Genomic DNA, 45,235 nt, shown 5'->3' with positions numbered 1-45,235 from the left:
TAAGTCAATGGAACCATCGCTCGCTCCGGCAGCCGATACATCCTGGTGGGAAGAAAGTACGCGTAAAAAGTCGTTCTTGCGGCCTACTTGCACGGTGGTCCAGCCAGTGCAGCCGGTGGCATCGGTCACCAGCACGGAGTAAGTGCCCGGGGAAGCTAAGCCTAAATCCTGGGTAGCAGCGCCGGCGTTCCAGCGGTAGGTGTAAGGCGCCGTACCGCCGCTTACGCTTAAGTCAATCATGCCAGCCCCGTTGAAAGCACCCCACATGCCGTACCAGGGTTCTGCTTGCGTTACTTTCGTGATTAACGTTAAGCTGCAATTAGGATTAGGATTAACATTGAGTATGGTAAACGGCGAACTACTCGCTGCGGTACCACCGGCAGTTACTACGGTTATCAGGCCGGTGGTGGCAGTTGCGGGAACAACAGCTTCAATTTCGTCTTCGCTGATAATATTAAAGTTGGCGGCTACACCATTAAATGAAACGTTGGTAGTAGTGGCCAGTCCTTCGCCCTGGATGGTAACAGTTGTGCCTGGTGCACCTGTAGCGGGTGCAAAAGATAAAATTTGGGGAGCTAATGCCTGGTAAACTGCCCGGGCAATAACATAAGTATCGGCGCCGGCAAAGTTAGACAGCACCGCTATGGTTACTTTCTGGGTTGGTTCGTGCACTAATATAGATCGGTAGCCGGGGGCATCGCCGTTGTGTCCCAGAAAAGGATCGGCATTATCAATTAATGGGATAAGTTTAACGCCGTAGCCTAAATAATTGCCGTTAACATCAGGAGTAGGATAAAAAGAGTTCAGCATCATATCTAAAGTAGCCTGACTGGTGGCGCGGCCGCCAAAAAGGGCAGAACCCCACTCGGCCAGGTCTGCTGCATTCGAAACCAAACCGCCACCCGCAAAAGCCAGCGAGATAATGGCTTGCATCGGGAAACGGGAAATATTGGTGTAGGCATTGGGGAAGGTAGGTAAACCCAGTTGCATAAATATTGGGTTAAACTGGCTTATATTATCGTGCGGCGCAGCCAGCACACCCCGATTTCCGATTTGCTCTCTTACACCCAGGTACATCGATTCCAGGCCAAGAGGCGTAAAGAAACGCTCACGGTAATGTTGCTCTAATGGTTTGCCGGTTACAATTTCGATAAGCGCACCCAAAATTAAATAATTGGTATTGGAATATTGCCGTTTAGTGCCGGGCGGAAATATTTGGTTTAACAGTGCAACTGCTTCTTCGGGTGTCCAAACCCTACCCGGTTGCGCGGCTACCTGTAATAAAACCTGCAGCTCGGTAACAAAATCGGAGTAGCCACTTTCGTGGGCCAACAATTGCCGAATGGTTACGGTAGGATCAAGGTTGGGATTAATTTGGCTTAACGGTACCGGAATATATTTAATAAATGGTTCATCTAACCCAAAATAACCTTCCTGCGCCAGTTCCAGCACCAGCGGTGCCGTAAAAGTTTTGGTTACGCTATACATTTGCGACAAAGTACTGGGAGTAAATGGCGTACCGCCGGGCAGTAAATTATTTTGCAGATCTGTGTTGCGGGCGGCATAACCGGTAGCGCCCTGCCACTCAGGGCCGCCAACTACTTTAATGGCCACCGACATGCCACCCACAAAAGGTTTGGCTGGGTCGTTTTGGATAGCATCAATAGCAGCTTGCAACCGGGCTTCTGTTTTAGGCCCGAAACCTTGCCCCCAGGAGAGGAGCGGAAAAGTAATAAAGAAAATAAAGAGCAGGCTAACAGGCCTGATACGTAAGTAAAAGTAGTTTTTCATACAACGCAGACTTATAGTTAAGAATAAATTATTAAAATCGACTTTAAGAAAATGCTGCAAACAGAAATTGTAAAACCAGCTAGAGCCTGATTGTACAATTTCTCCGGAATACCGGTAATTATTTAAATACTAAGGTGTTATTATTAGGTAAATTCCCTATTCTGGCGCAGAAAAGCGTAATTCAGTTCTGATTTAAGCTAATTAAATTAAAACTGAATTACGCTTTTCTGCGCTTACTTTATCTTAAGGGTGAATATTTACTTAAAGTGATAATTTATAAGAGGTTAGCTTTCAAATATAGGAATAGCTTTGTTTATAATCAAACTAAATAAACAAGTATTTTTATATATTTTATTAATTTATTTATACGGGTGCTACTTTTAAGAAGTTTCTTGTAATAGAATAGTTTTTTAAGAAACCCAATAATTTTTTTAATACAGCTTTAAGCTAGCTATAACTTAGAATATAGGTAAGCGATGCAATTGTAGCTTGTAGCCCTTTAGATTCTGGTTGAGCCTGATGATGAATATTTGAATAATGGGTGATATGGCTAATATTTACCGGTTTAACCAATAGCAGGCAATAAATTATTAAATGAATAGTAGCGTTAAACAAAGGAGAGTAGCAGGCTGCGAAGAAAAAGAAGTATGTAGATTGTATGTAATGAAAAAAGCCACTAACAAGTTTTACCCTGTAAGTGGCTTTTTTGAAGCTCCCCCTCTTGGGCTTGAACCAAGGACCCCATGATTAACAGTCATGTGCTCTAACCAACTGAGCTAAGGAGGAGTTTGCGATTCTGCTTTAGCGCTGAATTCGGATGCAATATTACGGCACTTTCGGGTACGATGCAAGCCTTTTTCAGAAAAATTTATTCTTTTTTTACGTTAGTTAATGCATTAAAATATTAGTTGGTGATATACAGGAAATTACCTTGCAGGGTGGTGCCATATTGCCGCAATGGGTAAGTGGCCGGTCCGCCGGTTACCTGCCCGGTTAGGTCAAACTGGGAGCCGCAGCAGGGATCTTTCAGAAATAAATTAGAGGCATCTACCTCCACAATGCCACATGCGTCTTCGGGTTTATAAGAACAGTTGCGTTCAATGGCCCGGTAGCGGTTGGCATTTTCGCGAATAACAATAATACCCCGTACGCCCGCATTCAGGTACACGTAGCCGTTATCCTGGCGCAGCCGGTTGTATTGAATATTAGTAAGGTTTAGCTGATCGTTTACGATTACGTTGGGAATAAGCGGTGCAGCATTATTATCGTCGCAACCCGCAAGCAGTAAAAAAGAACCAGCAATTAAATAATTACGAATAGTCATAGAATCCTTTGCCAGTTTTGCGTCCGAGGTGGCCGGCATCCACTTTTTGTTCCTGTATCCGGTTGGGCCGAAACCGGGCTTCGTAGTTAAACGCTTTAAACAGCGAAGCCGTAACGGCCAGGTTTACATCGTTGCCAATCAAATCCATCAGCCGGAAAGGCCCCATTTTAAAACCCGTAGCTTCCAGCAATTTATCAATGGTCTGGTGGTCGGCTACTTGTTCTTCCAGTAATTTCAACGATTCCAGGTAATAATGACGAGCTACCCGGTTAACGATAAATCCTGGCGAATCTTGCAACGGCACCGGGATTTTATTTAACTGCCATACTAAATCTGTTACTGTTTGCATGGTTTCGGCCGCGGTAGCCGCTCCTGCTACTACTTCTACCAAAGGCATTAGCGGAGCCGGGTTAAAAAAATGCATACCAATAAACCGTTCCGGGTTTTCTAACCCAGCCGCTAAGCGGGTAATCGAGAAAGAAGAAGTATTAGTAGCTAAAATGCAGGAGGGTGGATTAATGGCGGTTAATTCCTTAAAAATACCTTGCTTCACTTCCAGTTTTTCTACTACCGCTTCAATTACCAGATCCACTAGTAAGTCCAGGGTATCTTGCGTAAAGGTAAGGTTGGCTAGCGTATTCTTAACCTGGGCTTCGGTTAATTTGCCTTTTTGCCGGCTTGTTTCCAGGTTTTGGGTAATATCGGTTTGAGCTTGGCTTAAAGCAGCGGCATTTATATCGAACAGAAGCGTACGGAAACCGGCCTGGGCGCACACCTGCGCAATGCCGTGCCCCATGGTGCCGGCACCCACTACGCCAATTGTTTTTATCTCTGGCATGATTTCGTTAGTCGTTGTTCGTTAATCGTTATTCGTTTTTTGAAGCACTTGGTTCTATAAATTGCCGCAATAGAATATTACCTTTTCAATAATAAATCTTTTAGGGTTTAACCAAAGCTAAGAACATCCTTCTCCTAAAAACGAACAACGACTAACGACTAAAACGACTAAAGCGATTCGAACTGGCGCAGGAACCGGACATCGTTTTCGGTGAAAAGGCGCAAATCTTTTATTTGATATTTCAGCATGGTAATACGCTCGATGCCCATACCAAAAGCAAAGCCGGAATATTTTTCGGGGTCGATGCCGCAGTTACGGAGCACCTCCGGATCTACCATGCCCGAACCGCCAATTTCTACCCAGCCGCTGTGCTTGCAAATATTACAGCCGGCCCCTTTGCAAATCAAACACGAAATATCAATCTCGGCGCTGGGCTCGGTAAACGGGAAAAACGAAGGCCGGAACCGGATTTTGGTTTCGGGACCGAACATTTCCTGCACAAAGTAATAAAGCGTTTGTTTCAGGTCGGCAAAGCTTACGTTCTCGTCAATAAATAAGCCTTCTACCTGATGAAACACGCAGTGCGCCCGCGCCGAAATAGCTTCGTTCCGGAAAACGCGGCCTGGCGATAGCGTGCGGATAGGCGGCTTTTGGTTTTCCATAACCCGCACCTGCACACTGGATGTATGCGTCCGCAACAGCATATTGCCTTCCACGAAAAATGTGTCCTGCATGTCGCGGGCCGGGTGGTTCTCCGGAAAGTTCAGAGCCGTAAAATTATGCCAGTCGTCTTCAATCTCGGGGCCCTCAGATAAGTTAAAACCAATGCGCTCGAAAATGCGAATTATTTCTTCGCGCACCACCGTTAAGGGGTGGCGGGTACCCAACGTATCGGGCACGGGCGGCAAAGTAAAATCAATATTTAGTTTTTGCTGACCGTTGCTGCTGGCTTCCAGTTGCTCCTGCATCTGGTTAAATTTAGTTTGCGCCAGTTCTTTCAGTTTATTAACCTCCTGCCCATAAGCTTTCCGTTGTTCCGGCGCAATATTTTTAATATCGTCGAACAAGTCAGCAATCTGGCCTTTGCGGCCGGTATACGAAATCCGAAATTGCTCTAAAGCTTCTTTGTTTTGAATAACAAAAGCTTCAACTTCCTGGGTTACTTTATTTACTTTTTCGAACATAATTGCAAATATAGGCACTTATCTGTTTTCTGCCACTAACCCAACCTGTCAGAATAAAATAATGCCCTTACCTTTAATACCCAGCCTATTGGATTGCCGCGATATAATATTTAAATTAACTTGAAATTCAGGTTTACCACCATACTTTTCGGTTTAGCAGGCATCCGCATTTATTTCTTATTCAAAGCGCGCTTAAATATTTGGCTATGAAACTTACCCGCCGTCGTTTTTTTGCTTTTCTAGCTGGTTTGCCTTTAATGGGCTTATTGTCGTCGGGTGTTTCTTTCCGAAAGCCCAAAAAAATATTGGAACCCACGCCGGCCTGCGACGACCACGACGAACCCACGCCGCCGCAAACCGAAGGTCCTTATTTTACGCCTAACTCGCCCGAAAGAAATAATTTGCGGGAAAAGGGGCTGAAAGGCACGGTGCTGGTTTTAACCGGGCAAGTGTTGAATACCAACTGCAAGCCGGTAAGTCACGCTTTGCTGGACTGGTGGCACTGCGATGATGCCGGTAACTACGACAACGCGGGCTTTACTTTACGCGGCCACCACTTTACCGATAAGCAAGGTAATTTCCGGCTCGAAACCATTGTACCGGGTTTGTATCCGGGCCGTACCCGGCATTTGCACGTAAAGGTGCAGGCGCCCGGCAAACAAATATTAACCACGCAATTATATTTTCCGGATGAGCCGAGCAACAAGCGCGATGGCATATTTAAACCAGTGCTGGTAATGGATGTAAAACAAGCCGCAAACCAACTGCAAGCAGGTTATACTTTCGTGTTGAAAGCATAGCTGATTATTTTGGTTAAATGCTGTAGCCCAGTGCTTATTTTAAATTTAGGTTTGTTAACTTAAAAACAAAAATTATTCTATTTACTAAACAAAATCTCTATGAAAAAAACGTTATCACTCCTTAATCTTATTTGTTTGCTGCTCTGCCTGTTTATAAGCAGTACTGCGGCTGTGGCGGCGGGCCCAGGTCCGTTATCTAAAAGCCAGATGACAGCCGAATGGCAGCGGGCCAAAGAATACACCAAAGAATATTTAGATGCCATGTCGGAAGAAGGCATTAGTTTTAAACCTACCCCGGAGATGCGCAGTTTTGCCGAACAAATGCTGCATTTAGCCAATGCCAATTTTATGTTTGCTGCTACCGTTTCGGGTAAGGCCAATCCGTACCAAGGCAAGAACCTGGAAAAACTGCCCGATTATAAAACCAAAGCGGCCCTTTCTAAAGTAGTGCTGGAAAGCTACGATTTTGTAATTAGCACCCTCAACGGCACTTCCGAGGCCCAACTAAGCGAAAATATTAAATTATTTAACCACGACCTTTCCCGGGATTTGGCTTATCAGAAAGCTTTTGAGCACCAAACGCATCACCGCGGCCAGACTACCGTTTATATTCGTTTGAAAGGCATTAAGCCACCCAACGAAAAATTATTTTAAGCATTTACCCGAAACATAAGCCCCATAAGTTAGTTCTTATGGGGCTTTTGCTTTTTTAGCGAAGATAGATTAGGCCGCAAAAAGTGCCAGCTTACTTAATTCGTATTTACCTGCATAAACCGCAACCAATATTTACAAGCTGCTTCCGGTACTTATTACCAGTGTAATCAGAAGAAATGTAGCTGGTAAGGTTGTAATATTTGCAACTCTTTAGCTTTAACTGTTAAAATTTATAAATAAAAACACTTTTAAATTAAAAAAAGTACTTTACCTTTGCCGACCGAATGAACGTTCATTTGGGAAGCTGAAGGGTTAGGATTGGAAAATATTACAGATAAGAAGCGGGCTATATTTGAAAGTACCTTGGTATTGGTAAAAGAAAAAGGGTTTCATGGTACGCCCATGAGCCAGATTGCCAAAAACGCCGGGGTGGCAGCCGGTACTATTTATCATCATTTCGATAGCAAGGAAACCCTGATTCTGGAATTATACAGCTACATCCGCGACAAAATGTTAGATGCCATGCTGCAGCTAGATAATGAAGCCATGAACTACAAAGACCGGTTTTTTAATTTCTGGATTAGCCATTGCCTCTTTTACATTAAAAACCCGAACGCGCTCTTTTTTATGGAGCAGTTCGTGAATTCGCCCTACAGCAACCGCGATCCGTTGCAGGATAACGAACGGTTCCAGAACACTTTCCGCGATTTAATTAAAACCGGCGTAGAAACTGGTGTATTAAAATCGGTTAATAGCCTGATTTTAAGCGCCCTTATTCACGGAACTATTGTGAACACCGCTAAAATACACCTTTGCCGGCGCATTAATATGGGGCAGGCAGAATTGCAGCAGATTGTAGAATTAATTTGGGATGGCATGCGCAATATACCCAACGCCAGCAAGGTTTAACCACCCGGAAGAAATTTGCAAGAAGGTAGCCTGCCAAAAAGATAAATAATATTTAAGTTTTATATGAAACGAGTAAGATTACTTTGGTGCCTGGTAGCGGGGTTATTACTAAGTCCGCTGGTTATTGCCGCCCAGGTGAGAACACATAGTGTGGCCGGCGGCCTGACGCTGGAACAATGCCTGGCTTTTGCGTTAGAGAACCGGCCGGTAGTACAACAGGCCCAACTCGACGAAAGAATAGGGGAGCGCGAAATCAGGGCCGGTTTAGCGGGCTGGCTGCCGCAGCTGAGTGCCCAATATAACCTGCAGCATTATTTAAAAATGCCGATTACGTTGTTCCCGAACGATGCCGGCGTACCTACGCCCCGTACCATTGGGGTAGCAAATACATCTAACGTATTGCTGCAGGCCAACCAAACTTTATACAGCAACGATGTGCTGCAAGCTACCCGTGCTGCGCGTTTTGTACGGTTACAAGACGATCAGAACACGGTTAACACTAAAATAAATACGGTTGTAACGGTAAGCAAGGCTTTTTACGATGTGCTGCTTACCCAGGAACAACTACGCATTTTAAACGAAGCCATTACGCGCCAGGAAAAGCAATTGCACGATGCCAAAGCCCAGTACGAGCAAGGCCTGGTAGATAAAACCGATTACCAGCGCGCCAGCATTACCTTGGGCAATATTCTCAGCGACCGCAAACGTGCCCTGGAATCGGTAAAATTTAAACATACTTATTTAAAAGAATTAATGGGGTTTGCGCCGGAAAATAGCTTGAAACTAGCTTTTAACCCAACCCAGATGGAAGGCAATGTTTCGATAGATACTACCCAGAATATTACTTTTGCCAACCGCATCGAGTACCAGCAACTGCAAACCCAAAAACAATTACAAAACTTAAACATTAATTATTTCCGCTGGGGCTTTTTGCCTTCGGTTTCGGCTTTTGCCAATTATAATTTGGTTTACCAAAATAATCAGTTCAACGAGTTGTTTAACCAATCTTATCCTAACTCGCTGGTAGGTTTAAGTGTGGCTTTACCTATTTTTCAGGGTACCCGCCGGATTCAGAACCTGCGCCGGGCGCAATTGCTCGACCAGCGTTTAGACCTGGATATTTTGGATCTCCGCAACCGCATTACCTCCGAGTACGACCAGGCTTTGGCCAATTACAAAAGCGACCTGAACGAATGGCAAACCACCAAAAATAACGTAGCCCTGGCCGAAGATGTGTACCGCCTTATTAAACTCCAGTACAACGAAGGCATTAAAACTTACCTGGATTTAATAACCGCCGAAACCGATTTGCGGGTAACGCAGCTAAATTATTTTAATGCGCTTTACCGAGTGCTGGCCAGCAAGCTGGATGTACAGCGCGCCCAAGGAACCGTTAGAATAGATTAATCCAAAACAGAAGGTATATTTATTATTATATGAAAAGCAATTTATTAATGCTGACTGCGCTGGTTTCAGGCTCTTTGCTGGTAACCTCCTGCGGTAAATCAAACAATACGCCGGCTCAGAACCCCATGAATGCGCCGGTTCCGGTTAATGCCTACACGGTTTCGCAGGAGCAGGTAGTAGGTATCGATACTTACCCCGGCACCGTAGTACCGCTGAACGAAGTAGAATTGCGCCCGCAGGTAAGTGGCTATATTACGAATAGTTATGTGCAGGATGGCCAGCTGGTTACCAAAGGACAAAAATTATACGAAATAGACCGTACGCAATACCAGGCCACTTACAACCAGGCGCAAGCTAATTTACGCAGCACGCAGGCTAACCTCGAAAGAGCCCGTCAGGACGCAGAACGTTTCGAAAACCTGGCCAAGCAAGATGCCGTGGCCCGGCAACGGGTAGATTACGCCCGGGCCGAATTAAATACTGCCCAAGCCCAGGTAGCTGCCGCGCAGGCCGGCGTTTCCGGTGCCTCTACTAATTTACGATATTCAATTATTACAGCGCCCATGAGCGGCCGCATTGGTATTGCCCAGGTTAAGGTGGGTAGCCAGGTATCGCCGGGTCAAACGCTTATCAATACCATTTCGGCCGATAACCCGATTGCGGTAGATATAGTGATAAACGAAAGAGAAGTGCCGCGTTTTGCGCGGTTACAACAGAAAACGGCCGCCGACTCTACTTTCACCATTCAATTTTCGGATGGTACCAAGTACCCACATGCTGGTAAAATACAGGCAATCGACCGGGCCATCAACCCACAAACCGGTACTATTACCGTGCGGGTAAGTTTTCCCAACCCTAACCGGCAATTAATTCCTGGCATGGTTACCGTGTTACAGGTGCGCAACGAAGATATTGGCCGCCAACTGGTTATTCCGCATAAAGCAGTTACCGAGCAAATGGGTGAGTTTTATGCTTATGTAATTAGCGGCGATTCGGTACTTCAGAATAAGGTAAGCCTGGGTACCCGCGTAGCCGATAAAATTGTAGTGCGCGAAGGCCTGAAAGACGGTGATAAAATTGTGGTAGAAGGTACCCAAAAACTGCGGCCGGGCGCCAAAGTTACTTTAGATGCGCCGCAACCGCCAGCCGGCCCATCTGCTGGTAGATAGCTATTTAGTAATTAGTCCTTAGTTATTAGTTTTTTAGGAAGGTTCAGCTTTAATATTTGTTGAACCAGCCGGACCTGTTCGGAACAGCATTGCTTTAAAATATTAAATAAAAAGTTTGAAAGGTTCTGGTAGAATAAAATAAATCAGCTTGTAACCTGCAACTTTTAACATTTAACCCTATATGATATCAGAAGTATTTATAAGAAGGCCGGTTACCGCCATTGTTATCTCGCTGGTAATATTGTTGGTGGGTACACTGGCTATTTTAAGTTTGCCGGTTAGCCAATACCCCAATATTACCCCACCCGTAGTATCTATTAACGGTAACTATACCGGTGCCGATGCCCAGACGGTAGAGCAAACGGTAGCAACGCCGGTAGAAACCCAGGTAAACGGTACGCCCGGCATGACTTATATGTCGTCGAACAGCACCAGTACGGGGCAAATGTCGATGAACGTGAACTTTGAAGTAGGCACCGATATTGATATTGCTACCCTGGATGTGCAGAACCGGGTAAGTATTGCCGAACCGCGTTTGCCGGAAGAAGTACGGCGCTTGGGTTTAACCGTGCGGAAGCGGAACCCAACCATTATGATGGTAGTAACTTTTTACTCGCCTAATGGTACCCACGATATTAAATTTTTAGATAACTACACCAATATTTACATCCGCGATGCGATTTTACGGGTACCCGGCGTAGGCGATATTAATACTGTAGGTGAAGAATTTAGTATGCGCGTTTGGTTACGGCCCGATAAGCTGGCCCAAATGGGCGTAGCACCCACCGAGGTAGCTGCCGCTTTGCGGGAACAGAACGTACAGGTAGCCGCCGGTTCGGTAGGTGGCGCGCCCCAGTTCTCTACCCAAGCCTTTGAATATCCGCTTACGGTAAACGGCAAATTAACCGGACAAGAACAGTTCGAAAATATTGTGGTGCGTACCCGCCCCGAGGATGGTTCGCTGGTTTACTTGCGCGATGTAGCCCGAATTGAATTAGGCAGCTTTAATTATACCCGGCAGGCCTTTGTAAACGGCAAACCCGCTACCTTTTTGCTGGTGTACCAGTCGCCGGGCAGTAATGCCATTGCTACCGCCGACGGCGTTTATGCCGCATTGGATAACCTGAAAAAGTCTTTCCCGAACGATATGGATTATAAAGTGTCTTTCGAATCGGTATCGGTGGTGCAGGTTTCGATAGATGAGGTGGTTAAAACTTTGGCGGAAGCCTTGATTCTGGTAATTCTGGTGGTGTTCTTGTTCCTGCAAAACTGGCGGGCCACGCTTATTCCTATTCTGGCCATTCCGGTTTCTATTGTGGGTACCTTTATTTTCTTTATCCCGCTCGATTTTACCATTAACACGCTTACTTTATTTGGGTTTGTACTGGCTATTGGTATTGTGGTAGATGATGCCATTGTGGTGGTAGAAGCCGTGCAGCATTATATTGATCACGAAGGACTTTCGGCGAAGGAAGCTACCCGCCGGGCCATGAAAGATATTACCGGGCCGGTTATTGCCATTGCTTTAATCTTGGCAGCGGTATTTATTCCAGTTGGTTTTATTCCGGGTATTGTGGGGCGGCTGTATCAGCAGTTTGCCATTACCATTGCCATATCGGTATTAATTTCGGCCTTTGTGGCCCTTACGCTAACGCCGGCTTTGTGCTCTTTAATGCTGAAGCCGATGAAACTGGACGAAAACTCGCGCGGCCTGAACAAGTTCTTTTATAAGTTTAACCAATGGTTTGCCCGCGTGAGTCATTCTTACTCCAACGGGGTACGCCGGAGCATTAAAGCGGCGCCGCTGGTACTTATTTTACTGGTATGTTTGTATGTGGGTACCGTTGGTTTATTCCAGATGAAGCCTACCGGCTTTATCCCGACCGAAGACGAAGGCCGTTTGTTTGTAACGTTTGAATTACCGCAAGCGGCTTCCAGTACGCGTACGGTTGCTGTATTAAAGCAAATTTCGGAAGAATTACGTACTACGCCGGGCATTAATAATTATTCGGCTATTGCGGGGCTTAATATTCTGAACTTCTCTATCAAGTCTAACAGCGGTACCATCTTTGTGCAGCTAAAGCCCTGGAAAGAACGGAAGGAGGAGGCCCAGCAACTGGCAGGTATTATCCCAACGTTGCAACAGCGGTTTGCTAAAATTAAAGATGCGAATATTGTGGTGGTGCCGCCACCGGCTATTCCGGGTTTAGGTGCTACCGGTGGTTTTAGCTTTATGCTGCAACAACGCGAAAGCACCGACGATATAAAAGCCTTTGAAGGTGTGGTAAATACCTTTTTGGCCGAAGTGCGGAAACGCCCCGAAATATCGGGCGCCTTCTCTTTCTTTACAGCCCGTACGCCTGGTTACCAACTGGAAGTAGATCGGGAGAAAGTGAAAAAATTAGGTGTTTCTTTAACCGATGTTTTCTCGACGATGAGTACGTATATGGGAAGCCAGTACATAAACGACTTTACCATGTACGGCCGTAACTTTAGAGTTGTAGCCCAGGCCGATACGGCTTTCCGCGATAATATTCAGGATTTGCAGCAATATTATGTACTTAACCGGCAAGGCCAGCAGGTACCTTTAAGTGCCTTGGTGTCGCATAAAATAACCGAAAATGCACCGGTAGTTTCACACTATAATTTATTCCGGTCCACGGAAATAAATGGGAACGCAGCGCCGGGTTACAGTTCCGGACAGGCTATTCAGGCCCTGGAAGAAGTAGCCGCGCAAGTGTTACCGGCAGGTTACGGTTACGAATTCTCCGGCTTAAGTCGCGAAGAATTATCGTCGGGCAACAGCACCATTTATATATTTGCTTTATCTATTACGCTGGTATTTTTATTACTGGCGGCCCTTTACGAGAGCTGGTCGGTACCATTTTCGGTGTTGCTGGCGGTGCCGCTGGGTGCTTTTGGGGCGATTGTGGCCTTAATATTTTTGCCTAAGCTTTCGAACAACGTGTACGCGCAGATTGGTTTAATTACCCTGATTGGTCTGGCGGCAAAGAACGCGATTCTGATTGTGGAATTTGCGAAAGAGCGCGTAGACCACGGTGTGGAAGTATTAACCGCTACCATTGAAGCCGTAAAACTCCGTCTGCGCCCAATTATTATGACTTCGCTGGCCTTTATCCTGGGTGTGTTGCCGCTGGCTTTTGCTTCGGGGGCTGGGGCCGTGGCCCGCCAAACTATTGGCTGGACGGTAGTAGGCGGGATGCTGTCGGCTACTTTCCTGGCCTTATTTGTGGTGCCGGTATTATTCCTGGTAATTACCCGCTTTGCCTACGGTAAAAAGAAACTGGCAGAGCTGCAGGAGTTATACCCCAAAGTAGATTACGACCACGACGGCGAAGGTTTTGCCCATTAATTTTCCTGTTTTCTTTTTTAGCCAAAAAAGCCCCGCTTGTTATGAGCGGGGCTTTTGTTTTGCTTTTTATACTGCGATATGAAAAGGATTGTAGTACCAGTGATTTATGCACTTAAATTGTAATAGTCCTGTTGAGCTTGTCGAAATAGCTATTAATTATTTTATGATGCTGTTATAGATCCTTCGACAAGCTCAGGATGACCAATAATGTACTTTTAAGCGCAATACCTGTTTTTAACGATAGCCAGCCAATTAGTTAAACAACCATTTTATTTGTTGCGGGCTTCAACGGGTAAATCTTCCAGTTGGGCGTAGCTCAGTTTCCAGTTGCCTTCTTTATCTTTTTTCCAGAGCAGCAAAAAATTACCTTCGCCGTAGCCATGCGGCTGGTCGGGTTCTTCAGGCAAAACATCCACCGAAAAAGTGCCGCCTTCATAAGCAATCTCGCTATCGGTAGCCGAACTAACCACATTAGTTTTTAAATCTGCGATAGTGCCAACGGTAGCCCGGACCCACTTATCAGCTACTTCTGATTTGCCGTTAAAATGGACCTCGCCTTGCAAAAAATGAACATCTTCGGCCAGTAAAGAGGTTATTTTATCAGCATCTTTATTGTTCCAGGCGCTAATAAATTGCTGATTGAGTGCCTGTACGTTTACTGTTTCACCGGATTTAGCACAAGCAGTAAACAGAAAAGCAATGAGTAAACTATATAGGATTGGTTTCATAGAACAAGATATTTAATTATAGTAAAATTTAAATATAGATGCTTTTACTTATTTATAGGGATTAGGGTTATTAAAAAACCCAGGCGATATCGCCTGGGTTTTAATATTATAATGGTGTAAAACTTTTTACCAGCTTTTCCGGCGATATTCCGAAGTATGATACGGTTTAGAAGAATCGCCGTAGTGTTCGTTAGGTAAGTAACCGGCAGCCAAAATGCGGCCTAAATCTACGCCATTAGCGGCGTACATGCCGGTAGAAGCAGCAGCAAATCCGTTAGCAACCGGTGTGGCAGCAGGCTGATTAGCCGCAATAGCTTGTTTAGCGGGTGCGCTGGATTTCTTGGCGGCTACCGTTTCGCGTTTAGCGGCGGCCCGGTTAGCGGCGGTAGCCCGTTCGGCAGCGGCCCGGTTAGCAGCAGCCACACGGGCGGCTTCTTTATTTTTATTGTCTTTGTGCTTACCAATGGCATAACCAGCGGCGCCGCCTACTACACCACCTACTACGCCACCGGCTACCCGGTTACGCTTATGAATAATAGCACCGGCAGCAGCCCCGGTACCCGCACCAATTACCGTTCCTTTGGCCTGGGGGCTCCAGCCTCTTTTTTCCTGGGCTTGCACCTGAACCGAAGTAATCATTATTGCTACTAATAAAATCAGGCTGAATATTAAACTAACCTTTTTCATAACAAAGTCTTTAAAGTTGATAAACTTACTCTTAATCTGCGTTGATATTTCCAAACACTATGCCAAAAAGAAATATTAATAAATATTTATATAATATTTCTTGATTTAACTTAAGTGAATATTTTATTTAACCTGTAAGTGTGTTCAAAATATAAGCAACCAGAAATTCCAGCTTTTTACGTTAACTTAAAATATAGCGTTTAGTAAATTCTTCTAGCCAGGTAAATTTCTTCTTCTAATTATTATTCCATAAATAATTTTATCTGTTTATCTTTTAAAAGCTTCCATCTTTCAAGGCGGAGGTTTTAACTGGTTTTGAATACCTAAGTTGCCTTACGGCCGACGGGGCTCGTTTGGTCACCAAATAATCAAACCACCCCTGCCCCTCCTTAGCCAAGGCGGGGAGCCCGGCTAATGCAAAACTTAGGCCTATCCTATGCATTAGCCGCAACTTCTTCTCTAATTTAGGGAAGGTGCCCGGAGGGCGGAAGGGTTAATCTTCCCCAGAAGAATATCCTACAGGCGAAAGCTAAAAAAGCAGCCCAAGAGCTGCCTTTCTAATTATGTTTGATAAATAATATTTTATCTCTGTTTAGAGTGGGCGGTAAAGGATTGGCAAGGTACCAGTCTGCGGGTTATTAGTTGGTTCAGGTCTTGCTCCAGGGAAGTAAACTGGTTGCGGTTACCGCAATGGCATAATTCGGTAAAAGGCTCTTTATCAATAATGCTGGCTTTTAGTTCGGCTAGGGTTGGGGCTTTGGCTAAGGCGGCGTATTCTTCAAAGGTGTATTGGGTAAATGCCGCGTTTTCGTTCAAGCCCTGGTTATCTAATAAATAGCCTTGCGCTAGTACGGTGGGTTTTACCCTATTTCCCTTTTTAGCAATATCTTGCGGGTGCGGGTAAGCCACGATAGCGGTTTTTTCGGCATTAAATATTACCGCTACTTTATCGGAGTAGTCGCGCTTGGTTTTATACACAATCGTAGGCGGACCGGCTGTAAAATCAAGCTGAGTACTTTCCTGGTTTTGCGTCATGGGTGGTTTGGTGTTACGGCAGCTACCGGCCATAAAGGCCAGCAGGCACAAGCAAGTTAAATATTTATACATAATTATTTTTTTAGAATTTTTTGTACCTGGTAGCCTTCTTCTGTTTGTATCCGAAGCATATAGATGCCGGTGGGCAAGTGCGAAATATCTAACCGGGAAGTGTTTTTCGGTACTTCCAGGAGTACTTGTCCGGTAAGCGACACCAGGGAATATTGCTGGAAATCCTTTTTCTGCTGCAGGTGCAGAATGCCGGTAGTAGGGTTCGGATACGCTTGTACTGCTAAATCTTCCAGGTCGTCTTCAATGCCGGTGGTTATCATTTCTTTAACCGTTATATCTAACAAGTAAGTACCGGTTTCGCCCTGGAAATACGGCGCTACATTGGCGTACAGGGTTTTGCCGCCTTCTACTTCTAGGGGTTCTTCCATTTCATCATCAAAAGCCTCGGTCCATTCCTGGCCATCTTCCGACAAAGAAAAAAGTACATCGTTGGTATAAGTATTGTTATCGGTAGCCGCATAAGAGTCGTGTACCCGCACCGAGATTTCGTATTTCTTACCGGCCGGTAAATTCAGTTTAAAATAATCGTAATCGGTGCCTACGTGAATATTGGTGCCGTTAGTAGTTACCCGGGCGGTGGTACCGTTAAAGTTCAGCGGCAGGGTATAAGCTTTGGCAACGGTGTTGTTATCTTCGTACTGATCGCCGCTGATGGGCGCTACCTGTACCACCACTTTTACGGGGTTCGCGAATTTGGCCGAGCCGGTTAGTTGCCAGCCATCGGCATCGGTGTGGTGCTGCATGGCCAATAAATAGGTGCCCGGCTCAATATTTAAGTTTTCGTTAGTAAAAGTAATGGCGCTGGTGTTGCAAGATTTACACAATTGGTTTACCTGTTTCTGCTCGATGGTAAAGGCATGTTCGCCATCCAGGTTATATAAACTTACGTCTAGTAAGCCGCTGTAAGCAGCCGTGCCGTTGTTTTTAATGGCCGAAGTAATTACAATTTTTTTGCCCTGGTATATTTCGTTTGGTTTTGGGGTAGAGAAAGCGGCAAATAAATCGATGGTGTTGTTATTAACTACTTTTAAAGTAACGCCAGCGGTAAAGGTGCCGCCTTTAACTTGTTCCCATTGGCCGCCGGTTGTGCGGGCATAAATGTAAATATTGTAGTTGCCGGGCAGCAAAGAAGCCATGCCGTCGGTTTTAAAATCAATGCCTTCGGTGTAGTGGTAGTTAGCTTGTAATTCGTTGCCGGTAAAAGTTTGCACAAATTCAATAAAGGTACCAGCCTCATCAAAAATCGCTGCTGCGTAATCGCCCTGGAACGTGCCGGTGCCCCGGTTAATAATATCGGTATGCACCGTAAAGGCGCCCCCAAAATTAACGGTACTGGCATTAATGGTTACATTTTCGTAAAGTTCCAGTTTGCTGGTTTGCTCCTGAGGGGTGTTAGTAGGGGCTTTAATATTAATAACGGCTTGCTGGTTGCTGTTAAAACCGCCGGTGCCGCCGCCGGTACCAACCCCACTCGGGTTTAGCGCCGAGATGGCAAAAAAGCCATCGTACGCACCATCCCAGCCCCAGTTCATGTGAAACATATTATTCTGGTCGTAGCCGTCGCAGACAAACGCGTGGCCGCCGCCGCTGCCGAAACCAGCGTACAAAATGGGCCGGCCTTCACTTAATTCTTTTTTCAGGAGTTCGATCCAGGCGCTAAGGGTGTAATCATTCCGTTCTACACCTTTCACTTCGGTGTAGCCAAAGTAAGTTTTTAAAGCATATTCAGAACAATGTTGCACCGGGCTCGCCGACGAAATAACGTAAGCACCGCTACCGCCGTTGGCTGCTACATCGTAGTTCATATCAACACTTACCCCAATATTTTGCATTAAGGTAGCCACAGCAGCATTAGGGCCGGTTAGCCGATTGGGCATGTTGTTCCAGTCGTAAGTGGTATTGCTAAAGTTAGCCGATAAAGTGCCGTATTTTTCGTGGTTGTACGAGTGAAAACCGCTGCCTTTGGCCGGATATTTCCAGTAGCGCATAATCTGGGCCATGGCAGTAGCTACGCAGCCGGTTACGGCTTTTTGTCTGGCCGCATTATCGTAAGGGCACAATTCGTTGTAATACGGCGATTGGTTCCAGGTAGTCGTAAGCAAAGGATCTACTTCTTCGGCGGTGGTTAAGTCGGAACTGGAGCTGGTTTTGTCGCCGGTTTTTAAATCTTGCCAGGCGCTTTGGGCGGTAGGGTTAGCAGTAGCCTGTTTTTCGGCAAACCGGATTTCGTTTTTATAGTTTTCGAGCCATTTTATTAAGCTCGGCGGCATTTTAGCCGGATCGTACCCGCCTTTTAAAGTATAACCCAGTATTGGCGTTACGCGGTCGTCGGCCGCCACAAACACCGTTCCGCCGGTTTCTTTAGCCGAAAACACATAATAAAAGGGCTGGGGCTTTTTAGGAGCGTTGGTAGCAGCGGCTTTTGCTAGCTCGCGGTGCACCAAAGTTAAGGTTAAGGTGCTGCGGCCATTGGCCCGCAGGGGCATAACTTTAGTTAAAAAGTTGCTGGCTACTCTCTGGGCATCTGCCTCAGGTACCTCTTTGGCCAGGCTGCTTTGCCAGAAAATTAGGCAGGCCAGCAGCATTAAGTAAATTTTTTTCATAGTTGTGTTAGTTTATCAGGGCGTATTAATGGGGTTAGGCAAACAGGTTTAGGAAAAAGAAATATTTAGTTTGGTATGAACAAGACCTGAATATTTCATTTTTTGCCTGCCTCCAATACAAAGATGGGCTACGCTTAAGCGCGTTAAAATTTTAGTTTGCTGAATGGCTTAAGGCATAGGCTGAATGCCCGAAAAGCCGGGTTGACTTTAGTAGCCTCGCTGCTTGAATTATCTGAAAATAGCTGTTCCGAAATATTAGTTAATTATTTATAATATTCAGAATATGAGCCGCTTATTAGAAGTGTTAGCTTGAAATTAATTTTAAATATTACGCCACTAGGATAGTGCTACCTACCTTTAATACGCAAGCTCAAGTAAAATAATGCTTCTCTTAACCTGGTTTAATTCCTGGTGTTCAGAGGTTTCTTAACCTAATACCAGCTGAGTTTCACCTGCCTCAAAAACCTTTTAAGTCCTGTTTTCCGTCATTCAGCCGAAAAGAATACCTATTCACCGATTAACTTTTTGGATTAACGGCTACCCCTAACACCTTTGTTCGGTCTTTTAAATGCCGAATTAGTAGCAATATTTAGGTGTTAGAAATGTTAAAATGATTATTAAAATTATTCTACAGGAAACTTTGGAAACAATAAAAGTTTCTATAGTTTTGTATTGTTTAAGCTAAACAGTGGAAGTAAAAGACAAAATTTTGACTGAGTCGTTCCGGCTATTTTGCCGCCGGGGAATTAAAAGTGTTTCGATGGATGATATTGCCCTGCAATTGGCAATGTCGAAGAAAACACTTTACAAATGGTTTGAAAATAAAGACGAATTGGTAAAGGCGGTAATTGAGTTGCATCTCCAGGCCAACGAATGTGGCTGTGCAGAAACAACGAATGCATCGGCTAATGCAGTAGAGGAATTATTACGGATTATGGCCCTGAACAAAAGATTGTTTTCGCAGTTACATCCCTCCGTATTTTACGACCTGCAAAAATATCATCCGGGCGCCTGGAACCTGTTTAACGAGCATAAAACAAATTTTATTCTGGCTACAGTTAAAGCTAATATCCGGCGCGGCATGAAAGAAGGCCTTTTTCGGGCTGATTTAGATGTGGAAATGATGAGCCGATTGCGCCTGGCCCAAATTGAGCTTGTTTTTAACCCCGATATTTTTCCGCCCGACCAGTTCAATATTGGCGAGGTGCAACTGGAATGCCTGGAGCATTTTATGTTAGGCATTGCTACCCTTAAAGGGCATAAACTTATTAATGCATACAAAAAAGTAAACGAGGAAGAATAAATTTTATAACTATGAAAATAAAACTACTAATCCTGGCCTGGTTGTTCGGCGTTGTTGCTACGCACCAGGTATCGGCCCAGGCCACAACCGGAACGCAACCTTTTAGCCTGCAACAGGCCATCCAATATGCTTTAGAAAACCAGCCGGCCATGAAAAACGCCGAGCTGCAAACCCAGGCTGCCAAAGCCCGGATAGGTCAAATTCGTTCGATGGGGCTGCCCCAGATTAACGGTGGCGTAGATATTACCGATAATTTTAAACTACAGAAAAGCCTGGTAGATGTTTCGGCTTTTGGCGGTGGCGGCCAGCAGCAAGTTACCATTACCCCGCAGAATTTAGGTCAGTTAAATAATGGCCAGAACGTGGTGCTGGTGCCGGAGTTTGTGCCCTCTACCGAACCGGTGCAACCCATTTATTCGGCTTTCGCTTTTGGTTTGCAGTACGCCGGCGCCGCCGCCATTTCGGGCAACCAGTTATTGTTCGATGGATCGTACCTGATTGGATTAAAAGCCGCTAAGGTTTATACTGATCTGGCCCGGAAGCAGGTTGAGCAAACCGAGCGCGATGTAATCGAGAATGTAACCAAAGCTTATTACGGCGTGCTGGTTACCCGCGAACGCATTGGTTTACTGGACCAGAACCTGGTTAGGCTGGAGCGGATATTGCGCGAAACCACCGAAATAAACAAGCAGGGCTTTGCCGAAAAAATAGACGTGGACCGCTTAAAGGTAAGTTATAACAACCTGAAAGTAGAGAAAGACAAAGCCGACCGCTTGCTGGCCTTGAGCATTGATTTACTCAAATTCCAGATGAGCCTGGACCAAAACCAAAATATTGAACTGACCGATAAGCTGGATAACGTGGTGGTAGAATCTAAACAAGTGGCCGCCACTACTTTCGATTACGGCCAGCGCATAGAATACGCTATTTTGGAAACCCAGCGCGATTTGGCTTTGCTGGACGTGAAAAACAAAGTAGCCGGCTATTATCCCAAATTATTCCTGACCGGTAGGTACGGCATTAACGGCAGCAGCCGCACTTTTTCGGATATGATGGAACTGCGCACCAAAGATATGGGCGTAGGTTATTCTGGATCTAATTTCCCGAACTGGTTTTCTTTTGGCTCTATAGGTTTAAGCTTGCAGGTGCCCATATTTGATGGGCTGCGCAAAAAATACGAAGTGCAGCAAGCCCGTATTGCCGTGGAAACCGCTAACAATGGCTTTAAAATATTAAAACAATCCATCGACCTGCAACTGCGGCAATCCAACACCAGTCTGCAAAATGCCTTACAAGTGCTGGCATCGCAGAAACAAAGTTTAGACCTGGCCCAGGAAGTTGCCCGCGTGGCGAATATTAAGTTTCAGGAAGGCGTAGGCTCTAACCTGGAAGTAGTTACCGCCGAAACCGAACTGCGCCAAGCCCAAACCAATTATTACGGCGCCGTTTACGACGCTGTTATTGCCAAGGTAGACTTACAGAAAGCCAACGGCACTTTAACAAAATAAAAAAATATTCCCCTAAACATGTGCTATAAACTTATGAAAAATAAAATTGGAGTATTCGTTTTAAGTTTCGCAATTGTGCTTTCGGCCTGCAACAAAGAAGCAGCTAGCAAAGAAGAGCAATTGGCCGAACTGAAAAAGCAACAAACCGAAATACAAGGCCAGATTGCCAGCCTGGAAGAACAACTCCGGACCGAAGGTAAATTAAGTACCCCTGCCGCTGCAGCTGTGCCGGTTGCCACCTTAACCGTTACCCCCCAAGCTTTCAGTAATTTTTTAGAAGTGCAAGGCCGGGTAGATTTTGACCAGAATGTGGTGGTAAGTGCCAAGGTACCAGGCGTGCTAACCAGTGTGCGGGCCAAACGCGGCGACCAGGTAAGCAAAGGCCAGGTGTTGGCTACCATAGATGCCGGTATTCTGGAACAAGGCGTGGCTGAATTACGCACCAGCCTGGATTTAGCCCGAACCGTTTACGAAAAGCAAAAGAACCTCTGGGACCAGAAAATAGGTACCGAAATTCAATATTTACAGGCTAAAAATAACAAAGAGGCCCTGGAACGCCGGCTGGCTACAATGCGCGAGCAACAAGCACAATATTTAATTAAAGCTCCTATTAGCGGCGTGGTAGATGAGTTTAACCCCAAAATAGGCGAAGCCGTTGGTCCGGGATCGCCGGTGCCGGTGGCCCGCATTGTAAATACCACCGGCCTGAAAGTAGTAGCCGATATTCCGGAAGCGCATGCCGGCAAGTTACGCAAAGGTGTAGATGCCCTGGTTTCGTTGCCGGATATTGGCCAGGAGTTTCCGGCTAATGTAACAGCCGTTACCCAGGTTATTAATACATCTAACCGGTCTTTCCCCATTGAAATCAGAATTAAAGGAAAGTTAGATGCGCCTATCAGGCCCAATATGGTGGCAATAGTAAAGGTGAAAGAATACAACAACCCGAATGCGTTAGTGGTACCGGTTAATATTATCCAACGCGATGAGAGCGATAGCTATGTGTACGTGGTGGAAAAAGAAGGCAATGGTACGGTCGTAAAAAGACGCAAAGTTACCCTGGGGCAAACTTACGCAGGCAATACCGAAATAACCAGCGGGCTTAATCCCAATGATCAGGTTGTTACGGCCGGCCAGCAAAATCTGAACGAAGGCCAGGCGGTAGCTTTGAATAAGTAATATTTTATACGCTTTCGGGTGGGCCGCGGCGCGCCCGGAAATAAAGCTTATTATCATGAAAGAAACTAAAGGTAAAATCAAAGAATTTTTCCTGACCAGCTTATCTATCGATAACAAAACCAGCATTTACGTGCTGACCGTTATTGTGACGCTGGCCGGTATTATTACCTATAACAAACTCCAGAAAGAAAATTTCCCCGATATCGTAATCCCCACGATTATGACCGGGGTAATTTATCCGGGTACGTCGCCTTCGGATATGGAGAACTTGGTAACGCGGCCCATCGAGAAAGAAATTAAATCTATCTCGGGGGTAAAACGGGTTACCTCTAACTCTATGCAGGATTTCTGTATTATTTCGGTTGAGTTTACAACTGATGTAGAAGTAGACGCCGCGAAGCAGAAAATAAAAGATGCCGTGGATCGGGCCCGTTCGGAGTTACCGAATGATTTACCCAACGATCCGCAGGTGCAGGAAGTTAGTTTCTCGGAAATGCCGATTATGTACGTGAACCTCTCGGGCGATTACAGCGGCGACCGCTTGAAAAACTATGCTGAGGCCGTAAAAGACCGCATTGAAACCATGCCCGAAATTAACCGGGTAGATATTGTGGGTGCCCTGGAACAGGAAGTGCAAATTGATGTGGACTTGTACAAAATGCAGGCCGCGCAGGTTACTTTCGGCGATATTCAGCGGGCCATCCAGCTCGAAAACATGACCATTTCGGGTGGTTTGTTAAAAGTAGGCGAAATGCGCCGGGCGGTGCGCGTAGTAGGGCAATATACCGATGCCAGCCAGATTGGCAATATTGTGGTAAAATCCTTGCCCGGCGGAAATATTCCGTTGCGCGATATTGCTACCGTAACAGATGGCTTTAAAGAACGCGAAAGCTACGCCCGTTTGGATAACAAGCCGGTAATTACCTTAAATATTATCAAGCGGAGCGGCCAGAATTTAATTGAGGCTTCAGATAAAATAAACAATATTCTGAAGGAGATGGAAGGTACGGCCTTGCCCAAAGATTTAGAAGTAACTGTTACCGGCGACCAATCTAACATGACGCGCCATACCCTGAACGACCTGATTAATACCATCATCATCGGGTTTGTGCTGGTTACTTTTATTCTGATGTTCTTTATGGGAACCACCAACGCCATTTTTGTGGCTTTATCGGTGCCTATTTCGGCTTTTCTGGCATTTTTGGTAATGCCGGCGCTCGGGTTCTCCTTGAACATGATTGTGCTGTTCTCGTTTTTGCTGGCCTTGGGTATTGTGGTAGACGATGCCATTGTGGTTATTGAAAACACGCACCGCATTCACCACCAGTTCCACTGGAATATTATAAAATCGGCGAAAGCGGCAGCCGGCGAAGTATTTGTGCCGGTGCTGGCGGGTACTTTAACCACGGTGGCGCCTTTTGTGCCGCTGCTGTTCTGGCCCGGCATTATTGGCAAGTTTATGTACTTTTTGCCCGTTACGCTTATTCTTACTTTAATGGCTTCGTTGCTGGTGGCCTTTATTATTAACCCGGTTTTTGCGGTATCGTTCATGGGCAAAGAAGAAAATCCCAACCCGGTAAAAGCCCGCAAAACGTTCCTGTTCTGGATGATTGGCTTAGCCGTTTTGGCCGGCATCTGCTACTTGGCCGGCTGGACTGGTTTAGCTAACCTGACCGTATTTATCATGCTGTTTATTGCCCTGAATAAATACGTGTTTATTCATTGGATAAATGGTTTCCAGAACAAAGTGCTGCCGCGCTTTATGAATACGTACGAACGGGTGCTGCGCAGCCTGTTAGTAGGCCGACGCCCTATTTTAGTGTTGGCCGCTGTAGTGGGTTTATTAATTCTTTCGGTTTTTGCTACTGTTTTGCGGCAACCAAAAGTAGATTTCTTCCCGCAAGGCGATCCAAACTTTATTTATACTTACCTGGTAATGCCGGTGGGTACCGACCAGGCAGCGACGGACTCGGTTACGAAAATAGTTGAAAAGCGGGTGTACGATGTGGTAGGCGCAGATAACCCCGATGTAGAATCTATTATTTCGAACGTAGCCATTGGTGCCGGCGACCCGATGGAAGCTTCTTACCAGGCCGAGTCGAATAAAGGTAAAGTAACGGTGGCTTTCCGGGAATTTCAGTACCGTACCGGGCCAAGTTCGCGCACTTACTTAAATAAAATCCGGGAAAAAGTTAAAAATATTCCGGGTGTAGAAATTACCGTAGACCAGGAGCAAGGCGGGCCGCCGGTAGGCAAACCCGTGCAAATTGAAGTAGCCGGCGAAGATTTTGGCACCCTGATTAAAGTGGCCCGCAAAGTAGAGCGCTTAATCGATTCGTTGCAAATTGGCGGCATTGAAGATTTACGTTCCGATTTGCAGGACAAGAATCCGCAGATTAGCGTGGAAATTGACCGCGTGCGGGCCAACCGCGAAGGCATTAGCACGGCCCAGATTGGTTCGGAGCTGCGGACAGCAATATTTGGCTACGAAGCTTCTAAACTAAAACGCGACGAAGACGAGTACCCGATTCAAGTGCGCTACGCCGAGCCATACCGCTCTAATATTGATGCCTTAATGGATATGCGCTTAACTTTCCGCGACATGGTTTCGGGCCAGATTAAGCAAATTCCGTTATCGTCGGTAGCCAAGATTGATTATTCTACTACCTACGGTGGTATTCGCCGGAAAAACGTGAAGCGGGTAATTACTTTATCGTCGAACGTACTGGCCGGTTATAACGCAAACGAAATAAACGAAACCATCCGGCAGAACCTGCAGCAGTTTAAGGCACCCGAAGGTTATGAAGTAAAAATTGGCGGTGCTCAGGAAGATCAGCAGGAAACCAGCGATTTCTTAAGTATTGCCTTAATAGCTTCTGTTGGCCTGATTTTCCTGATTCTTGTAACGCAGTTTAACTCTATTTCCAAACCGCTCATTATTATGTCGGAGATTATATTCAGTTTAATTGGGGTTTTACTCGGTTTCTCCATTTTTGGCATGAATATTTCGGTGGTAATGACGGGCGTGGGAATAATTGCCTTGGCTGGTATTGTGGTGAAGAACGGTATTTTGCTGGTAGAATTTGCAGATGTACTGCGCGAACGCGAGGGCTACGAGTTGCACGAAGCGGTGGTAATGGCGGGTAAAACGCGTCTGACCCCAGTATTATTAACCGCTACGGCTGCAATTCTGGGCTTAATCCCGTTGGCTATTGGGTTAAACATTAACTTCTTTACCCTGTTTTCTAGTTTTGAGCCGCACTTTTTCATAGGCGGCGAAAGCGCGGTATTCTGGGGACCATTGGCCTGGACAATTATTTTTGGATTAGCATTTGCTACTTTCTTAACTTTGCTCGTGGTTCCGGCCATGTACCTGATTAGCGAAAGAATAAAATTAAAGGTAAAAGGTAATAAAACAATGCAACCTTCTGCCCCTGTTACGCATCCTATTTATGAAGAACAACCTGCCTAATTTAAATAATACCATGAGAACACAACCTACCTCTGCTATACAAAATGAAGTAATAAAAATAATAAGCCGTACTAAAGAAATTAAACCCTCACGTTTGCGCACCAATGCTAACCTGAGCAAGTTTGGCTTTGAAACCTTAGATGTGGTAGATATTATTCTGGAGTTGGAGAAGAACTTTCATATTGTAATTCCTGACGAAGTAAAGATTGACACCGTAGGCGATTTTGTTGATTATGTATCAACGCATACACCAGAACCAGCTCATTAATTTAACCTTAATTTGTAAACAAAAGAGGCTACCCGTTAGGTAGCCTCTTTTGTTTTTGATACCATTATAAACCTAAACCTGCGCTTAGGTGTTTACTACTGGGTCATCCTGAGCTTGTCGAAGGATCTATTACAAACAAATAAAAGCAGATTCAGCTATTTCGACAGGCGTAACAAGACCGCAATAATTTAAGCGCATTAACCAATTAATATTATAAATTCACTTTTAATATTTATTCTACTTTCAAATATTCCACTACCAAGGCTTTCAGCTTTAAAGTAATGCTTTTTAGTGATTACTGTAGTTAATCTTAATCGAGATAAGGTTTGTATTCAATACGCTGCAGCACATCGTTCTTAAATATCAAATACACATAATCTACACCTTCGCCCGCCACAATTTCAATATTATCGGGTAAATACGTTTCGCGCGTGAGCGATGGAAATATTTTTTTAACCTCGGCTTTGCGCTGCCCAATTTTTAGCGGGTACTGAAAAATTGGCATTGGGTCTTTAATATCGGCTTCCTTAAAAAAACATTTAGGCTCGGCACTTACCGCGTATAACGTTATGTGCGATTTATTTTTGCGCAGCGTAATCAGCGTATCGGTTTGGTCTGGTTCAAAATGGTTGCGCGTTGGCTTTTTGGTTATCTGCACATCTTTGCCCATTAACCGGTGTACCTCTATAAACGAAACCGAATCCAGGAGAAAGGGGGCATTGGCAAAATCATCTTCTACCCGCAAGGTATCCGGATCAGGTGCCTGAACGGGCGCTGCCGGGCGGGTAGTAAGGGGCTTTTGAACGACTGCCGGATCTTTGCGGGGTTCCGAACAAGCAATATTGGTCAGGATGCCAATACTTAGTAGTACCAGATAAACAGATTTTTCGGGCAAGATGCTATCAAACATACACAATCGGGCTGGTACTATAGGTGAGTTTTTATACTCTAGTATACGCTAAAAAGATGAATATTTTTTTAATATTTTGAATAATTTGTTGGAATATATTAATTATAATATAAACTTCTGAAAAAGGTAGATTACAAGCACGAATCTTAAATTTACAATTTTATCTGCTCTATTGGCGCTTAAATAATTTCCGGAACAAGTTTTACAAAAACAGAATGCAATTACCAGCTTTAATCTAAATTTAAATGCTATTTATTGAATGTGGTGAGAACTTACGTTTACATTTTGGGTAGCGATAAAAAAACGTATTTGAAAATAATTTAATAAAGCTCGATGCAGTAGTTTTTAATTTCTTTGTCCAAGCCTACAGCATTACCGCTAATTTTATCGAGCAGCGCCCAAAACCGGGGGCCATGATTTTTCTCGACGGTATGCGCCAGTTCGTGCAGAATTACATAATCGCGGAGGTGGGCGGGGAGTCGCATCAAATGCAAATTAAGGTTAATATTATTTTGGTAAGAGCAACTACCCCAGCGGGTTCCGGCTTTTTTTATAACCACTTTCTGGTAGCTAAACCCAAATTGCCGGGCAAAATAATCAACGCGGGTTGGTAAATATTGCTTGGCTTCTGCGCGGTACGTTTCTTCCAGGGCTTTCCGGATAAATTGCTGCACTTCGTCGTCTGAAGAGTTGCGGTAAGCCGGGTAAAATACCTGTATTTCGCTGGCGGTTAAGCGCGCTTTTAAAGTTGCTTTGTCGTGGGGCAACAAACGGAGCTGGTGCGAAAAAGTGTAATAATTTTCGTCGGGTCGGAAAACCGTCAGGTTGGTTTCCTGCTTTTCTATTTTTGGTAAGTGCAGTTTAATCCAGTCGAGTTTACTTTCCAGAAATTTTTGGGCTTCTTCGAAAGTAGCGCGGGGCGGTACCACTACCCGTATGCCTTTAAGCGGTTGCAACCGAATACTAATGCGTTTGGCTTTGGCGCTACGCTGCAGTAAAACCAAACCAATATCGGGCAAATGTAATTGTAAAGATTTAAGCGAATAAGCAGATGTTAGGGACACAAATAAAAAACTAGCGTGCCTCAAAAATAAGCAATCTTCTAAAATAAAACAGCCGGATTATAGATAAAATAATCCGGCTGTTCTTAAATATTAAATTTATACTATGTATTCTTTAATGGTTCCGGTAACTTAACTACCGTACATTGCCGCCGGCGCGACTATCGTCGGCATTGGAGCTGGGAATACGGGTGCTATCGGTGGTAGCGGCCCGCACATTTGGCTCGCCGGAACCCGAAGAAGTAGCCCGGATAGCTGCATCGTCGGGTAGTTCTTCTGTAGGCAAGTCGTGGGCAGCAAAACCTTTTACTTCGGTTTTATTAGCGAGGTCGTTGCGGTTATTATTATCGTTCGAAACATCTACCGGGGCAGAAGCCGCGCTGGCACCGGCTGCCGCATTAACGCCCGAAGGTGCATAATTGCTATTGGTAGCGGTGGCAGTATTTGCGGTTTGCGCCTGGTTACCTTTTTCCCAAGCTTCAAATTTCTCCATCTCGTGTTTAATGCCGGTCATAAACCAGGCCAGCAAAGCTACATCGTCCAGCAATCCAATAACCGGTATAAAATCCGGTACAAAATCAATAGGCATTAAAAAGTAAAGCAATACCGCAATACCCCCTACAATAGTGGTGGTCGGGATACCTGTATATTCGCCGGTAACGGCCGCTTTAATTAACCGCGACAACGTTTGCAGGCTTTCCCAGACTTCGTGCGCCAGCGTACCCAATTCTTTTTTCTCGCTGGCTTTTTTGTAAGTGTCGTTTAAGAGCTCTTTCACCCGTAAAGGTTTCTTGGCATACTCTTCGGCTTTGCCCAATATTTTCTTAAAAATGCCGGAGTCGGCAATATTTTTTCCTTGATTCGTTTGGTTTTCCATAATAATATTTCGTGTAATAGCGGTTAAGGGTACTCGGTTTTCTAACGCAAAGATATCTAAATTTAGTCTTAAGCAGTAGTTTAAGGTAGCCGCAAGATTCTTAATTTACTATACTTTATCTGTTAAAAATAGTTTGGCGCTAATGTTTAAACTTGCCGGTACAAGTCGCAATTTGTTGGCCGGCTATAAAACAAAAAGCCTGCCTTTTTAAGAAAAGACAGGCTTTTTGCAGTTAATTTTTAGGTTTAAATTACCCGGCCGGCCGCGTAATAATTGCGTTGATAATAATGCTCTTTTAAAGAACTAATAATAACGCCGCCATTGGTAGCCGAATGAATAAATTTATTGTTTTTCAGGTAAATACCTACGTGGTAAATGGGTTGGCCGGGGCCGCGCCGGAAAAATACCAGGTCGCCTTCTTTTATATCGGTTTTGCTGATGCGTTTTACGTCGTGAAACATGGAGCGGGAACTGCGGCTCAGGTCGATGTCGTAAACTTCTTTGTAAATGCGGGTAACAAACCCCGAACAATCGGTGCCTTTTTTAGAAGCAGAACCACTGCGGTAAGGCGTACCTAACCACTCGGTAACCGTTTCTATTAATTCTTTGTTTTCGGTGTATTCTAATTTAAGCCCTAATGTTTGCGAGTAATAATTATAAAACAGAGAATCTTTATAAGAAGGAATTTTGCCAACAGGTTCGGACGGCTTATTTACTGGATTATTATTTAAAGATTCGGGCAGGAGGGAGGCGGTTTGTAGACTTATTGCGGGCTTTTCTGGGGTTGCGGTAGATTTGATTGGTGCTTTCTCGAAGAAAAATGATAAAGCTAGTGATACTGCGGCTAGACTGCATAAAATACTATTCTTCATAAGGTGTCTTTATGGTGCTTAGCTTAAACTATGTTTTTAAAAAAGCTATAATTTAAGCAGGACGCGTGTTTGTTAAATAGTTTTTAGGTTCGAAATATTCTTTTTACAAGTTGTTTAAAGCAATTTTTGTCTTTTTTGTAGTTCCAAATTAGTAACTGCTTTCTAAAGTACCAAATAAAAAAGGTTACATTTTTTAAATATTATTTTTGGTATCCTTTTAAAATTATATTCCGGATTAATTTGTGCCTGCTATAAAATTAATTTTTTATTTTGTAGATTCCTGATGATTAAGGTTTTAGCTTTTAGAAACTGAATATTGCCAAGCGTAAAAAGAGCGGGATATAATTTTAGGGCCAAGCAAAAATTTTTTAATCCGGATGGAAGAAAAATCAGGCAGAAAAGTTCTTTTTGTCTTAAAAGTGGCTGGAGCCCTAACTAATTATGCCGGAAGCGGTAAACCAAAATAGCTGAAAGCGTTTAATATTTTGCGTGCAAGATGGAACACAAAATAATTGAAAAATCGGTATTGGCCCGGGTGGCTCGTTTTGTTTTAAAATCGCCAAATGTGGCTATGGTAATTGGGCGCACCATTCATATAAGCGGCGTAAAAAAAGAAGAATTTCTGCAAAACCGGCCCTGGGTTGCCCACGAACTTTGTCATATCCGGCAATTTCAGGAACATGGTTTCTGGCGTTTTTTGTGGTTGTACCTAGTGGAATCTTACCGACATGGGTATTACAATAATAAATACGAAGTGGAAGCCCGGCTGGCCGGCACCAAAGAAGCTTTAGCTATAAATCAGGAGCAGCAAGCGCGTTCTTCGCCGGTTTAAACCTTGCCAAAAGTATTTTATTTAATCTACCTTTACTTAATAAAATCAACACTGATCATGAAAGACCAGGAATTTGCCGGCGAACTGGTAAAAGTGCCGGAAAGTAAACTGTTTGTGCGTTTCCAGGATTGTGACCCGTTGGGCCATTTAAACAACGTACGGTATATTGAATATTTCTTGAATGCCCGCGAAGAGCATACGTACAAATATTACAACATGAGCTTAATGGAACTGGCCCGCCAACACCAAGCTAATTGGGTAGTTTCTAACCACCAGATTGCGTATTTAAAGCCAGCTGATTTAGGAGCAACTATTTATATTCAAACCCGCATTATTCACTTCGATAACACCACTATTGTAATAGAGGGCTTGATGCTGAATAAAGATAAAACCAAGCTTAAATCGCTGCTCTGGACTACCATGCGCTATGTTAGCCTCGCAACCGGCAAGCCCACCGACCACCCCGATGATATTATGAACATGCTGGAATTACTGGATGATAATGAGATAATGTTCGATCCGGACGGTTTTCAGACGCGCATTAAGCAAATAACCAAACACCTGAAGACTTTGGGAGAATAGACCAATCTGTTTTCTTTAGTAGAATAGAAGGCAAGCAATATTGCAGTATAATTAATAAAAGAAAAAGGGGAAGCTAGCTTCCCCTTTTTCTTTTATTAATATTTATTTTTAATGGAACCCGACGCCTACATAAACCTGAAAAGCGCCATTCTTCATATCTCTGTTTACATTAGTAGCAATATCGCGGTAGGTGTCCTGGTATATTTGGTTCAGGCCTAAATTATAGCGCGCACCAAACCTGAAAATAGATAGGCGGGCTTCCACGCCGCCCACCATACCATAATCGAGGCTGTTATAAGAATCTTCTTTGTTTATTTCCTTATCGCCGTCTTTCACGGTCATGAGCAACGAAACCTGCGGCCCCACGTGAATACTAACATTATCGAGCGGATTAAACACCAGCAACAAAGGAACATCAAAATAATCGAGGCGGCGGGCCACATTGGTAGAGTCGTAGCCTTTGCGCGAATAAATTACTTCGGGTTGCAGCGAGAACCAATCGGTAATGCTAAACTGGGCAAAAGCCCCTACGTGGTAACTGGTTTTGGGATCAAAATTAACCCCGCCATCGGTGTTGCGCACATCCGAAAAGTTTAAGCCGCCCTTTATACCAAAGCCGGTGTTTTCAGGGGCAGTAGAACCTTCGAGGTTATGATTAATAGGAGCGGTAGTGGTTACTCTTTTCTGCGCAAAGCCCGCTGTACTTAAGAGAATGGCCAGCAAAAGGAAAGTAATTTTTTTCATAGTTAAAGTAGTAATAATTATGGGAGCAGGAGATAAATAGTTACTAGCAATTTCCGGGGTTGTTTCTTTTGTCCCTATATACTAGGTCTTGCCGTTAAAGTTACAAGCAAACCGCTCTGGTTGCCTTCAAAAAGCTTTTTACACCCGCGGTATTGCCTTAAAACAAAGGATTTTAAGATATGCCGATTTTTTTTACCTTTGTCTTACCGCGGGATGTTAGCTCAGTTGGTTCAGAGCGCTACCTTGACAGGGTAGAGGTCACTGGTTCGAACCCAGTACGTCTCACTTAAAAAACGCCCAGCTGGGCGTTTTTTGTATTTTAATCCAGCGCAAAAATCACCTATATTGGCATGACCAGCCCCAGCAACCCGAAACATCCCAAAGGTTTATATTTTTTGTTTTTCTCGGAAATGTGGGAACGCTTCGGCTATTACCTCATGATTGGCATCTTTTTTCTGTACATGATAGATGCGCAGCGCGGCGGTCTGGCCCTGGACAAAGGATTGGCTTCGGATATTTTCGGTACGTTTATCGCCTTTGTGTACCTCACGCCCTTTATTGGCGGTTTATTAGCCGATCGGGTGTTGGGTTACCGGTTATCTATTACGGTGGGCGGTATTTTAATGGGCTTGGGTTACTGCGGTTTGGCTTTAAAAGGCGACTTGGCATTTTACGTGTCGCTGGGTTTAATTATTGTGGGCAACGGCTTTTTTAAGCCCAATATTTCTACGCTGCTGGGTAATATTTATTCGCAGGAAAAATACCGGCCCCTGAAAGATACTGGCTACAATATTTTTTATATGGGCATAAATGTAGGAGCCTTTATCTGCAATTTTGTGGCGGCCTACATGCGCAATAATTTTGGTTGGGGCTACGCATTTATTACGGCGGGTATTGGCATGTTTGTAGGGGTAATTATTTTCTGGCTGGGCAACCGGCATTACCAGGGTGCTGATGTCCGGAAGCCGGTGCAGCCCAACGATATGCCTATTAGCCGCATCATGGGTATTGTAATGTTGCCGGCTTTTCTGGCTGGTTTGGCGGGTTGGCTTTTAATTCCGGGCAATGTTTTTGGCTCCGACTCTACCGATGCGTTTATATTCGGGGCGTTGCCAATTGTGTTTTACTATATTTCGTTGTGGGTACGGGCTTCGGCTACCGATAAAAAACCAATTGCGGCGCTGCTGGCTATTTTTGCGGTGGTAGTGGTATTCTGGGCTATATTTAAGCAAAACGGTACGGCCCTAACTACCTGGGCTGAATATTACACCGACCGCGAATTGCCGGCCTCCGTAGAAAAACCAGCCCAAACCTTGGGTATGGTGCAGCGGGTAGGCACCGAAGAAAAAACCGTACCGGCTTATGACTCCATGTTCCGGACCCAAACCGATGCCGCCGGCAAAGTTATTACCAAACAAGGTGTAGAACCTTACCTGAATAATTTGAATCGGGCAGAATGGCCCGTGTCTGGTCAGCAGCTTTCCTTAATTTCTACCGAAATATTCCAATCCATCAACCCATTTTTTGTGGTGATTCTTACGCCGGTGGTAGTTTCTTTTTTCGGGTTTTTGCGACGACGCGGTAAAGAGCCTTCTACGCCGGCTAAAATTGGCTGGGGTTTGTTTATTACGGCTTTATCTACGCTGGTAATGGTGGGGGCCGTTTACGCCGGAGATAATGGCGCCGATAAAAGTTCGGGCTGGTGGCTGGTGGGCACGTACGCGGTAGTAACGGTTGGCGAGCTTTTCCTGAGCCCCATGGGCTTGTCGCTGGTGTCAAAGTTAAGTCCGCCGCGGCTTACGGCCTTAATGATGGGCGGTTGGTTTCTGGCTACTTCTATTGGCAATAAATTATCGGGGGTGTTGGCCAGTATGTGGGATACCTACGACCATAAAGCAAATTTCTTTTACGTAAACTGCGGATTAACCCTGGTAGCGGCTTTGGCCATATTGCTGATGATGCGCTGGCTACGCGAAATTGTACAGCAATATTCGGAAAAGTGAAATAACCCTACTCTTTAAATTTTAAGCCCGGGCATCGGCGGTTTGGTTTAAAGCCAGCCAATCCAAGGCCTTATCTTCGGAGTCGAAAATTGAAATATGGGTAAGCGGTGAATAATTTGCCAGTTTATCGGTGCTTACTACTTCCCGAATGTGCACGTAATGGCTAGGCGTTACCAAATAAGCAAAATATTGCAGCGCTTTTACCTGGCTTTCTGCCTGCGGAAAAAAATATTCCAATATCCATTTTTCATCTTCTGCTGAAATAGGGCCCCGTCGCCGCAGGTCGAAAAGCCAATAGCGGGCCTGGTATTCCTGAGCAGTTTGTAAAGCTTTTCCGTACGCTTGCCGGAGTAACGCCGAGGGTATTGGCTGAATAAACCGGCAAACCAATATATTCAGTTCGGGCCTGAAATTAAGGGATAAATTGTCGCTTGCCTCAACCATATGTTTACTTTCTGCAAAGGTAAATATTAGAAAGAAATTATATTAAAAAGAATAAAAATAGATCCAAAACTTAAGGCTGATTATGGGCTGTAAGCTGGCAGTAGTACAACAACTAAAGGCCTTTATGGGCTAGAGAATTGCTATTATTTATGATACCTGGTTAAAAAAATGCCATGCTGTTTGGTTTGGTAAAAAGTTAAGCAGGCTTAAAAAATGAGTGAAACAAAATTATATTAAATAGCTGTTCGTAAATTTTTAGTGGTTAACCAGGTAAATGCTTTACCCGCTTCTCTAAAATAATTCATGCTCAGCAAATGGCTTAGGCTTTCTAAACTGCCATTCGGCGATTCTGCTTTTAACGCCCGATAATGGCTGGCATCGAGCAAATAAGCCAGGTAAATACCTTCCTTAAAAAATTGCAGCAGCCGTGGCACAAACTCGCGCATCATCCAGGTTTCGTCGGCGGCAGTGGCACGTCCGCGCCGACTTACATCCAGCAAAACGTGTTTTACCTGGCGGCTTTGCATCTGCCGGAATAATTGCTCGTATACCTCCTGAATTATAACCGACGATGCTTTTGCTTTCCAGCTTAACCATAATATTCCGGATTCGGGTAAAAAAGAAAGCTCCGCTAATTCGGATTGATATAACAATTGAGCCGAAAAATTTTCAGGTGTCATGGGTGCTGGATCAGGGGCACAACCAGTTGCCGGAAATAGCAAGTTCTGCCTCTTTAAAGGTAGTAAATAAAAAGGATAACATTAGCATTGCAAGCAAATAATAGGTATAAATATTTAATTTATTTAAGATGGCTGTACTCCGGTTCTGGTATTTATACCTAAGTATTTTATCTAAATCTCAGCTTTTTTCGCGTTTAATTTATACATGATACCCGTACCAGCCGCCGCGCCGCACGATCCTTATGCAGCGCTCAAAATTCCGGAATTCAGATTATTTGTATTGGCCCGGTTGTGTTTATCGCTGGCTTTGCAGATGCAGGCCGTGGTGGTTGGCTGGCAAATTTACAGCCTTACCAAAGACCCGCTATCGCTAGGCCTGATTGGTTTGGCCGAAGCCATTCCGGCCATTATAGTAGCTTTGTACGCGGGTCATGTAGCCGATAATAACAACCGGAAAATTATTATTCTTACCTGTGTGCTGGTATTGCTGGCTTGTTCGGTGGCGTTGCTGGTGTATACCTTGCCGGTAAGCCGGGGCGTGTTGCAGCAATTTGGGGTGTGGCCTATTTACCTGGTTATCTTTTTTACGGGCATTGCCCGCGGCTTTAATAACCCGGCGGTTTTCTCGTTTATGCCGCAAATTGTAAATAATAAGCAATTATATGGCAATGCCGTTACCTGGTCTACTACTACCTCGCAGGGTGCTTCTATGGCCGGACCGGCTATTGGGGGTTTAATTTACGGGTTCTGGGGCGTTACGGCTTCGTATACAGTAGTGGTAGTTTTATTATTTCTGGCTACGCTGTTCTTCTTACTAATTTCGGCTAAACCGTTGCCACCTTCCCAAGGGCGCTTACCCATAAAAGAAAGTTTGTTGTCGGGCCTGCGTTTTGTGTTTAACAACCAAATAATTTTAAGCGCCATGTCGCTGGATTTATTTGCCGTGCTGTTTGGCGGTGCGGTGGCCTTGCTGCCGGTTTTTGCTTCCGATATTTTACATACCGGTCCGCAGGGGTTGGGTTTTTTGCGGGCAGCTCCAGCTATTGGCTCTATTTTAATGGCGGTTTTTCTAACCCATCGTCCGGTAAAAATTAATGCCGGCAAGCGCATGCTGTTGTGCGTAGCGGGGTTTGGTTTGTGTATTATCTTGTTTGGCTTGTCTACTAATTTCTGGTTTTCGCTGGTGTTATTAGGCTTGAGTGGCGCCTTCGACAGCATTAGTGTTATCATTCGGTCTACGTTAATGCAAACCCTTACGCCCGAGCATATGAAAGGGCGGGTTTCGTCGGTAAACAATATTTTTGTGGGCTCTTCTAACGAAATCGGGGCTTTCGAATCGGGGTTTGCCGCCCGGTTATTGGGCGTAATACCCGCCGTAATTTTTGGCGGCTGCATGACCTTGCTGGTAGTTGGGGTTACTTCCTGGAAAGCTGATAAGTTGAGGAGGTTGCATCTGTAAAAGGAAAGCAGCTTTACTTATCGAAAGGTTATTAATTTATTTCACGGTTATCTTTTGAAAGATTCCATCTTTCAATGCTAAGGTGCTAACTAATATTCTAAGCCTAAGTTGCCTCCCGGCCGGCGGGCCCCGTTTGGTCATTCGGGCTGCTCATCTTTCCTTCCCTCCTGCGTCGGGATGCTGCGCACCGGAAACCTGAAAGGCCCTCATCGCCCAAACTGCTGTAGTCTCCCTGTAGCAGCTGCCATTCTCTATTAAACTATAGCACAATAAATATTTAAAACAGCCTATTATATAATCTTCAGACTTTACTTAACCTTTAGCCCGGCTCCCCGCCTAAGTTTAGGAGGGGTGGGGGTGGTTGTCTTTTAAATATTCGAGTTAGTTATTTTTGCCGCTGAATCAACTTAAACTTAAAACGGCAGCTTTATACCATACACCGGTATTTTAGTAGTAAAGTGTTGCTGTAAGCGGCTTAAAATATTAGCGTTGGCGCGGTTTAATATTTGGCGGCCGTCTATTTCGTGAACGGGTGTAAGTTCGCCCATGGTGCCAGTGGTAAAAACTTCGTCGGCATTGTAAAATTCGGTTAGCGATAAATTCTTTTCGGTGGCCGGAATTCCTAGCTCGGTAGCTATTTCTAACACCAATTTACGCGTTATACCGGGCAAACAGGCATCGCCGTGGGGCGTAAACAAATGGCCGTTTTTAATCATAAATAAATTGGTGGCATTGGTTTCGGCTACAAAACCTAGTATGTCCAGCATTACAGCATCGTCGGCACCGGCTACGTTGGCTTCTATCTTAGCCAAAATATTATTTAATAGATTATTGTGGTGAATTTTGGAATCTAAAAACTGCGGGTTGTTGCGGCGAATGGCACTGGTTATCAGTCGAATGCCCTGGGTATTGTCGTAAACTGGCGGTTTGTGTTCGGCCAGAACAATTAAGGTGCAACCGGCCTGGTTTAGGCGTGGGTCCATGCCCGAAGTAATTTTTTCGCCGCGGGTAAGCGTAAGCCGGATATGGGCATTATCGCGCATGCCGTTGGCTTCTAAGGTGGCAAAAACCGCCTGCTTAATTTCTTCGCGGCTAGGAATATTGGCAAAGGCCAGTGCGTGCGCCGAATAATGCATGCGGTCGATGTGCTGCTCCAGCATAAACGCGTAACCGTTGTAAATCCGGATGCCTTCCCAAACCGCATCGCCGCCCTGCACTGCACTATCAAAAACCGAAACTTTGGCTTCTTGGCGGGCACATAAACCATTTACCCAAACTTTAATATCTGCATTCTGCGGGTTATATTTTTGCTGCATAACTAGTCGGTAATTGCTTTTTGTTTTAAAAGATTGTAATAGGGCAGGGCGCTGGCGTACACGTCCTGTAATTGAGCCGGAACTGCTGCATTATTTTCGGTGGGCGGTACAAACCCGGTTGATTGGTGCACATTGCTGTACCAATATTTAGCCCAGATACCATCTTCGGGACGGGCACCGGCCGACCAGGATAACATGGCCTCAGTAAACGGAATATTCAGGGATTGGCACAAACGCGCTAAAACGCCGGCTGGGTTTTGCCGGATAGCATCGCCATCAACCACCAGCGGTTGGCAGCCTTCGGCCTCCAGCCAGGAGAATATTTCCTGTTGGTGTTTCAGGCCAATATCATCCAAGGTAGGCGATTCGCGCACTTTGGCATAAGATACCAGCATCTGGCCCGGCTCCCGAATTAAAAACACATTGCGGTAATTTTTTATCTGGTCAAAATTAAACCCTTGCAGGTGGTGCCCCATATTTTTTACAAATACATGCTCTTTTTTCTGACCGGCTTGCGCAATTAACGCAAACACTTTGGCTGGGTCGGGTTCCAGGGTATTAAGTACTTCGTCGCGGCCGGGGTGGTGCAGTCCGGTGTGTTGCAGGTAAAAGCCGTAAAAAGGCTCGTCCAGCACGCGGGTGTCGGGCCGCTGGGCAAAAGCATACATCAAGGCCGTAGAAATATTGCGAGGCCCCGAAATCAGGTGTATTACCATATAAAAATTAAGCGCTTTGGTTTTACTGTTGGTGTTCTTAAATATTAACCAACAGGCGCGCTAATATAGTGGAATAGCCTAAACTACCAGTAATAAATTGTGTAGGTATGTGTTAAAAATAGCAGAATGGCACTGAGGTTAGGTATGTGGTAATTATTCTTTTTTGTCTCCGAAAAATTCGTCGGTAAAGTGTTCTTTTTGTTTGGGCTTCGAAAATTTCTCTGCGTTATAAGTTTGGGAGTTTCCTTTGGGTATAGACAAAGAAGCCCAGCTCTCTGCCAGCATTTTTCCTAAAAAAACTATTTGCCCAACATGATACGGATAATGTGCCAGTTGCCGGTTTATGGCTTCGGTTACGGTATGTCCTTGATTCCTGATGTAAATAATTTTGTCAAGGTCGTCGGCAGTTAAAGAATTTATGGCGTTAAACAGGCAAGACCAACCTTCATTCCATTTTGCTAAAAGTTCTTCCCGGCTATTAATATCATTTTCGAATTCTGCATCCCGGTTGCGCCAATCTTTTTCACCGTCAGCGGTTAAAAAGTCTGTCCAGCGCGAAAGCATATTTCCCCAGAGGTGTTTCACGATGGTACCTATGCTGTTACTCTCGTTGTTATATTGCCAGAATAATTTATCGTCCGGCAATTGCGAAAAGGTTTTGTCGCCGAGCATTTTGTAATACTCAAATTGTTTCCGCACACTTTCTAAGTAATCGTTTGCCATCTTTTTGTTAGTTTTTGTTCAGGTTAATTACACATAATGGGCTCATGTCAGCGGCAGCGAAGGCCATTGTTCGAAGTAGGTGTTGCCATAGCATTGGCAGGAGTTTTTTTACTTCTCTAGTTGAAATAGCTTAATTAAGTTTTTATTCAACTGCTGAATATCTGCTTCAATCAGATTACCTAATTTCCCAATCAGCAACTCGTTGTTAATGGTAGCTAATTTGCTAAGCCTTACCAGAGAAGTCTTTTTGAGGCCATTTTTGGCAGATGGCTCAAGTTTTAAATCGTGCTCTTCCTGCCACTTTATCTGAGAAGTGATAAAAGCTACTGTAATGTCTGTATCTGTCGTAACTAAAACCAGGGCAGGTCTGTTTTTCTGCCCCGTTAAATCTGTAAAAGGAAACGGTATAAGTAAAATATCGCCTTTTCTCACTTATACTTTTCTTTTAAATCAGCTTCCGTGTATAAATCTTCTTCATCTTCCAGAAACTGGAATGATTTTGAATCCGTTGTCAGCTTCTTGATTCCTTCTGTTAAGAGTCCTTCTTCTAACTTACTTAACAAGAACTCCGCAAAGTCGGATACTTCTTTTATTTTTTGGTCAGGAAGCTTAGATAGATGATCAATGGTCTGTTGTATCAAAACTTGTCTGGTCATAATATTTCTACGCTTTATAGTTTTATAACGAATATTGTAGTCAATTCAATATTTCTACTCAAAATTACTGCCAATGGTTCATGGATTTAAGCAGTTGCAGTTAACTTGCAATATTCTTTCAGCCGGAACTAAAATAAATAAAAAGCACTAAGCTTTCCATTACCATCTTTCCCGCAAATGCTTGAAGCCGTTGTTAAGAGAATTAAATTTATTCGCTTTCAACTTTTTTGTCCTTTATAAATTTGCTTAGCACCCAAAAAGTTAAAATGAACATTACAAATTGAATAATAAATACAAGCTACAGAGATTCTGAATCGGCATATCTATAGCCAAAACTTATTATTGAAACCGGGAATGTAATTATAAGTCCTAATAAAGACAAGTCTCTGTAAAAAAGGTCAGCTGGATAAACCGAACAAACGGTTAAAATCGCAAAGCTAACACAGATTATTGCGATTCTTAAGGCTCGTCCCCTTTTGTTCAAGTAGCCTGTTTTTGAGAAGCTTTTCTAAGTCATTAAAATTATAATTTAAAGTAGTAGAAGTTATCGCCAACGGCGTTCCATACATTTTCATATTCCCCTGCATAAGCTTTCGCTTAAATCCTTTTACTCTTTCTAAATATTTATCCGGATTTATAGTGAAAATGAGCAAGAATTTTGTTGACATTACTTCTTCGGTTTCTATACCGGTAATGTCTGCCCAATCAATTAGTCCAACGCTCGATGCATTTGTATAATCCGTTATGCCATGCTCATCAACGATAAGCCCAATTTTTTGGTCAAACAGCTTTCTAAATCCGTAGATACCTGTTGCGCTAAAAAATATAACGGCTGCTATTCCTATAATTCTTAATATCTGAGGGTTTCGGAAAATAGGAGACACAAAAGTTTCAGGATTTAGTATAAAAAGTATTCCAAAGATTACAAAGGCAATTGAGCCAAGCACTAACAGCAAGATCTTTTTCTTGCTTAGGGGAACTTCAATCCTGTTCATAATTAATATTTATGGTTTTTTATTAGCGGTTTATTGTTGTTTAGCTATTGTTAACAGTCGACGTCTTAATAAATCTTTACTACTAATCCAGTCAAACACCCGCTGCAAGTAACTACCTCTGAATTCCGTCTTTTAATGTATTTGATAATTTCTTTTTGTTCTTTCGATATTTTGACAAACTTTTTAGAAAGCATTTCAAACCCAGCAACCCCATATGTTTGAGTTTCAATATTTATACTATTTAGCATTTCATTCAGCTTATTAATGCTTTTAGTATTAACCAATCTTTCAATGTGCTTCCCTTCATTAGTCTTTGGTAAGCCATCACCACAATAAAAGGCATAGGTAATATTGGATGAAATTTCTTCTTCCAAGTCTTTTATTTTTTTATTTGAACCATAAAAATCATTCCTTAAACCTAAATATTTTAAGACTGCAGCTTCTGTGTAATAAGTTGATTGAAGCTTTTTGTGATCATTGTGTGATATTACAGAAAGAAGAACAGAGTCATTGCTTGTTAATAAATCCACACGAAAATCTTCAAAATTGATTTGAATGTTAATTCGTTGGTGCTTATATCCAAAATCTATATCTCTATCTAAATATTTCAAAATACCGCTTCTTGAAGGTATTTTTTTGCTTGCAGGCTATCTAGTTTGTTATACAAGTTGCTTGAAACGATTTCTTTGCCAACTAATTTATTAATTTGTTCAAAATACTTCTGTGCTTCCTGTCCAAATGAAGGAATAATAGACAAATAAGCCAGTATAAGATAAATTAGTCTTGTTTTCATTTGTTTACTGCAAACGGTTAGTATTTGCAAAGCCAGTAGTGGGACAAGGGTTCCGTAATATTGCTGGCTTAAATAAATTTTTTAAATCATGTCAAACAAGGATAGGAAAATATAAGCTATCAAACCTGTGCCGATTATAACAAACAATCTTGGCGCTAGTATCAAACTTGTGTAAGAATCCAAATCTACGATTTCTGGATTTTCGGGATTATAAATCAAATCTACCTGTGTACCCTCAGGGTAATGTGATGGGTTAGACCCAATACCTAACTCTTTGGTTATCCAAATATCTTCTTTTGTCCGAAATCTTACTATTGGATAATAAAGGTTTTTCCTTTGCTCTAATGAATAAACTATACCCTTCACTTTTATTCCACTGCTTTTTAAATAATTATTATCTCGGATTTTTATCAATCCTCCGATTATAAAACAAACTCCTAGAATTGTTAATATTATTTCTGTTATCATTTTTATTGAAGCTAACGGTCTCGTGTAAACAGCTTGCAAGGTCGTCGGCTGTGATTTGGCTTATGCGCCTTATTGGGCGAGGATATTTTTTATTTTTTTTGCTACAGCTTTATGAATTAATAACCCCACAGTAAAAGGAGTAAACAAGATTGAAATCACGGCTAAAGTTAAAGGTGTAATTACTCCAAAACCTAGGTCAAATACTTTTTTTGTAATTAAATGTACAACAAAAAAAGCTGGCCAAATAATAGAATTTACAAGAATTGAGTATTTAAATGTTACCCTTATTCTATCTTTTTTCGCATAAATGTCTCTTGCAAGCATCTTACCAGCGAAGTAGAGAATTATGATGAAAGCCATCAGTAATGCTAAAGTTGAATAGGTGTTGCTAAAGAACCAGCCAAATAGGAACATACTTTCTCCTGTTATCATAACAGAATAAAGTGCAAATAAAACCATTGCAGCAATTCCCATTGGCAGCCCTATAGATAATGAGGTTGTTGCTCCAATAGTTTCTATTATTTTCTGGTGCTTCATTTTAACATTTTGTTTACGCCCAACAACTGGGTAAACAGAGTTTATTCCGTTTATCCAGCCAAAATCAACAAATAACCGGAACCGGAATAACGACTATAATATATAGAAAATAAGTATAAAGAAAAGAAAGTCTCTGAAAAAATATTGATATGGAAATTCTGCCGACCCAAGAGTATACTTGCATAACAGCTAAAAAAAAGAAACCCTCCCGGTAAACAAGGAGGGTTTTGAATTTATCAAAAGAAAATAGTGGCTACTTGGCAGCAGCAGTAGCGGCAGTAGGTTTGGTGGTTGCAGGTTTTTCGCTGGCTTTTTTAACTGTTTTATGCGGACGGCTATTGCCAAATGAACCTTTGACTAATTTACCTTTTCTGGATTTTTTATCTCCTTTACCCATAGTTTTTATGTTGGTTTAAATAGTGAATGACTTACTGCTTACGAATTAAAAAAAACTGCGTTACAAATGCTAGCCAATGCCGCAGAAGTTTAAGGTATTTAGTTGTTTTTCAGGAAGGTAAACCTAACAGCAAAGAGCAATGCTTCTTATTCCGGTAATGTCTTCGTAAATTTGCGCCCGAAATCAATCTTTTCGCCGTAATTTTTGTTACGGATAGAATGGTTTTGGACCAACCTAATAGCATGACCTCACATACCGATAATAATATTATAGATTCCCTAGACCCGAAGCAATTTATTCTAATAAAAAACGCGCGGGTACATAATTTAAAGAACCTGAGCGTGGCCTTGCCGCGCAATAAATTTATTGTGGTTACCGGCCTCTCGGGTTCCGGCAAATCGTCGCTGGCTTTTGATACGCTTTACGCCGAAGGCCAGCGCATGTACGTAGAAAGTTTAAGCTCTTACGCCCGCCAGTTTTTGGGCCGCATGGATAAACCCGATGTCGATTATATTCGGGGCATTAGTCCGGCCATTGCCATTGAGCAAAAGGTGAGTATTAAAAATAACCGCTCTACCGTAGGCACCAGCACCGAAATTTACGATTACCTGAAATTATTGTACGCGCGTATTGGCCGCACCATTTCGCCAGTTTCGGGGCAGCAGGTCAGGAAAAATTCGGTGAGCGATGTGGTCGATTTTATTTTTAGCCTCGAAGATGGCGCGCGGGTGATGATTCTGGCGCCGCTGCAAGTGCTGGATGGCCGCGACCTAGCCAAAGAATTAGATTTACTCCTGCAAAAAGGTTATTCCAGAATATTTGCCAATGGCCAGGTATTGTTTATCGAAGATTTACTAGCCGGTGGGGCCGTTAATATTACCGGTCAGGTATTTATTTTAATAGATCGGGCCGTAATACGCCCGGACGACGAAGATTTGCAGTTTCGGATTTCCGATTCGGTGCAAACCGCATTCTTCGAAGGCCACGGCGAGTGCCACGTGATTTTTGGCGAAGAAACCCGCGTATTCTCCGACCGGTTTGAGCTCGACGGAATGGTGTTTGAAGAGCCCAACGTAAATTTTTTCAGCTTTAACAACCCTTACGGGGCTTGCCAGCGCTGCGAAGGTTTTGGTACCGTGCTGGGCATCGACGACGATTTAGTTATTCCGGATAAAAGTTTGTCGGTGTACGAAGGGGCTATTGCACCGTGGCGGACCGAAAAGCAAAGCGAATGGCAAAAGCCGCTCATCAAAAATGGTATTCTGTTCGATTTCCCGATTCACCGGCCTTTTAATGAACTTACCGAAGAACAACAGCAACTCCTCTGGACCGGCAATGAATATTTTGATGGCCTGAACGCCTTCTTCGACCACATACAAACCCAAACGCACAAAATACAATACCGCGTAATGCTGAGCCGCTACCGCGGCCGCACTACTTGCCCCGACTGCCGGGGAACCCGCTTGCGCAAAGATGCCTCTTACGTAAAAATAAACGGCCAGAGTATTACCGATTTATTGCTGAAACCTGTAACCGGCGTACTCGAATTTTTTCAGCATATAGAACTGGATGCCCACGAAACGGCGGTAGCCGACCGCTTAGCTATTGAAATTACCAACCGCCTGAGTTACCTAGTGCGCGTTGGCTTAGGTTATTTAACGCTAAACCGGCTTTCTTCTACCTTGTCGGGCGGAGAGTCGCAGCGGATAAATTTGGCTACTTCGTTGGGGAGTGCGTTGGTGGGTTCTATGTATATTCTGGATGAACCCAGCATTGGTTTGCACCCGCGTGATGCCGAGCAACTGATTGGTGTACTGCGCTCTTTGCAGCAAATGGGTAACACCGTAATTGTGGTGGAGCACGAAGAAA

Annotated in this window: 42 protein-coding genes and 2 tRNA genes (1 of these 44 running past the window's edge); 18 read left to right on the top strand and 26 right to left on the bottom strand. The window is 44.0% G+C overall.

The window, feature by feature from the left end:
* From F0145_RS17390 to pheS, 5 genes are all read right to left on the bottom strand, one after another.
* The coding region (locus tag F0145_RS17390; protein ID WP_150090243.1) for a serine hydrolase at positions 1 to 1,791 on the bottom strand (1,791 nt) is incomplete at its 3' end.
* A 712-nt stretch (positions 1,792 to 2,503) separates the two neighbouring features.
* Positions 2,504 to 2,577 (bottom strand) — tRNA-Asn (locus F0145_RS17385).
* A 118-nt stretch (positions 2,578 to 2,695) separates the two neighbouring features.
* The gene (locus tag F0145_RS17380; RefSeq protein WP_223816126.1) at positions 2,696 to 3,115 is read right to left on the bottom strand and encodes a Rieske (2Fe-2S) protein; all 420 of its coding nucleotides are present in this window, start codon (positions 3,113 to 3,115) and stop codon (positions 2,696 to 2,698) included.
* Positions 3,102 to 3,953, bottom strand: a complete 852-nt coding sequence (locus F0145_RS17375; RefSeq protein WP_150090241.1) for a 3-hydroxyacyl-CoA dehydrogenase family protein — start codon at positions 3,951 to 3,953, stop codon at positions 3,102 to 3,104. The genes F0145_RS17380 and F0145_RS17375 overlap by 14 nt, the downstream gene beginning before the upstream one ends.
* Positions 3,954 to 4,120: 167 nt before the next feature.
* Positions 4,121 to 5,137 carry a phenylalanine--tRNA ligase subunit alpha gene (pheS, locus tag F0145_RS17370; protein WP_150090239.1) on the bottom strand — a complete coding sequence of 339 codons (1,017 nt, stop codon included), beginning with the start codon at positions 5,135 to 5,137 and terminating at the stop codon, positions 4,121 to 4,123.
* A 206-nt stretch (positions 5,138 to 5,343) separates the two neighbouring features.
* On the opposite strand from pheS, the gene F0145_RS17365 reads away from it, so the two are divergent.
* The 6 genes from F0145_RS17365 to F0145_RS17340 all read left to right on the top strand — a co-directional run bounded on the left by F0145_RS17365 (position 5,344) and on the right by F0145_RS17340 (position 13,449).
* Positions 5,344 to 5,937, top strand: coding sequence for a dioxygenase family protein (locus tag F0145_RS17365; protein WP_150090237.1), 594 nt, complete (start codon positions 5,344 to 5,346; stop codon positions 5,935 to 5,937).
* Between the two features lie 99 nt (positions 5,938 to 6,036).
* Complete coding sequence (locus tag F0145_RS17360; protein WP_150090235.1) at positions 6,037 to 6,591, top strand: DinB family protein; 555 nt, start codon at positions 6,037 to 6,039, stop codon at positions 6,589 to 6,591.
* Positions 6,592 to 6,909: 318 nt separating this feature from the next.
* Complete coding sequence (locus F0145_RS17355) at positions 6,910 to 7,500, top strand: TetR/AcrR family transcriptional regulator (RefSeq protein ID WP_150090232.1); 591 nt, start codon at positions 6,910 to 6,912, stop codon at positions 7,498 to 7,500.
* Positions 7,501 to 7,563: 63 nt separating this feature from the next.
* Positions 7,564 to 8,907 (top strand): TolC family protein, encoded by a 1,344-nt coding sequence (locus tag F0145_RS17350; protein ID WP_150090230.1) that lies wholly within the window; start codon positions 7,564 to 7,566, stop codon positions 8,905 to 8,907.
* A gap of 29 nt (positions 8,908 to 8,936) precedes the next feature.
* On the top strand, positions 8,937 to 10,076 hold the full coding sequence (locus F0145_RS17345; RefSeq protein ID WP_150090228.1) for an efflux RND transporter periplasmic adaptor subunit: 1,140 nt from the start codon (positions 8,937 to 8,939) through the stop codon (positions 10,074 to 10,076).
* A 181-nt stretch (positions 10,077 to 10,257) separates the two neighbouring features.
* On the top strand, positions 10,258 to 13,449 hold the full coding sequence (locus F0145_RS17340) for an efflux RND transporter permease subunit (RefSeq protein ID WP_150090226.1): 3,192 nt from the start codon (positions 10,258 to 10,260) through the stop codon (positions 13,447 to 13,449).
* A 269-nt stretch (positions 13,450 to 13,718) separates the two neighbouring features.
* On the opposite strand, the gene F0145_RS17335 is transcribed toward F0145_RS17340, so the two are convergent.
* From F0145_RS17335 to F0145_RS17320, 4 genes are all read right to left on the bottom strand, one after another.
* Complete coding sequence (locus tag F0145_RS17335) at positions 13,719 to 14,177, bottom strand: YybH family protein (RefSeq protein WP_150090224.1); 459 nt, start codon at positions 14,175 to 14,177, stop codon at positions 13,719 to 13,721.
* A 126-nt stretch (positions 14,178 to 14,303) separates the two neighbouring features.
* A complete protein-coding gene (locus tag F0145_RS17330; RefSeq protein ID WP_150090222.1) occupies positions 14,304 to 14,864 on the bottom strand; it encodes a glycine zipper domain-containing protein in 561 nt (186 codons plus the stop codon).
* Between the two features lie 582 nt (positions 14,865 to 15,446).
* Positions 15,447 to 15,971, bottom strand: a complete 525-nt coding sequence (locus F0145_RS17325) for a hypothetical protein (protein WP_150090220.1) — start codon at positions 15,969 to 15,971, stop codon at positions 15,447 to 15,449.
* 2 nt (positions 15,972 to 15,973) lie between these two features.
* The gene (locus F0145_RS17320; protein WP_150090218.1) at positions 15,974 to 18,574 is read right to left on the bottom strand and encodes a thiol protease/hemagglutinin PrtT; all 2,601 of its coding nucleotides are present in this window, start codon (positions 18,572 to 18,574) and stop codon (positions 15,974 to 15,976) included.
* Between the two features lie 688 nt (positions 18,575 to 19,262).
* On the opposite strand from F0145_RS17320, the gene F0145_RS17315 reads away from it, so the two are divergent.
* The 5 genes from F0145_RS17315 to F0145_RS17295 are packed head-to-tail and all read left to right on the top strand — an operon-like array spanning position 19,263 to position 26,301.
* A complete protein-coding gene (locus tag F0145_RS17315) occupies positions 19,263 to 19,877 on the top strand; it encodes a TetR/AcrR family transcriptional regulator (RefSeq protein WP_150090216.1) in 615 nt (204 codons plus the stop codon).
* A gap of 11 nt (positions 19,878 to 19,888) precedes the next feature.
* Entirely contained in the window at positions 19,889 to 21,385 is a 1,497-nt protein-coding gene (locus F0145_RS17310; protein ID WP_150090214.1) for a TolC family protein, read from the top strand.
* A gap of 33 nt (positions 21,386 to 21,418) precedes the next feature.
* The gene (locus F0145_RS17305) at positions 21,419 to 22,561 is read left to right on the top strand and encodes an efflux RND transporter periplasmic adaptor subunit (RefSeq protein WP_150090212.1); all 1,143 of its coding nucleotides are present in this window, start codon (positions 21,419 to 21,421) and stop codon (positions 22,559 to 22,561) included.
* Positions 22,562 to 22,616: 55 nt separating this feature from the next.
* Positions 22,617 to 26,033, top strand: coding sequence for an efflux RND transporter permease subunit (locus F0145_RS17300; RefSeq protein ID WP_190277585.1), 3,417 nt, complete (start codon positions 22,617 to 22,619; stop codon positions 26,031 to 26,033).
* A 13-nt stretch (positions 26,034 to 26,046) separates the two neighbouring features.
* Positions 26,047 to 26,301, top strand: a complete 255-nt coding sequence (locus F0145_RS17295) for an acyl carrier protein (protein WP_150090210.1) — start codon at positions 26,047 to 26,049, stop codon at positions 26,299 to 26,301.
* Positions 26,302 to 26,611: 310 nt separating this feature from the next.
* Here the strand turns inward: F0145_RS17295 and F0145_RS17290 are convergent, their stop codons facing one another.
* The 4 genes from F0145_RS17290 to F0145_RS17275 form a co-directional block, all read right to left on the bottom strand.
* A complete protein-coding gene (locus F0145_RS17290; protein WP_150090208.1) occupies positions 26,612 to 27,211 on the bottom strand; it encodes a hypothetical protein in 600 nt (199 codons plus the stop codon).
* Between the two features lie 320 nt (positions 27,212 to 27,531).
* On the bottom strand, positions 27,532 to 28,275 hold the full coding sequence (locus F0145_RS17285) for a M48 family metallopeptidase (RefSeq protein WP_150090206.1): 744 nt from the start codon (positions 28,273 to 28,275) through the stop codon (positions 27,532 to 27,534).
* Positions 28,276 to 28,408: 133 nt separating this feature from the next.
* Positions 28,409 to 29,149, bottom strand: coding sequence for a YkvA family protein (locus F0145_RS17280; RefSeq protein ID WP_150090204.1), 741 nt, complete (start codon positions 29,147 to 29,149; stop codon positions 28,409 to 28,411).
* A gap of 245 nt (positions 29,150 to 29,394) precedes the next feature.
* Complete coding sequence (locus tag F0145_RS17275) at positions 29,395 to 30,021, bottom strand: C40 family peptidase (protein ID WP_150090202.1); 627 nt, start codon at positions 30,019 to 30,021, stop codon at positions 29,395 to 29,397.
* A gap of 496 nt (positions 30,022 to 30,517) precedes the next feature.
* Here F0145_RS17275 and F0145_RS17270 point away from each other — a divergent pair, with 496 nt between their 5' ends.
* Positions 30,518 to 30,853 (top strand): hypothetical protein, encoded by a 336-nt coding sequence (locus F0145_RS17270; protein ID WP_150090200.1) that lies wholly within the window; start codon positions 30,518 to 30,520, stop codon positions 30,851 to 30,853.
* A gap of 57 nt (positions 30,854 to 30,910) precedes the next feature.
* Positions 30,911 to 31,435, top strand: a complete 525-nt coding sequence (locus F0145_RS17265; protein ID WP_150090198.1) for an acyl-CoA thioesterase — start codon at positions 30,911 to 30,913, stop codon at positions 31,433 to 31,435.
* Between the two features lie 108 nt (positions 31,436 to 31,543).
* On the opposite strand, the gene F0145_RS17260 is transcribed toward F0145_RS17265, so the two are convergent.
* Positions 31,544 to 32,179, bottom strand: a complete 636-nt coding sequence (locus F0145_RS17260; RefSeq protein ID WP_150090196.1) for a porin family protein — start codon at positions 32,177 to 32,179, stop codon at positions 31,544 to 31,546.
* A 210-nt stretch (positions 32,180 to 32,389) separates the two neighbouring features.
* Between F0145_RS17260 and F0145_RS17255 the strand changes: the two genes are divergently transcribed.
* A tRNA-Val gene (locus F0145_RS17255) sits at positions 32,390 to 32,464 on the top strand.
* Between the two features lie 65 nt (positions 32,465 to 32,529).
* Entirely contained in the window at positions 32,530 to 34,182 is a 1,653-nt protein-coding gene (locus tag F0145_RS17250; protein ID WP_150090194.1) for a peptide MFS transporter, read from the top strand.
* Between the two features lie 21 nt (positions 34,183 to 34,203).
* Here F0145_RS17250 and F0145_RS17245 read toward each other — a convergent pair whose 3' ends face one another.
* Both F0145_RS17245 and F0145_RS17240 read right to left on the bottom strand, forming a co-directional pair.
* Positions 34,204 to 34,626 carry a hypothetical protein gene (locus F0145_RS17245; RefSeq protein WP_150090192.1) on the bottom strand — a complete coding sequence of 141 codons (423 nt, stop codon included), beginning with the start codon at positions 34,624 to 34,626 and terminating at the stop codon, positions 34,204 to 34,206.
* 233 nt (positions 34,627 to 34,859) lie between these two features.
* Positions 34,860 to 35,306, bottom strand: coding sequence for a hypothetical protein (locus F0145_RS17240; protein WP_150090190.1), 447 nt, complete (start codon positions 35,304 to 35,306; stop codon positions 34,860 to 34,862).
* A 205-nt stretch (positions 35,307 to 35,511) separates the two neighbouring features.
* Here F0145_RS17240 and F0145_RS17235 point away from each other — a divergent pair, with 205 nt between their 5' ends.
* Positions 35,512 to 36,765, top strand: a complete 1,254-nt coding sequence (locus F0145_RS17235; protein ID WP_150090188.1) for an MFS transporter — start codon at positions 35,512 to 35,514, stop codon at positions 36,763 to 36,765.
* Positions 36,766 to 37,178: 413 nt separating this feature from the next.
* Here the strand turns inward: F0145_RS17235 and F0145_RS17230 are convergent, their stop codons facing one another.
* The 10 genes from F0145_RS17230 to F0145_RS17185 all read right to left on the bottom strand — a co-directional run bounded on the left by F0145_RS17230 (position 37,179) and on the right by F0145_RS17185 (position 42,969).
* Positions 37,179 to 38,081, bottom strand: a complete 903-nt coding sequence (locus tag F0145_RS17230; protein WP_150090186.1) for an aminotransferase class IV — start codon at positions 38,079 to 38,081, stop codon at positions 37,179 to 37,181.
* 2 nt (positions 38,082 to 38,083) lie between these two features.
* Positions 38,084 to 38,797: a sulfotransferase-like domain-containing protein gene (locus F0145_RS17225; protein ID WP_150090184.1), complete on the bottom strand. Its 714-nt coding sequence runs from the start codon at positions 38,795 to 38,797 to the stop codon at positions 38,084 to 38,086.
* 153 nt (positions 38,798 to 38,950) lie between these two features.
* Complete coding sequence (locus F0145_RS17220; protein WP_150090182.1) at positions 38,951 to 39,520, bottom strand: DUF1572 domain-containing protein; 570 nt, start codon at positions 39,518 to 39,520, stop codon at positions 38,951 to 38,953.
* A 108-nt stretch (positions 39,521 to 39,628) separates the two neighbouring features.
* The gene (locus F0145_RS17215; RefSeq protein ID WP_150090180.1) at positions 39,629 to 39,952 is read right to left on the bottom strand and encodes a type II toxin-antitoxin system PemK/MazF family toxin; all 324 of its coding nucleotides are present in this window, start codon (positions 39,950 to 39,952) and stop codon (positions 39,629 to 39,631) included.
* On the bottom strand, positions 39,949 to 40,176 hold the full coding sequence (locus F0145_RS17210) for a DUF2281 domain-containing protein (protein ID WP_150090178.1): 228 nt from the start codon (positions 40,174 to 40,176) through the stop codon (positions 39,949 to 39,951). The genes F0145_RS17215 and F0145_RS17210 overlap by 4 nt, the downstream gene beginning before the upstream one ends.
* 437 nt (positions 40,177 to 40,613) lie before the next feature.
* Positions 40,614 to 41,171 (bottom strand): STM3941 family protein, encoded by a 558-nt coding sequence (locus tag F0145_RS17205; protein ID WP_223816125.1) that lies wholly within the window; start codon positions 41,169 to 41,171, stop codon positions 40,614 to 40,616.
* Positions 41,172 to 41,236: 65 nt separating this feature from the next.
* Positions 41,237 to 41,782 carry a hypothetical protein gene (locus F0145_RS17200; RefSeq protein WP_150090174.1) on the bottom strand — a complete coding sequence of 182 codons (546 nt, stop codon included), beginning with the start codon at positions 41,780 to 41,782 and terminating at the stop codon, positions 41,237 to 41,239.
* A complete protein-coding gene (locus F0145_RS17195; RefSeq protein WP_150090172.1) occupies positions 41,779 to 41,964 on the bottom strand; it encodes a hypothetical protein in 186 nt (61 codons plus the stop codon). Before F0145_RS17195 ends, F0145_RS17200 begins: the two co-directional genes overlap by 4 nt.
* Positions 41,965 to 42,045: 81 nt before the next feature.
* Complete coding sequence (locus F0145_RS17190) at positions 42,046 to 42,432, bottom strand: DUF3592 domain-containing protein (RefSeq protein WP_150090169.1); 387 nt, start codon at positions 42,430 to 42,432, stop codon at positions 42,046 to 42,048.
* Positions 42,433 to 42,501: 69 nt separating this feature from the next.
* Positions 42,502 to 42,969, bottom strand: a complete 468-nt coding sequence (locus F0145_RS17185; RefSeq protein ID WP_150090167.1) for a hypothetical protein — start codon at positions 42,967 to 42,969, stop codon at positions 42,502 to 42,504.
* Positions 42,970 to 43,196: 227 nt separating this feature from the next.
* Here F0145_RS17185 and F0145_RS27100 point away from each other — a divergent pair, with 227 nt between their 5' ends.
* Together F0145_RS27100 and uvrA are read left to right on the top strand one after the other, a co-directional pair.
* Positions 43,197 to 43,385: a hypothetical protein gene (locus F0145_RS27100; protein WP_449369393.1), complete on the top strand. Its 189-nt coding sequence runs from the start codon at positions 43,197 to 43,199 to the stop codon at positions 43,383 to 43,385.
* 223 nt (positions 43,386 to 43,608) lie between these two features.
* Positions 43,609 to 45,235 carry the 5' portion of an excinuclease ABC subunit UvrA gene (gene uvrA / locus F0145_RS17175; RefSeq protein ID WP_150090163.1) on the top strand. Its footprint extends 1,181 nt past the window's final position, so the window shows 1,627 of its 2,808 coding nt (coding positions 1-1,627); its start codon is at positions 43,609 to 43,611; its stop codon lies beyond the right edge, outside the window.

The organism is Adhaeribacter rhizoryzae, assembly GCF_008629685.1.
In the GTDB taxonomy this organism is placed as follows: Bacteria; Bacteroidota; Bacteroidia; order Cytophagales; family Hymenobacteraceae; genus Adhaeribacter; species Adhaeribacter rhizoryzae.
This window is presented reverse-complemented; position numbering and strand designations above follow the sequence as displayed.

Excerpts from the sequence above, each read along its gene's own strand:
- F0145_RS17380 (WP_223816126.1), bottom strand. The coding sequence starts at position 3,115 with ATGACTATTCGTAATTATTTAATTGCTGGTTCTTTTTTACTGCTTGCG.
- F0145_RS17375 (WP_150090241.1), bottom strand. The coding sequence starts at position 3,953 with ATGCCAGAGATAAAAACAATTGGCGTAGTGGGTGCCGGCACCATGGGG.
- pheS (WP_150090239.1), bottom strand. The coding sequence starts at position 5,137 with ATGTTCGAAAAAGTAAATAAAGTAACCCAGGAAGTTGAAGCTTTTGTT.
- F0145_RS17365 (WP_150090237.1), top strand. The coding sequence starts at position 5,344 with ATGAAACTTACCCGCCGTCGTTTTTTTGCTTTTCTAGCTGGTTTGCCT.
- F0145_RS17360 (WP_150090235.1), top strand. The coding sequence starts at position 6,037 with ATGAAAAAAACGTTATCACTCCTTAATCTTATTTGTTTGCTGCTCTGC.
- F0145_RS17350 (WP_150090230.1), top strand. The coding sequence starts at position 7,564 with ATGAAACGAGTAAGATTACTTTGGTGCCTGGTAGCGGGGTTATTACTA.
- F0145_RS17345 (WP_150090228.1), top strand. The coding sequence starts at position 8,937 with ATGAAAAGCAATTTATTAATGCTGACTGCGCTGGTTTCAGGCTCTTTG.
- F0145_RS17340 (WP_150090226.1), top strand. The coding sequence starts at position 10,258 with ATGATATCAGAAGTATTTATAAGAAGGCCGGTTACCGCCATTGTTATC.
- F0145_RS17335 (WP_150090224.1), bottom strand. The coding sequence starts at position 14,177 with ATGAAACCAATCCTATATAGTTTACTCATTGCTTTTCTGTTTACTGCT.
- F0145_RS17330 (WP_150090222.1), bottom strand. The coding sequence starts at position 14,864 with ATGAAAAAGGTTAGTTTAATATTCAGCCTGATTTTATTAGTAGCAATA.
- F0145_RS17325 (WP_150090220.1), bottom strand. The coding sequence starts at position 15,971 with ATGTATAAATATTTAACTTGCTTGTGCCTGCTGGCCTTTATGGCCGGT.
- F0145_RS17320 (WP_150090218.1), bottom strand. The coding sequence starts at position 18,574 with ATGAAAAAAATTTACTTAATGCTGCTGGCCTGCCTAATTTTCTGGCAA.
- F0145_RS17310 (WP_150090214.1), top strand. The coding sequence starts at position 19,889 with ATGAAAATAAAACTACTAATCCTGGCCTGGTTGTTCGGCGTTGTTGCT.
- F0145_RS17305 (WP_150090212.1), top strand. The coding sequence starts at position 21,419 with ATGAAAAATAAAATTGGAGTATTCGTTTTAAGTTTCGCAATTGTGCTT.
- F0145_RS17300 (WP_190277585.1), top strand. The coding sequence starts at position 22,617 with ATGAAAGAAACTAAAGGTAAAATCAAAGAATTTTTCCTGACCAGCTTA.
- F0145_RS17295 (WP_150090210.1), top strand. The coding sequence starts at position 26,047 with ATGAGAACACAACCTACCTCTGCTATACAAAATGAAGTAATAAAAATA.
- F0145_RS17290 (WP_150090208.1), bottom strand. The coding sequence starts at position 27,211 with ATGTTTGATAGCATCTTGCCCGAAAAATCTGTTTATCTGGTACTACTA.
- F0145_RS17280 (WP_150090204.1), bottom strand. The coding sequence starts at position 29,149 with ATGGAAAACCAAACGAATCAAGGAAAAAATATTGCCGACTCCGGCATT.
- F0145_RS17275 (WP_150090202.1), bottom strand. The coding sequence starts at position 30,021 with ATGAAGAATAGTATTTTATGCAGTCTAGCCGCAGTATCACTAGCTTTA.
- F0145_RS17270 (WP_150090200.1), top strand. The coding sequence starts at position 30,518 with ATGGAACACAAAATAATTGAAAAATCGGTATTGGCCCGGGTGGCTCGT.
- F0145_RS17265 (WP_150090198.1), top strand. The coding sequence starts at position 30,911 with ATGAAAGACCAGGAATTTGCCGGCGAACTGGTAAAAGTGCCGGAAAGT.
- F0145_RS17260 (WP_150090196.1), bottom strand. The coding sequence starts at position 32,179 with ATGAAAAAAATTACTTTCCTTTTGCTGGCCATTCTCTTAAGTACAGCG.
- F0145_RS17250 (WP_150090194.1), top strand. The coding sequence starts at position 32,530 with ATGACCAGCCCCAGCAACCCGAAACATCCCAAAGGTTTATATTTTTTG.
- F0145_RS17245 (WP_150090192.1), bottom strand. The coding sequence starts at position 34,626 with ATGGTTGAGGCAAGCGACAATTTATCCCTTAATTTCAGGCCCGAACTG.
- F0145_RS17240 (WP_150090190.1), bottom strand. The coding sequence starts at position 35,306 with ATGACACCTGAAAATTTTTCGGCTCAATTGTTATATCAATCCGAATTA.
- F0145_RS17235 (WP_150090188.1), top strand. The coding sequence starts at position 35,512 with ATGATACCCGTACCAGCCGCCGCGCCGCACGATCCTTATGCAGCGCTC.
- F0145_RS17230 (WP_150090186.1), bottom strand. The coding sequence starts at position 38,081 with ATGCAGCAAAAATATAACCCGCAGAATGCAGATATTAAAGTTTGGGTA.
- F0145_RS17225 (WP_150090184.1), bottom strand. The coding sequence starts at position 38,797 with ATGGTAATACACCTGATTTCGGGGCCTCGCAATATTTCTACGGCCTTG.
- F0145_RS17220 (WP_150090182.1), bottom strand. The coding sequence starts at position 39,520 with ATGGCAAACGATTACTTAGAAAGTGTGCGGAAACAATTTGAGTATTAC.
- F0145_RS17210 (WP_150090178.1), bottom strand. The coding sequence starts at position 40,176 with ATGACCAGACAAGTTTTGATACAACAGACCATTGATCATCTATCTAAG.
- F0145_RS17205 (WP_223816125.1), bottom strand. The coding sequence starts at position 41,171 with ATGAACAGGATTGAAGTTCCCCTAAGCAAGAAAAAGATCTTGCTGTTA.
- F0145_RS17195 (WP_150090172.1), bottom strand. The coding sequence starts at position 41,964 with ATGAAAACAAGACTAATTTATCTTATACTGGCTTATTTGTCTATTATT.
- F0145_RS17190 (WP_150090169.1), bottom strand. The coding sequence starts at position 42,432 with ATGATAACAGAAATAATATTAACAATTCTAGGAGTTTGTTTTATAATC.
- F0145_RS17185 (WP_150090167.1), bottom strand. The coding sequence starts at position 42,969 with ATGAAGCACCAGAAAATAATAGAAACTATTGGAGCAACAACCTCATTA.